Origin of the sequence: Streptococcus sp. HMSC064D12, from assembly GCF_001837205.1 — a bacterium.
In the GTDB taxonomy this organism is placed as follows: domain Bacteria; phylum Bacillota; class Bacilli; order Lactobacillales; family Streptococcaceae; genus Streptococcus; species Streptococcus salivarius_D.
Genome location: NZ_KV831754.1, coordinates 1 through 47,766, shown reverse-complemented (window position 1 = coordinate 47,766; position 47,766 = coordinate 1). Strand labels below are relative to the sequence as shown.

The following is a 47,766-nucleotide window of genomic DNA, read 5'->3' as shown; positions in this document are numbered from 1 at the left end:
AGGGGGCATATCATTCTCACGGGTGGTTTTGACTCTTGTGATAGTCTTTAACTATCTCTTTGATAGTTTTCACTTATTATCCAAGGAAATGATATTGTGATAAGCTTGTTTTATCACATATATTGGAGGAATCTATGGAAAACCATAATTATAAAAATGAGGGTCAGTTCCAACGGAAGATGACTTCTCGACACCTCTTTATGCTATCGCTGGGTGGTGTCATTGGTACTGGTCTTTTCTTAAGTTCAGGCTATACGATTGCACAAGCAGGCCCTCTTGGTGCGATACTATCTTATCTTGTGGGGGCTATCGTTGTTTACTTGGTCATGCTTTCATTGGGTGAGTTAGCAGTTGCCATGCCAGTAACGGGATCCTTTCACACCTATGCTACTAAATTTATCAGTCCGGGGACCGGCTTTACGGTAGCTTGGCTTTATTGGATTTGTTGGACGGTAGCTTTGGGAACAGAATTTCTCGGTGCTGCCATGTTGATGCAACGTTGGTTTCCATCAGTTCCGGCTTGGATTTTTGCGGCATTCTTTGCCTTGGTGATTTTTGGGATTAATGCTCTGAGTGTGAGGTCTTTTGCGGAAGCAGAGTCCTTCTTCTCGTCAATAAAAGTCATTGCTATCCTGGTTTTCATTATTCTGGGGCTAGGGGCTATGTTTGGATTGGTGAGTTTTGATGGGCACCATGAGGCCATTATGTTCAAGCACTTGACGGCCAATGGTCTCTTTCCAAATGGTGGTCTTGCTATTGTGTCAGTCATGTTGGCGGTTAACTACGCCTTTTCGGGAACAGAGTTAATCGGTATTGCAGCTGGTGAGACAGACAATCCTAAAGAGGCTGTTCCACGAGCTATTAAAACGACCATTGGTCGTTTGGTGATCTTCTTTGTACTGACGATTGTGGTCTTGGCTTCGCTACTTCCAATGAAAGAAGCAGGAGTTTCTTCAGCACCTTTCGTTGATGTCTTTGACAAGATGGGAATTCCATTTGCGGCGGACATTATGAACTTTGTTATCTTGACAGCTATCCTTTCTGCTGGAAATTCAGGACTTTATGCGTCAAGCCGTATGCTGTGGTCTTTGGCCAATGAGGGGATGCTCAATAAAAAGCTAGTGAAAATTAATAAGCATGGTGTTCCAATGACAGCTCTTTTGATTTCTATGGCAGGAGCAGTTTTATCGCTCTTTTCAAGTATCTATGCAGCAGATACAGTTTACCTAGCTTTGGTATCAATCGCTGGATTTGCAGTTGTTGTTGTCTGGCTCTCTATTCCTATGGCACAAATCAACTTCCGTAAACAGTGGAATTTAGAACATTCCGATGATGAGTTGGATTACAAGACACCGTTTAATCCAATCCTACCTTATATCACAATCGTTCTGTTGGCCATTTCTGTTCTTGGTATTGCTTGGGATAGTTCGCAGCGTGCGGGACTCTACTTTGGTATTCCTTTCATGATTTTCTGCTACCTCTATCACTACCTTCGCTTTAAAAAATGGTAAGGAGGCCTTGTATGTCAATATTTAAAGACTATCTAGAGAATAAATCTCCCCTCATTCTTCATGGAGCTCTGGGAACAGAGATGGAGAGCTTGGGTTATGATATTTCTGGCAAACTCTGGTCAGCTAAGTACCTGCTTGACAAGCCAGAAGTTATTCAAAAAATCCACGAAACCTATGTAGCTGCTGGGGCTGACTTGATTACCACATCGTCTTATCAGGCAACCTTGCCAGGCTTGATAGAGGCTGGACTTACTGAGAAAGAAGCGGAGCAGATTATTGCCTTGACAGTTCAGTTGGCAAAGAATGCACGCGATAAGGTCTGGACAGCTTTAGATGAGACTGAGAAAGCTAAGCGTCCTTATCCATTGATTTCTGGTGATGTCGGTCCTTATGCAGCCTATTTGGCCAATGGTTCCGAGTATACTGGTGATTATGGTCAGATTACCATCGAGGAGCTTAAGGAGTTTCATCGCCCTCGAATTCAAATTCTCCTAGATCAGGGTGTCGATTTGTTGGCTTTGGAAACCATTCCGAATCGTCTGGAAGCACAAGCTTTGATTGAACTTCTGGCTGAAGAATTTCCAGAAGCAGAAGCTTATATCAGTTTTACAGTCCAAGAACCAGGCACTATCAGTGATGGGACTTCTCTAGATGAGATTGCCCAGCTTGTTGGCCAGTCAGACCAAATCTTGGCTCTAGGAATCAACTGTAGTTCGCCTCTGCTCTATAATCAGGCTCTTACTATTCTTAAAAATGCTGGAAAAGCCCTCATTACTTACCCCAACTCAGGTGAGGTTTATGATGGTAGTACGCAGACTTGGAAACCTAAGGATAAGGATGCTCTGACCTTAGTTGAACACAGTAAGGATTGGCATGATCAGTTTGGAGTTAAGATTTTAGGTGGTTGCTGCCGCACACGTCCAAATGACATTAAAGCCTTATATGCAGAGTTTAGAACCTAGTCAAATTTCTAATTATTTGTTATAATAGGAGACTGTAAGGCTATGAGCTCTACACACTATTAGTAGAAAATGAAGCCAGCGTTAAGCTGGTTTTTAAAATGAAGAGGAAAATATGACCTACGAACAAGAATTTCTAAAAGACTTCGAAGCCTGGGTTGTTACCCAAGTTAAAGTAAACGAAACGGCCTTGGCCGCTAGCAAGAAAATCTGGGAAGAAGATGGCGATGAGCGTGCACGTGATGCAAGTTACCGTTATGAAGCCAAATTGGATGCTTACAATTTCCTAATTGGCAAGTTTGCCAACTATCGTGCTGGCAAAGGTTTCCATGATATGCCAGATGGCTTGTTCGGGGAACGTCACTATTAATAGAGGATGAAAAAGAAAATGGCGACAGTACTTTATGGAATGGTGTCGCCGATTAAAATAGGAGAAGACTAAACATGGCTAAAGTAAAAAATAAAAAGAAAGCTTTTAAACACCGTTTGAAAAAACAAGGACTTTTCAATAATGTTAAAGCCCCTGTTCCACCAGTTGCGCCTGTTCCACCAGTGCCACCAGTAGCACCACAACCTGTTGCTGAAACTAAGACAGTTGCTAAGGAAGAAGTAGCAGCAAAAGACCTTAGTCTTGAAGCTTTTGCAGAACTTCCAGAAGTTGAAGGCCTTCGTTCAAACCTTGTAGAGACTCTTTACAATGAAGGTTTGACTTCAGCAGAGGCTTTTGCTACTGTGACTGAAGAAGAAGTTCTTGCCCTCAAGGGTGTCGGACCTGCGACAGTTAAAAAATTGAAAGAAAATGGTGTCAGCTTTAAAGCTTAAGCCTAAAAAAGATCCGAGGTGTAGACTTCGGATCTTTATTCTTTGACTTGGTAAGCATTGTTTGATTAGGAGAACAAGAAAACCACTAGCTTTTTGCTAGTGGTTGATAGATCTGTATTATTTATTTGGATTTTGTTTGGTTAAATTAAGTCCAAAAGGTACCAAGTTTTCTTGATGCCTACGGATTCGCCCCATATTTTCAGTGTGGCGAAAGATAATAATCAAAGCCATGATGGTGAGGACCCCAGTGAAAATAAGGTCATAGCCATCTAGCAAGAAGTGGATGGCTGGAAAGACAGCCAAGGTAATCAGTCCAACAATTGCAGCAGTGACACTTGAAAATGAAATCATGCTGGTTAGATAGAGTGTTAGAGCAAAGACCAAGAGTAGGAATACACAGTAGAGTGGGGCAAAACCAAGAAGCACCCCAGCACTTGTCGCAACGGCCTTCCCACCTTTAAATCCAGCAAAGATTGGAAAAACATGTCCGATAATAGCAAAGAAACCAATGATTAGAGGTGAAACCTCTGTAACACCAAGCCAGATAGGTAGAAGAACAGCCAAGGTCCCCTTGAACATATCAACCAAGAAGGTGATGGTACCAGCAGTCTTACCTAGAACACGAAAGGTATTGGTTGTTCCAGTATTTCCAGAGCCATGCTCACGAAGATTGGTATGGAAGAAAAGTTTCCCAATCCAGAGGCCGGTCTGAATGGAACCTAGCAAGTAGGCGATTAGGATTAACAATAAGATTTTCATGAGATAATTATAGCATACAGCCTAGTAATTGACAAAGTCAGTCAGCCTTAAGATATCTTTTGGACTTTCTTGATTTCTTTTGCAAATTCTTCTGAAAACTTATAAAATAATAAGGATGAAAATTTTGGAGGTCACTCTTGGCTAAAAAAGAAATTAATGTAAATAATTATAATGATGATGCCATTCAGGTACTAGAAGGGTTGGATGCGGTTCGCAAGCGCCCTGGAATGTACATTGGCTCAACAGATGGAACAGGACTTCACCACCTAGTTTGGGAGATTGTCGACAATGCGGTCGATGAAGCTCTTTCTGGTTTTGGTGATGTTATCGCTGTTACCCTAAATAAGGATGGTTCCGTTTCTGTTTCTGACTCTGGACGTGGGATGCCGACAGGTATGCATGCTATGGGTAAACCAACAGTTGAAGTTATTTTCACTGTTCTCCACGCGGGTGGTAAATTTGGACAGGGTGGTTATAAGACTTCTGGAGGTCTTCACGGTGTGGGTTCCTCAGTTGTTAATGCGCTGTCTAGTTGGCTTGAGGTAGAAATTACCCGTGACGGTAGTGTTTATCGCCAACGTTTTGAAAATGGTGGTCACCCTGTAACAGGGCTTGAAAAGATTGGTAAAGCGCCTAAGTCTAAGACAGGTACAAAAGTTACCTTTATGCCTGATGCGAGCATCTTTTCAACAACTGACTTTAAATTTAACACTATCTCAGAGCGTCTCAAAGAATCAGCCTTCCTTCTTAAAAATGTCACTATGACATTGACAGACTTGCGTGGCGAAGAAGAAGTTCGTGAAGAATTCCATTATGAAAATGGAGTTCAAGACTTTGTGTCATACCTGAATGAGGACAAGGAAACGCTGACACCAGTTATCTATATTGATGGAGATCAGCAAGAATTTCACTTGGAATTAGCCCTCCAGTATAATGACGGATACTCTGACAATATCCTTTCCTTTGTCAATAATGTCCGTACTAAGGACGGAGGGACCCACGAAACAGGCTTCAAGTCTGCCATTACCAAGGCTCTTAACGATTATGCGCGTAAGACGGGTCTTCTCAAAGAAAAAGATAAGAACCTTGAAGGTTCAGATTACCGTGAGGGCTTGTCAGCAGTTATCTCGCTTTTGGTTCCTGAAGAACACCTTCAGTTTGAAGGACAAACCAAGGACAAACTTGGATCTCCTTTAGCTCGTCCTATTGTTGATAGTATTGTTTCAGAGCATCTGACTTACTTCCTTATGGAAAATGGGGATTTAGCTTCTAACTTGGTTCGTAAGGCTATCAAGGCCCGTGATGCCCGTGAAGCTGCTAGAAAAGCGCGTGATGCGAGTCGAAATGGCAAGAAAAATAAAAAAGACAAGGGGCTCTTATCAGGGAAACTGACGCCAGCCCAGTCTAAAAATGCTAAGAAAAATGAGCTTTATCTAGTCGAAGGGGATTCTGCCGGTGGATCAGCTAAACAAGGTCGTGATCGTAAATTTCAGGCTATCCTGCCTCTTCGAGGTAAAGTCCTAAACACTGAGAAGGCCAAAATGGCTGACATTCTCAAAAATGAAGAAATCAATACCATGATTTACACTATTGGTGCAGGTGTTGGAGCTGATTTTAATCTTGACGATATCAACTACGACAAGATTATCATCATGACCGATGCCGATACCGATGGGGCTCACATCCAGACCTTACTTCTTACTTTCTTCTATCGTTATATGCGTCCGTTGGTTGAAGCAGGACACGTTTATATCGCTTTGCCTCCTCTTTACAAGATGTCCAAAGGAAAAGGCAAGAAGGAAGTTGTCGAATACGCTTGGACAGATGGGGAGCTTGAGGAACTTCGTCAAAAATTTGGTCGTGGAGCTATTCTCCAACGTTACAAGGGGCTTGGTGAGATGAATGCTGACCAGCTTTGGGAAACAACCATGGATCCAGAGACAAGAACCCTTATCCGAGTGACGATTGACGATCTAGCGCGTGCCGAACGTCGCGTCTCAGTCCTTATGGGAGATAAGGCAGCACCACGCCGTCAATGGATCGAAGATAACGTTAAATTTACACTTGAGGAAAGTGGGGAAATGGTGTTTTAGGAGGAGAAATGGATGTCTAAAAAAAAGAGTCAAAAAGTTAATGTTCCAAGAAAGGTGAAAGAAGATTTAAAAAACGATAGCAGTAATGTCGAAAATACAAAAATTGAATTACCTCAATTACCACAACCATTTCTAATCAAACAAGAGGAACAGAATAAACCGTGGTATAAAAAAAACATATCAATTATTATTTCACTGGTTTCGCTTATAATTACAGCCTTCATGAGTTATCAAACCATTGAAAATAATTTAAAAAATCAAGAAAGAAATAGTTATTTAGATACTACAAATTTTAATATCATTCAAAATTTGTGGCAGAGTAATCCAAGTTATACCTTATATAATGAATCACAAAAACCTCTAACTTCTCCTCCTCAACCATCATATTTCATGTATGTTCCAGCAAAGTTATATTATATTTTTAAAGATGGTAGGAGAGTATCCAGTCTTATTCTTTTGCCGATCTCTTACGATAATGTCATAAGTCAAACAAGTACAGGTAAAACAATCGATGAAATTGAGACGTCAGTTTTGCCGAAAAATTTTTTTGGTAAATTAGGTGCTAAGGATTTGAGAAAAAAAATATACGGTAAACCTGGTTCGGATGACATTGCATTTGAATTGAGAGTTTATCCTTTCTTAGCAATATTTACTGATATTGAATATTCTTATAAAGATAATCCATCTAAGAAAATTACTGAAAAATTTTTAACAACTCCCTTTGGGAAAGAAAGGCTTCCAGATGAACGGTATGAAGATTTAAAAAACTATACCAAAAATATGGCTCATTTTCCTGAGAATGAGATGAAGGCATCTGGAGACGAGAATATATATGATAATACCTTTTCGTATTTAGATAAAGAATTTGAGAGACTTCTTCCAAGAAATGATAATAAATTATCGGAGGAGGATAAACAGAGATTATGCGTATTATCTGGAGTTAAATGGAATATCGATGAGCTAACAAAAGGGAAAGAATTCAATTTTTCAAATTCTATATCAGATGATAATAATTTTCATGCATTGGGACGTTATCTTTCAGATAAAGTCATAAGCGTAGAAGATCCTCTATATCCAGGATATTAATTAATATGTTTAATGAAATAAAGTATTATAGAAGTGAAATTTCAACTTATCTGATTTTCTTACAACTTAACTAGGAATAAAGTAAGGTTACCTGATTTTTTAATGAGCAATTTTAAAGCAAAAATATTTTTCTAGAAATTAGCAAAGTTAAAAAGAGAATTAGAGTTAAAATAAAAAAAAATCAGATGATTAAAAAATGTAATAAATTAGAATATCGCTGGTTTAATTCTACGAGATATAGAGAGCATTAAATTTTTCTAACTTCTATCATAGAGCGAACACTAGTTAGGGATTTCTAGAAAATCAAATATGTCTGAGCACATTTATACTAGTAAACTTTGGAACGTGGAAAAGCTTATTCAGATCCTACAAGGTGCTTTATATTGTTCCAAGCTTAATTGTCCATTTGTATTTTAACTAAACAGGTAATAATTTTTCCGTAAAATATCTTTTATCTATCATAATTGCTATACATTTTTTGAAAGGAGTTGAACAGGCCTTATATGCTGTGTGAAAGCTCCGTCCTCACCGTTTAACAACGTATTTTAAACTACAGAAAGGGTCGTTTGGTTACTGAATGTAACTGAACACGGGACTAATTTCTTAGGAAAAAAGATAAATCGCTTTGGGCTTATCGAACCCTACATCGATTTCCTATTTTTCTACAGAAATTTTCGGCAAGCCGAATCGTCCCTTTGTATCTTATGTCTAATATTCAAAACATGTCCCTTGAGGACATCATGGGGGAGCGTTTTGGACGCTACTCCAAATACATTATTCAGGAGCGTGCGCTTCCTGACATTCGTGACGGTTTGAAACCCGTCCAACGTCGTATTCTTTATTCCATGAATAAGGACGGCAATACCCATGATAAGGGCTATCGTAAATCTGCCAAGTCGGTGGGTAACATTATGGGTAATTTCCACCCACATGGCGATAGTTCCATTTATGACGCCATGGTCCGTATGTCCCAGGACTGGAAGAATCGTGAAATCTTAGTTGAGATGCACGGTAACAACGGTTCTATGGATGGTGATCCACCAGCGGCTATGCGTTATACAGAGGCGCGTTTGTCAGAGATTGCTGGCTACCTTCTTCAAGATATTGATAAAAACACCGTTCCTTGGGCTTGGAACTTTGATGATACAGAGAAGGAACCAACCGTTTTACCTGCAGCCTTTCCAAACCTCTTGGTTAATGGGGCTACAGGGATTTCTGCTGGTTATGCCACAGATATTCCACCGCATAATCTGTCAGAGGTCATCGATGCCGTTGTCTATATGATTGACCATCCATCTGCTAAACTGGATAAATTGATGGAATTCTTGCCTGGTCCAGATTTCCCAACAGGGGCTATCATTCAGGGCAAGGATGAGATTCGTAAGGCCTACGAAACCGGTAAGGGTCGTGTCGTTGTGCGTTCACGTACTGAGATCGAACAACTCAAAGGTGGTAAGGAACAAATCATCGTTACTGAAATTCCTTACGATGTCAATAAGGCAGTTCTTGTTAAAAAAATCGATGATGTTCGAGTCAATAACAAGGTTCCAGGTATTGCGGAAGTTCGTGATGAGTCTGACCGTACAGGGTTGCGTATTGCTATTGAACTTAAGAAGGATGCTGACAGTCAAACTATTCTTAACTATCTTTTGAAATATACGGATCTTCAGGTTAACTACAATTTCAACATGGTGGCTATTGATAATTTCACCCCACGTCAAGTAGGCTTGCAAAAGATTTTATCTAGCTACATTGCCCACCGTCGTGATATTATCGTTGCTCGTTCAAAATTTGACAAGGAAAAAGCTGAAAAACGTCTTCACATTGTCGAAGGTTTGATCCGAGTTATCTCTATTTTGGATGAGGTTATCGCTCTTATCCGAGCTTCTGAAAATAAGGCTGATGCTAAGGAAAATCTTAAGGTCAGCTATGATTTTTCAGAAGAACAAGCCGAAGCTATCGTGACCTTGCAACTTTATCGTTTGACCAATACGGATATTGTCACTCTCCAAAATGAGGAAGCTGATTTACGTGAACAAATTGCAACCTTGGCTGCTATCATTGGTGATGAGCGTACCATGTTTAATGTCATGAAACGTGAACTTCGTGATATTAAGAAGAAATTTGGTAATGACCGTCGTTCAGAGTTGCAAGCAGAAACCAAGACCATTGAAATTGATACTGCAAGTTTGATTGTTGAAGAAGAAACCTATGTCAGCATCACTCGTGGTGGTTATGTCAAACGTACAAGCCCACGTTCTTTCAATGCTTCAACGATTGACGAAGTCGGAAAACGTGATGATGATGATTTGATTTTGGTTCAGCAGGCTAAGACGACACAACACCTCTTGATGTTCACTAATCAGGCCAATGTGATTTATCGTCCAATCCATGAGTTGCCAGACATTCGTTGGAAGGATTTGGGAGAGCATTTGTCACAAACCATCACCAATTTATCTAAGGATGAAGAAGTGCTTTACGCAGAAATCCTGGATGATTTTGAAACGGGTACTTACCTAGCAGCTACCAAGCTGGGTCAGATTAAACGTTTCGAACGCAAGGAATTTACGCCATGGCGTACCTACAAGTCTAAGTCAGTTAAATACGCTAAACTCAAGGATGATAATGATTTTATTGTTACAGTCACTCCAATTCAATTGGATGATATCATGATTATCACTCAAAAAGGTTATGCCCTTCGCTTTAACGCGGACGAAGTGCCAGTAGTTGGTGCCAAGGCAGCAGGTGTTAAGGCAATCAATCTTAAGGATGATGATACCGTTCAGGCTGTCTTTGTGGCAAATACTCAAAGTTTCTACCTTCTGACACAAAGAGCTAGTCTCAAACGTGTGGCTACAGCCGATATTCCGCAGGCTAAGCGAGCTGGTCGAGGTCTCCAAGTCCTTCGTGAGCTTAAGACGAAACCGCACCGTGTCTTCACTGCGGGTCCAGTCTTTACGGAAAATGCTGGTGGCGAAATAGATCTTTTAGCGACACCAGTAGAAGAGACTCCTCAGACCTTGCTTGTAACAGCTACAACAGGTGAAACGGCAGAGGTTGACTTGTCCCTTCTAAATCTCTCAGACCGTACTAGCAACGGTAGTTTCATTGAAGGATTAGCAGACAAAGAAGTCTTTTCTGCCAAGATTATTGAAAGATAAAGATAAGAAAGCTTTGTTCTCTTATTAGAGGGCAGAGTTTTTTTCTTTGATGGGCAAAATAAGTGTTTTAAAAAGAATTGTCAGAATTTTGCAACATAACCTTGAAATTTTCAATGAAAAGGACTATACTAGAAAGCACATAGTAACAGAAAAGAGGACATACACATGACAGTTGATTTAGACTGGGAAAATCTAGGATTTAATTACCGTAAACTTCCATTCCGTTATATCTCATATTACAAAGACGGTAAGTGGGACGAGGGGCAATTGACTGAGGATGCGACTTTGCATATTTCAGAAGCATCTCCAGCCCTTCACTATGGTCAAGAAGCTTTTGAAGGACTCAAGGCTTACCGTACTAAAGATGGCTCTATTCAATTGTTCCGTCCAGATGAAAATGCTAAACGTTTGCAACGTACTGCGGATCGTCTTTTGATGCCACAAGTTCCTGTTGACAAATTTGTAGATGCATGTAAACAAGTTGTACGTGCAAATGAAGAATATGTTCCACCATATGGTACAGGTGCAACACTTTATCTCCGTCCACTTTTGATTGGGGTTGGTGATATCATTGGTGTGCATCCAGCAGATGAGTATATCTTTACCATTTTTGCTATGCCAGTAGGTAACTACTTCAAAGGTGGTTTGGCTCCAACAAACTTCCTTATCCAAGATGATTATGACCGTGCTGCTCCACATGGTACAGGTGCTGCTAAGGTGGGTGGTAACTACGCAGCAAGTATGTTGCCAGGTAAGATTGCACATGATAGTAATTTCTCTGATGTGATCTACCTTGATCCAGCAACTCACACTAAGATTGAAGAAGTGGGTTCTGCAAACTTCTTTGGTATCACAGCCGATAACGAATTCATTACACCACTCAGCCCATCTATCTTGCCATCTATCACTAAGTTCTCATTGCTTTACTTGGCTGAAAATCGCTTTGGCATGAAAGCTATCCAAGGTGATGTTAAGATTTCTGAATTGGATAAATTTGTCGAAGCAGGTGCCTGTGGTACAGCTGCGGTTATCTCACCAATTGGTGGGGTACAACATGGTGATGACTTCCATGTATTCTACTCAGAAACAGAAGTAGGTCCTGTAACACGTAAACTTTATGATGAGTTGACAGGTATCCAATTTGGTGATGTTGAAGCACCAGAAGGATGGATTGTCAAAGTTGACTAATTCTTAATAGATAAATGATTATTTTAAGGCTTGCTCTTGCAAGCTTTTTTCTTTTTCGGTAGAATTAAGAAGATACATTAAGAAAGGATGGCTCGAGCCAAGGATCGGGTATAAATCTATGAGTAAAAAAGATAAAAAAATTGAAATCCAAATTAATGATGCTAAAGTAGTCGTCAATAAAGCAACTATTGAAGGTTTTGAACTTCTTGTTGGTAAGAAAGTCATCGGACAAATTGTGGAAATTGATGGTAAGTTTGCCGTTGTTGACAAGGAAAATGTTGTAGGTTTCCACAAAAAAATGGATGATGCAGTAGCTGCCATTATTGAATCATACAATCTTAATCATTAAAATCCAAAGTAAAGGCTTGCTTTGGTCAAGAAACTGTGATATACTATTTCTTGTTCTTAAGGAGAGATAGCGAAGAGGCTAAACGCGGCGGACTGTAAATCCGCTCCTTCGGGTTCGGGGGTTCGAATCCCTCTCTCTCCATGTCTAAGAAACTGAATCGGGATAGTCGATATCAAGTACTTAGATGTTTTTTTATAGCATTTTGCTATTGGGGTATAGCCAAGCGGTAAGGCAAGGGACTTTGACTCCCTCATGCGTTGGTTCGAATCCAGCTACCCCAGTAAAAGGTATCGGGTGCATTGGCACCGTCTATGTTAACCATTGTCTTTGCGGGTACCTTTAAAAATATATTGTTATCAAGGGTCAGAATTGGCTGGCTCTTGTTGGAGGATCTTTTTAGAATGAACGAATTTGAAGAATTGCTAAACAGTGTTAGCGAAGTTAACACAGGTGACGTTGTAACAGCTGAAGTTATCTCAGTAGATAATGATCAAGCAAATGTTGTTATCGAAGGAACTGGTATCGAAGGTGTTTTGACACGTCGTGAATTGACAAACGACCGTGACGCAAACGTTGCAGACCTTGTTAAAGTTGGTGAAACACTTGAAGTGCTTGTTCTTCGTCAAGTTGTTGGTAAAGATACTGATACTGTAACTTACCTTGTATCTAAAAAACGCTTGGAAGCTCGCAAAGCTTGGGATAAACTTGTTGGTCGTGAAGAAGAAGTTGTTACTGTTAAAGGAACACGCGCTGTTAAAGGCGGACTTTCAGTTGAATTTGAAGGTCTTCGTGGATTTATTCCAGCTTCAATGATCGATACTCGTTTTGTTCGTAACACTGAACAATTTGTAGGTCAAGAATTTGACGCTAAAATTAAAGAAGTTGATCCAGCTGAAAACCGTTTCATCCTTTCACGTCGTGAAGTTGTTGAAGCAGAAGCTGCAGAAGCTCGTAAAGAAGTCTTCTCTAAACTTGAAGTTGGTTCAATCGTAACTGGTAAAGTTGCTCGTTTGACAAGCTTCGGTGCTTTCATCGACCTTGGTGGTGTTGACGGACTTGTTCACGTGACTGAATTGTCTCATGAACGTAACGTTTCACCTAAATCAGTTGTATCTGTAGGTGATGAAGTTGAAGTTAAAGTTCTTGCTATCGACGAAGAAGCAGGACGTGTATCACTTTCACTTAAAGCAACAACACCTGGACCTTGGGATGGCGTTGAACAAAAACTTGCTGCTGGTGATGTTATCGAAGGTAAAGTTAAACGCTTGACTGACTTCGGTGCTTTCGTTGAAGTATTGCCAGGTATCGATGGACTTGTTCACATCTCACAAATTTCACACAAACGTGTTGAAAATCCAAAAGATGTTCTTTCAGTAGGTCAAGACGTTACTGTTAAAGTTCTTGAAGTAAACGCTGATGCAGAACGTGTATCACTTTCAATCAAAGCTCTTGAAGAACGTCCAGCTAACGCTGAAGGCGAAAACAACGAAAAACGTCAATCACGTCCACGTCGTCCAAAACGTCAAGAAAAACGTGACTACGAACTTCCAGAAACTCAATCTGGATTCTCAATGGCGGATCTTTTCGGAGATATCGAATTGTAAGATAAAAAAAGAGGCATGGAAACATGTCTTTTTTTCTGTTTTAGAGTATGCTATAATAGTATACTGTTAGCACCCTTAGTGTAATGGATATCACGTAAGATTCCGGTTCTTGAGATAGGGGTTCGATTCCCTTAGGGTGCAAAAAGAAAAGCGTTGAAAGATTTGTTTTCTCAACGTTTTTTAGTCGGTAAGTTTTAGTGAAAGTATTTTATAAAATCTTTTAGCTTTGGAAGGGAAAAAGGCAAGCATACAGAAAAAAGTTATTAGCTTATCCTAAAACCAAAGTAAGCTACTTTATTAGCAATTCCATAGTTGATTTATTGGGGAGGCAGTTTGGCTAATCTTTTGCAATTGATTAAAAAATTTGCTATAATACTCAGTATCTCATATTGGGGTCGTTACGGATTCGACAGGCATTATGAGGCATATTCTGCGACTCGTGTGGCGACGTAAACGCTCAGTTAAATATAACTGCAAAAAATACTAATTCTTACGCTGTAGCAGCCTAAACACCTGCTCGCGTGACTTCTAGCAGATTGCTTATGTTTGTTTAGAGGTTTTATTGATTTATAAGCTACGTTTGACCATTGCCTAGCTGGTTGAAAAGAGATTTATAGGCTCGCAGATAGAAGGCTTGAGTTATGTGTCGTCTATCTGTTAAATGAAAGACATAACCTATGGTTGTAGACGAATATGTTGGCAGGTGTTTGGACGTGGGTTCGACTCCCACCGACTCCATAAAAACCAGAGGCGTCAGCCTTTTATTTGTATATATAGGAATTTATTATGAAAAAACTTTTGTCTTTGACCGTTTTAGGTCTCTCACTTTTTACTCTAGCTGCTTGCGGAAAATCTTCGTCTAAGACAGAGACGAAGGGATCTTTGGATAATGAAGCCTCAAAGATTTTAACCGTTAAGCATGGGAATGTTCGCCAGAACTTTGATAAGATTACCATGGCAAATGCTTCTCAGGAATTTTCAGGAGGCTCAAATCTTGATAGCTTGAAGGGCTGGTTTGGTGAACCCTCATCAACGAGTCAGGAGCAGGCAGGAGATGCTAAGCTTGATGTTTATAATTGGCAGTATGACAATGTTGTTGTTACAGCGAAACTCTTTAACAATAGCACTGTTGTTAAGTCAATTTCAAACTTTTCTTACGTCCGTGATCCTAAAATCACACTGAAGATGTACGAAAATCTCAAAAATGGAACTAGCTATGACGATGCTGTCAAAACTCTTGGTACACCGGATGTTTATTCGATTGCTGTTTCTTCAGATGCAACAATGACACAAGCACTTTGGTCTTCGAACCTTGTCGCTAAGAAGGGTGAAACAGGTAGCCTTACCCTTAACTTTAAAAATGGTGCCTTGGAAAACAAGTCGCAAGCAAATTTGATTAACAAGTAATCACAGTAAAAGATGCCTTTCTAAATCAATGAAGGCATTTTTTTGTTATAATAAAAGGAGCGATTAAAATTATGGAGATGTAATGACTAAAAAAAGACTATTTTTTATAGGGATAGCAGGTTTAATACTGGTATTCTTATGGCCTCTTTTAAATAACTTCATCCCCTTAATCAAGGAATGGACCAACGCTAAGCATGATCAAGCCTTTTTAAGAGAAGTTTTTAAGCAGGCTAATTTCCAAAATGCACTGATCCTTCTTAGTCTCATGATTCTGTCATCGGCTATTCCTGGAGTTTCAAGTTCTATTTTTTGTATTTTTGTTGGGCTACTCTATGGCCCTTTGCTTGCGATTCCGATGAATATTATTGGTAATACTTTTGGGAATTTAACTAGTTTTGAAATTCTGAGAAGACTTGAAAAGCCAGAGAAGTCCAAACGCATGGAGAAACTTCTAAACTATATTGAGAACTTTAAGCATCGCTTTATTGGGATTTCACTGGCCTTCTCTATTCCATTTATACCATCAGCTCTGGTCAATTATGCTTGTGTTCAAATGAATTTACCCACAAGGACGAGGATTTTGGCGACACTTATTGGAGTGACGCCAGTATCGATTGTTTATGCAGTTAGTGGAGATTTGTTGCTTAATATCCGTCCAATCCGAATGCCATTAGTGGCAGTACTTGCCATCTTGCTTTTTATCTCACTCGTCATTTACTTTATCCATTTTAGGAAGGAAAAAAATGAGCTTCATTCAAGTAACTAAAGAAGAATTTAACACCTATGAGTTTGTCCTTAGTGTTAGTCCGTTTCAAAGAGAGATTAGAAATTAAGGAGGTAAGTTGATGAAACTTGCATTATTGGGTACAGGAATGATTGTGACAGAGGTTCTTCCTGTGTTAACGACTATTGAGGGCATTGAGCTTGAAGCTATCTTGTCGACACCACGCTCACTTGATAAGGCAGAAGCCCTAGCTAAGCAATATGGTTTGTCTCAGGCGACTAGTGATTATGAGTTAATTTTGTCCAATCCAGAAGTCGATACGATTTATGTGGGAACGCCCAACCATACCCACTATGATTATGCTAAGAAAGCACTTTTGGCCGGCAAGCATGTTATCTGTGAGAAACCCTTCACCTTACATTTGAAAGAGTTTGAAGAGCTAGCTAAGCTTGCTCAAGAAAAAGAGCTTCTCTTGATGGAGGCTATTACCAATCAATATTTGGCTAATTTTACAGCGATTAAGGAAGCCTTGTCTGATATTGGAGATGTTAAGATTGTGAATATCAATTATTCTCAATATTCGTCACGTTATGACGCCTTTAAGCGAGGAGAGATTGCTCCTGCCTTCAACCCTGAAATGGGTGGGGGAGCACTTAGAGATCTTAATATCTATAATATCCATCTCCTGGTTGGCCTTTTTGGAAAGCCTCATCGTGTGGAATATCTACCTAATGTGGAGCGAGGAGTGGATACGTCAGGAATTCTAGTTTTGGACTATGGTCACTTTAAGGCTGTTGCCATTGGAGCTAAAGATTGTAGTGCGGAGATTCGTTCAACTATACAAGGTGATAAGGGCGCTATTACAATTTTTGGTGCAACCAATACTCTTCCTGAGATTGGAGTCACTCTCAATGGTCAGAAAGAGAGAGTCGTCAATCTCAATAGTCCACAACATCGTATGCATGATGAATTTGTGGCTTTTGAAAAGATGGTGGCTACTAAGGATTTTGACAGTGTTGCCAAGCGGTTGGAACATAGTCGTCAGGTTATGGAAGTTCTGGATCAAGCTTCGAAAGCTTTGTAACATACAAAAAAACAAGCAGTGGTATTAGCCATTGCTTGTTTTGTCTTATACAGTTGTTGGGAATGAAATCTCAATCAATTTGTCAGTGTGTACTGTTCTGAGTTTGTCCATCAAAACAATATCCTTGTCGATTTTTCGTTTGAGGAAGAATTCACGGATAACTTCTAATTCATTGTCTTTAACAGCACGGTGTTTATTTGAAATCAAGAGTTCATAATGCTTAGGTGCTTGTGTAAAGACAACATCAGTATTCCCAGCAGAGTAGGTCTCTACGAGAAAGGCATCCGTGTTGTCTAGTTGGTTTTGAACGAGTTCTTGGTGTGTACGGGTCGTATTAATGAGTTTCATAGTTTCCTCCTAGGATTTGTCAGTTGTTGTGTTAGTTTCTTTCCATTGTTCGATTCCCCATTTATGACTGCCACGTTTAAGTTTAGCAATGGCTTCATCAATTGGAAACCAAGCCAGATTATTGAAATCTTCAAGAGGTTTGCCAATTTTTGAAAAATCTACAACTTCATAAATATAGGCTGGATTGTAATAGTAAGTGTCACGGTGGCTTGAATAGAAGTATTCATCGGCCTGGCCATAGTACTGGCCCAAAGTGGCTGTAAACCCAAGTTCTTCAATTAACTCGCGTTCTAATGCGCTATAGTGATCCTCGCCTGCTTCGATCTCTCCACCTGGGAGAAACCAAGCCCCGTTAGGAGCCTGGACTAAAATAATCTTTGTATTTTCTTGGTTAGGAATCACAGCATAAACACCGTAACGTGTTTGATAATGAGTTCCCCCAACCTTGTCACCAAATGTTGGATTCATGAGTTGCTCCTTACGTTTATTTGCCTATATTATACTAAAATTTTGCTCATTTTCCTATTGATTTAGGCAGAATTAGGGATAAATTTGAAAATAGGAAATGAAAAGATAAAGAAACCAAGTCATAACGACTTGGTTTCTTTATTTAATCAGTTTCTTTTGCTGTCTCATTTTTCTGAGCAGTTTTTTCGGATTTTTTAGCAGACTTAATGGTGATGTGGCCTTTTGAAGTCATGACTGCCTTGAGATCTTTTTCATTTGGGTTTTCAAGGTAGAAGTCAGTAATAGCGTCTTCAATATGGTCCTGGATGGTACGACGTAGTGGTCGAGCCCCCATCTTAGGATCGTAACCGAGGTCAACCAATTTTTCCTTAACCTTCTCAGTTACACTGAGGTGGATACCGTTATTAGCCAAGCGTTGGTTGACATTATCAAGCATGAGGTCCACGATAGTGAGGAGATTTTCCTTGCTAAGGGCAGAGAATTCGATAATACCGTCAAAACGGTTCATGAATTCAGGGCTAAAGAAATCTCCAAGCTGGTTAAGCACAGAATTGGTACGATTTTCACGGGCAGCTCCAAAGCCAACACTAGCTTCAACTTTACCTGTACCAGCATTTGAAGTCATGATGATGATGGTATCCTTGAAACTTACAGTTCGCCCTTGACCATCAGTCAAGCGACCGTCGTCAAGAACTTGGAGGAACATGTGAAGAACGTCTGGGTGAGCTTTTTCAACCTCATCCAGAAGAATGAGTGAATATGGATTACGGCGGACTTTTTCAGTTAACTGACCAGCTTCATCGTAACCGACATATCCTGGAGGGGCACCGACCAATTTGGCAACGGCGTGTTTTTCCATGTATTCTGACATATCGAAACGAATCATACTGTCAGCTGAACCAAAGAGTTCAATAGCCAATTGTTTAGAGAGTTCAGTTTTACCGACTCCTGTAGGACCTACGAAGAGGAAGCTACCAATTGGGCGATTTGGTGCACCCAATCCAACACGATTACGACGGATGGCTTTGGCAATCTTATCAACTGCGGCATCTTGTCCAATAACATGTGATTTAAGATCATCAGCAAGACTAAGAAGTTGTGATTGTTCTTTTTCTTTCAAATCACCGACAGGGATATTGGTTTTTTGTTCCACAATGGCTTCGATATGTTTTTCTGTGATGACAGGCATATCTTGGTCTTTAATGGTTTGTTTTTGCATTTCCTTGTATTTGGCAATTTGATCACGGAAATAGGCAGCTTTTTCAAAGTCTTCGTCACGAGTAGCTTGAGCCTTGAGGTTTTCAGCCTCAATCAAACGTTTGTCGATATCTTTAGGATCAACAAAATTGAGGGTCAAGTTCATCTTCGAACCAGCTTCATCGAGGAGGTCGATGGCCTTGTCTGGCAAGAAGCGGTCTTGAATGTAGCGGTTGGACAATTCTGCAGCTGCAGTAATAGCTTCGTCTGTATATTTGACATGGTGGTAGTCTTGATATTTAGGTTGGATACCACGCAAAATAGTGATGGTTTCCTCAACCGTTGGTTCGTCAACCTTAACTGGTTGCATACGACGCTCTAGGGCAGCATCTTTTTCGATGATGCGGTATTCGTTGAGTGTAGTTGCTCCGACCAGTTGAAGTTCCCCACGAGCAAGGGCAGGTTTTAGGATGTTTCCAGCATCCATATTGCCATCCCCGGCATTACCAGCTCCTACGATTTCATGGATTTCATCAATAAATAGGATAACATCCTGACGTTGACGAATTTCTTCCATGAGTTTTTGCATGCGTTCTTCAAATTGGCCACGGATACCAGTCCCTTGAACCAGGCTGACCACATCGAGACGAATGACTTGTTTGCCTTGGAGTTTTTGTGGCACGCTACCGTCAACGATTTTTTGAGCTAGACCTTCAACGACAGCAGTCTTACCGACACCGGGTTCACCGATGAGGACGGGGTTGTTCTTGGTACGGCGGTTAAGAATTTCGATGACACGAATGATTTCCTCGTCACGACCAATAACAGGATCAATGTCTCCACGACGAGCGATGTCAGTGATGTTAATGCCGAACTCTTCAAGAAGACCTTGTGGCTGTTGAGGAGCTTGTTGGCGTGGTCCTCCTGGACGTCCTGGTCCTTGTGTATTGCCACCGTTTCCTCGGTTACCACCTTCTTGTGTTGGAGGTGTATTGGGAAGATCGCCGTTAGAAGAACGGAAGTTATTTAGGTCGCTGAAGAAATCGTCGAAGAAGTTGGAACCTCCTGTTTGATTGAATTGATTGAGGGGGTTCTCTGGATCAGATTTCATGATTTTATAACAATTTTGACAGAGGTCAACTTGTTGCTGATTACCATTTACATTGGTATACAAATGAATACTAGCTTCATTAAGGTTACAGTTTTGACAGAGCATATCAGTACCTCTTTTCTATCTGAATTGGGAAAGACCTTTATTGAAAATAATCTTGGTCAAAAAAGGTCAAATCTATGTCTCCATTATAGCATGCGGAAGGTAGATTGCAAGTAAAAAGCATCTAGATTTGGCACTCTCTTAACAAGAGTGCTAACATTGAATTTAAATTCAAAAATACTTGCCTAAAATGCATAAATATTATATAATGTTTTTATATTATTCAGAACGAAAGAGAGATACCTATGACACAAGCTAAATCATTTTTGAAAGAAATCGACTTTACCAAGCAGGAACTTGAGGAGTTAATCGATTTATCTATAAAATTTAAACAGTTAAAGAAGGAAAGAATTCCGCATAAATATTTAGATGGCTTAAATATTGCCCTGATTTTTGAAAAAACATCTACAAGAACCCGCTCAGCTTTTACAGTGGCTGGTCAGGACCTAGGTATGAATGTGACCTACCTTGGTGCTGGAGACATTCAGTTAGGTAAAAAGGAATCTGTAGTTGATACAGCCAAGGTGCTTGGTTCTATGTTTGATGGAATCGAATACCGTGGGTTTAAGCAAGAAGATGTCGAGGATTTGGCTAAGTACTCAGGAGTTCCGGTCTGGAATGGTTTGACGGATACCTGGCATCCAACGCAAATGATTGCGGATTTCATGACTTTGAAGGAGCGTTTTGGTAGTTTGGAAGGTTTGACCATCGCCTATATTGGAGATGGTAGAAATAATATGGCTAATTCACTTTTGGTCACTTCGGCTATTTTAGGCGTTAATGTCAAGATTATTGCCCCAGAGGTGCTGCAACCTGAAGATGAGATTGTAGCTTTAGCTCAGAAACATAATAATGGTGCCGATTTAACCATTACAGATGATATTTCAGAGGTCAAGGGAGTGGATATGCTTTATACGGATGTCTGGGTATCTATGGGTGAAGAAGTAGACTTTAAATCTCGTATTGATTTACTCCTGCCTTATCAAATTAATGCAGACCTACTTGCCAAGACGGAAAATCCAGATGTCATCGTTATGCACTGTCTCCCAGCTTTTCATGATCTCAATACCCAAATTGGGCAAGAAATCTATGACAAATACGGTTTGGCAGAGTTAGAAATCACTGATCAAGTCTTCCAAAAATACAGTGATATCATCTTCCAAGAAGCTGAGAATCGTATGCATTCTATCAAGGCCATTATGTACAATTCCTTGAAAAATATTTAAAATTCCCCCATTTTTCCCATAAGTGTGATAAAATAAGTAAGAAATACACAATTAATAGGAGAAATAACATGGAATCACATTTGGTGAGAATCATTAACCGTCTTGAAATGATGGCGGCTGATGGTGGTAATTTGAAACGTAATTTTGAACGTGAAGGAGTGGTTGTTGCCGAAGTATCATTTAGCAACGATCCTGAAAATGGTCCAGTTTTCACATTGCGTGACGTTGAAGCACGTGAATCTTATTCATTTGATAGCATCGACTTGATTGCAATGGAAATCTACGATTTGCTTTACTAATAAATTATTTTGGAACTTTACAAGATTCCAAAAATCAGAATGCCTGAAACTATCGAGTTTCAGGCATTTTTATCAGGATGAAAACATGGGGTGATGCTTGTATGGCTTGTCAAAACAGGCAGTGTTTCAACTCATTGGCAAAGTTTTTGGCGTGGTGTCATCTCGAAAATACATGAGGTGTATTGCTTAAGAGTTTTGCTAGCTAGGTCTATAACTTAGTTTTTATACTGAAATATCGCATTTATAAGAAAATACTTTATTATTATACAGTCTTCTGATATAATATTGAAGAATATTAGTAAGGAGTATCTAGATGAATTTTTCATTTCTACCACAGTTTTGGTCTTACTTTAACTATGGTGTCTTAGTAACAATTATGATTTCGGTCTGCGTGGTCTTCTTCGGAACCATCCTTGGGGTTTTGGTATCCTTGGCCAAACGTTCTGGAATCAAACCTTTGGAGTGGTTGGTAAGCCTTTATGTTTGGGTTTTCCGTGGGACTCCTATGGTTGTGCAGATTATGATTGCTTTTAACCTTATCCACATGAATCTTCCAACTGTTCAGTTTGGCATTTTGAACCTTGATTTGTCACGTATCGTTCCAGGTATTATCGTCCTTTCTTTGAATAGTGGTGCTTATATTTCTGAGAGTGTACGTGCAGGTATCGAGTCTATTCCTAAAGGTCAGGTTGAAGCTGCCTACTCACTTGGTATCCGTCCATGGAATACCATGCGTTATGTGGTCTTGCCTCAAGCTATTAAAAATATCTTGCCTGCCTTGGGTAACGAGTTTGTTACTATTATTAAGGATAGTTCGCTCTTGCAAACCATCGGGGTTATGGAATTGTGGAATGGTGCACAAACTGTTGCAACAACAACCTACTTGACCTTGACGCCGCTCTTGTTCGCAGCCTTCTATTACTTGATTGTGACAACAGCTATGACGGCACTCTTGAAACAAATGGAAAAACGACTTGGGGAGGGACGTAAATAATGGCAGAAACAATTATTGAGATTAAAAATCTTCACAAGTATTTTGGTAAGAACGAAGTTCTCAAAGGGATTGATCTAGATATTAAAAAGGGTGAAGTAGTGGTTATCATCGGTCCTTCAGGATCAGGAAAGTCAACCTTCCTACGCTCAATGAACTTGCTTGAGAAACCTACAAAAGGTGTTATCTCCTTTGAAGGTGTGGATATTACAGATAAAAATAACGACATTTTCAAAATGCGTGAGAAGATGGGGATGGTTTTCCAACAGTTCAACCTCTTCCCTAATATGACAGTTAAAGAAAATATCACCTTGTCACCAATTAAGACTAAAGGTGTTTCTAAAGCTGATGCAGAAGCAAAGGCTATGGAACTTTTAGAAAAGGTTGGCTTGAAAGATAAGGCAGATGCCTACCCAACAAGTCTATCAGGTGGTCAGCAACAACGTATTGCAATTGCACGTGGTTTGGCTATGGATCCAGACGTTCTCTTGTTTGACGAACCAACATCAGCCCTTGACCCAGAGATGGTTGGTGAAGTTCTATCCGTTATGCAGGACCTTGCTAAATCAGGGATGACAATGGCAATCGTTACCCACGAAATGGGCTTTGCTTATGAAGTGGCAGATCGTGTTATCTTTATGGATGGCGGTGTCATTGTCGAAGAAGGCACACCACAAGAGATCTTCGACAATACTAAGGAAGATCGTACCAAGGATTTCTTGAGTAAGGTTTTGTAAGATATTCTTAAGTATATATACATTGTTTGTGAAGGCTGGAACTTTTCCAGCCTTTTCTTTTTGTGTTCTACTTTTCTAGAATCATTCTTGTTTAGGATAATATTGCGGAAAAGATGGATAAATATGCTATAATGATGCTGTATCAAAAATAATAAAGTAGGTCAAGAAATATGCTCATATATAATGCGGCCTTAAAAACGCCTTACCGGATTCTTGGCATTAACCTCCCTAAGGATAGTCTTTTGCACTTATCTAATCTAGGGTTGGCTGCCGGTGAAACGATTGAGGTGGTAACTAAGACCAAGAATAGTGCTATTATTATCGTTAAAGGGAGTCGCTTAGCCTTTGATGCGTCGATTCTGGATAAGATTGATTTGGCACCTGCCGAGGAAGATCAGGAAAAGATACCTCTTTCTGAATTACCAGTTGGACGTTCGGCTATCGTTACTGATATTTTTTCAGCAAATGAAACCAAACGACGTCTTATGGATATGGGAATTACAAAGCGTACTCGGGTCTTATTACGTAAGGTAGCCCCTTTGGGAGATCCTCTAGAAATTAGTTTGAGAGGGTATGAATTAACCCTACGCAAGTCGGAAGCGCAAATGATTAGTGTGGTCATGCTGGATGAGGGAGAGGAAAAATGACAGAAATTGCATTAATAGGTAATCCTAATAGTGGTAAAACCAGTTTATTCAACCTGATAACAGGGAACAATCAGCGTGTTGGTAACTGGCCGGGTGTTACTGTCGAACGAAAAAGTGGTCTGGTCAAAAAGAATAAGGATTTAGAAATCCAGGATTTACCAGGGATTTACTCAATGTCACCCTATAGTCCTGAAGAAAAGGTGGCGCGCGACTATTTGTTGAGCCAAAGGGCCGACAGCATTTTAAATGTAGTCGATGCGACAAATTTGGAGCGTAACCTTTATCTGACCACGCAGTTGATTGAGACAGGTATTCCAGTCACTTTAGCACTTAACATGAGTGATGTTTTGGAGGCTCAGGGAAAACAGATTAATGTTGATAAATTATCTTACCATCTAGGCGTCCCAGTAGTAGCCACTAGCGCTCTCAAGCAAACTGGTGTTGATCAGGTAGTGAAGAAGGCGGCTCATACGACGACTTCTACAGTTGCTGATATTGCTTTTCCAATTTATGACGATAAATTAGAAGCTGCCATCTCACAAATTTTGGAAGTCTTGGGAAATTCGGTGCCGCAAAGGTCTGCACGTTTTTATGCCATTAAACTCTTTGAACACGATGCTTTAGTTGAGGCTGAGCTAGACTTGTCCCCATTCCAACGAAAAGAAATCAAAGACATCATTCGAATCACTGAGGAAGTTTTCACCGAAGATGCGGAGTCAATTGTCATTAATGAGCGTTATGCCTTTATCGAACGAGTTTGTCAGATGGCTCAAAGTCATACAGAAGATTTTGCCCTGACTTTGTCAGATAAGATTGATAGGATTGTCACCAACCGTATTTTGGCCTTACCAATTTTCGCGGTGGTTATGTATTTGGTTTATTTCTTATCTATTCAGACTGTTGGAACCATGTGGACAGACTGGGCTAACGATGTGCTTTTTGGTAAGTATGTTCCAGACTTGGTGACTTCTGGTCTTGACTATCTTCAAGTTCAGGACTGGCTTAAGTCTTTGATTGTTGATGGGATTGTCGCTGGGATTGGGACAGTACTAGGATTCCTACCTCAAATATTTGTGCTCTTTATCTGTTTGGGTGTGCTTGAGGACATTGGATATATGAGTCGTATTGCCTTTGTTATGGACCGTATTTTCCGACGTTTTGGTCTTTCTGGGAAATCCTTTATTCCTATGTTGATTTCTACAGGTTGTGGGGTTCCAGCGGTTATGTCTAGTCGAACCATTGAAAATGAAAGGGACCGTCGCATTACCATTATGACGGCAACCTTCATGCCTTGTTCGGCCAAGTTAGAAATTATTGCCTTGATTGCTGGAGCTTTCTTCCCTAGTAATTCTTTAGTAGCACCAAGTACCTATTTTATTGGGATGACTGCTATTATCCTATCAGGTATTGCCCTCAAAAAGACGAGTTTTTTGGGTGGTTTAACCAGTCCGTTTATTATGGAATTGCCTGCCTACCACTGGCCTAAAGCCATGTCGGTCTTGCGTTATGCCTTTGGTAAGGCTATGAGTTTTGTCAAACGTGCGGGAACCATCATTTTCAGTTTGACGGTTCTTATCTGGTTTATGTCTAACTACAACTTTACCCTACATACTGTGGATACGGAAGTTAGCATTTTGGCGACTATAGGGAAGGGCTTGTCTTGGATTTTTGATCCACTCGGATTTGGAAATTGGAAGGCAACAGTTGCGGCTCTCACAGGTTTAGCTGCCAAAGAGACTGTTGTTGCCACCTTTGGTATTCTCTATCATAATAGCAGTGAGGCCGGTCTAGCTGCGGCTCTTCGAGGAGATTATTCTTCCTTAGCGGCCTATTCCTTCTTGATTTTTAACCTACTTTGTGCGCCATGTTTTGCGGCTATTGGAGCTATTAAGCGTGAAATGGCCAATCTTAAATGGACAGTTGGGGCTATCGGTTTCCAAACAGGTCTAGCTTATTGTGTGAGTTTAATTCTTTACCAGTTTGGTCAAGTCATCCTGTACGGTAAGTCAATGACAATTTGGACTTTTGTTGCTTTCTTACTTTTAGTAACGATGATTTACTTTGTTGTTCGTAAACCACGTCAGATTAAGGATCAAATCATTAGCTTGGATAATCTTCGAGAAGCTCATATTTAGGTTTAGGAGGAATTGTTATGTCTACCTTTATCATTGCTTTCATTATTTTTGCTTTAGCCGGTCTTGGCATCCGTCACTATATCAAAGGAAAAGGATCTTGTGGCGATTGCGAGTGTTCTTGTCCGGTTAAGGAAGAAATGCATAAGGCTAATCGCTAATAAAATAATATATAGAAAAATGGTCTCTTATTCATTTAAGAGACCATTTTCTTACGATTGTAAGAAATGTATAAAGGTATCTAGGTTGGAAGTGTGATACTATAAGATAGATAAATAATCTAAATTTTTAACAAAAAAGGGAGATGTATAAGGAATGGTTTTGAACAAAGAGATTGTCCTAATTCATGGGACCTGGTGTGATGGCAATGTTTGGGGAGAATTTGCGACAGGTCTACGTCAAATGGGATATAAGGTGCATACACCTAGCTTTCGTTACCATGACCTACCTTATCAAGAGTGCCTAGCTAAGGTTGGGACTGTTACCCTGCAGGACTATCGAGATGATTTAGTGGCTTTGATTGAAAGTCTAGACCAACCACCACTTATTTTGGGACACTCTTTAGGTTGTCTGGTGGCTCAAATGGTTGCTGAAAAGACTGAGGTTGCAGGTATGATTCTCATGGGACCTGCTCCGACAGCAGATATCTACGCCTTTTATCCAACCATGTTAGCTTGTTTTGGCAAACACTTTTTACGCTGGGGATTTTGGAAAAAGGCCATGCCTCCATATAAAAAAGAGTTTTTCAAGTATTGCATGAATGAACAAGAGGAATCTTTGAAAGAGGAAGTTTTTGCTGATCTGGTTCCTGAATCAGGAAAAGTTTATACTCAGATGGCTCTTCATTGGTTTGATAAGACAAAAGCAGCTTACGTTGACTTTAGTCAGATTTCATGTCCTGTTCTCGTCATTTCTGGGACTAAGGATAAGATGACTCATCCTAATATTGCCAGAAGAACGGCTAAGAACTACCGTGATTCCGTTCTCGTTTCCTTAACAGGTGCAGATCACATGTATGAAAGTGGCAAATTCCAGCAGAAGACCTTGAAGGTTATTAAGGGCTGGAGTCAGCAAAATGGTTTTGTGGACTAGTCACGAAGCATAATCAGAAAAAAGTTGGAAGGTGATTCCAGCTTTTTTAGTTTCGTATTTAAGATGTCTTTTTGAAAATTTAGAAAATTTAGTCACAAAGAGCCATCACTATGGTATAATTGAGAAAAAGTATGTATTGGAGAACACCCATGGCGATAATAATGGATGGTAAGGCCCTAGCTGCTAAAATGCAGGATCATTTGCATGAAAAGGTAGAACGCCTTAAAGAAAAGGAATGGATTGTGCCAGGACTAGTGGTAATTATGGTTGGTGACAACCCGGCTAGTCAGGTTTATGTGCGCAACAAGGAACGTGCTGCTAAAAAGGCTGGTTTCCATAGCCAGACAGTCAACCTTTCTGAGAGTATCAGCGAGGAAGAATTGATTGAGGTTATTGAGCAATATAATCAGGATCCGCTATTCCATGGTATTTTGGTTCAGTTGCCATTGCCAAATCATATTAATGAAATGCGTATTCTTTTGGCTATTGATCCTAAAAAAGATGTCGATGGTTTCCATCCTATGAATACTGGTAATCTTTGGAATGGTCGTCGTCAAATGGTACCTTGTACACCTGCTGGGATTATGGAAATCCTTCGTGAGTACAATGTTGAATTAGAAGGTAAGACAGCGGTTATTATCGGACGTAGTAACATTGTTGGTAAACCTATGGCTCAGCTTCTTTTGGAAAAAAATGCTACAGTTACCTTGACCCACTCACGAACACCGAATTTGGCTAAGGTTTGCAGCAAGGCAGATGTCTTGATTGTAGCTATTGGACGTGCAAAATTTGTAACAGAAGACTATGTCAAAGAGGGTGCTGTTGTCATTGATGTGGGAATCAACCGTGATGAAGAAGGCAAACTTTGTGGTGACGTTGATTTTGATCAAGTGAAAGATAAGGTTGGCATGATCACGCCTGTTCCAGGTGGTGTAGGCCCTATGACCATTACCATGCTTATGGAACAGACCTATCAAGCTGCTCTTCGTAGTGCGAAAGGATAGTTTATGAAAGTTGATGACGATTTAGCTAGGCAAGTGATAAAACCTCGCTTGAGAGAGTCCCATAAGGGTTCTTACGGTCGAGTGCTTTTAGTTGGTGGGCTTTACCCTTATGGTGGTGCCATCATTATGGCTGCCATAGCTTGTGTCAATAGTGGGGCAGGCCTGGTCACAGTGGCTACGGATCGTGACAACATCACAGCCCTTCATGCCCATCTCCCTGAAGCCATGGCTTTTGACCTTAGAGAGACTGAAAGATTTCTTGATAATCTTAGGGCAGCTGATGTGGTATTAATCGGTTCTGGCCTAGGTGAGGATGGTGTAGCTAGACAAGCTATGGATTTGGTTCTAGCAAATATTAAGGCAGATCAGAACTTGGTTGTTGATGGCTCAGCTCTTAATCTTTTGGCTAAGAAGACTAAGAAGGACTTACCAGATTGTCACCTTACTCTCACCCCGCATCAAAAAGAATGGGAACGTTTGTCTGGTTTAAGGATTCCAGAGCAGACAGTCTCTAACACCCAGAAAGCCTTGGGAGAGTTCCAAGCTGGGACAATCCTAGTTGCCAAGAGTCACAAGACCGCTGTCTATCAAGGTGAAACAGTAGCTCATTTAGAAGTTGGTGGCCCCTATCAAGCCACAGGAGGCATGGGAGATACTTTGGCTGGTATGATTACTGGTTTTCTGGTCCAATTCGCTTCGGTTGACTCCTATAAAGCAGTTACAGTTGCTGTCTGGCTTCACTCAGCTATCGCAGATGATTTGGCTAAAAATGCCTATGTGGTTTTACCGACTCATATCAGTAAAGCCATTCCTAGCTGGATGAAAAAGTTGTCATTATAATCTAAAAAACATGTCTTATAGTGAGGCAAGTTTTTTTAGATTTCGACATTTTTTTAAGTTTGCTAAAGCTTATTTGTGATAAAATAAAAGAGAATTTTTATGAGAATATAGAGGAAAAAAAGTGACATTATTTTCGAAAAAACTCAGTCAAAAATGGGAAAAACGGCGCCAAAAACGAAAAGAAAAACGAGCGAATAAACCTAGAAAGCCAGTAAGCATCTCCCGTCGTGTTTACTTGCTTTTTGGTGTAGTCTTTGTCCTTTTTTTGTTGCTTTTTGCACGTTTGACCTATATGCAGGTTTATAACAAATCGTTTTATACGAAGAAATTAGAGGATAATTCTAAGTATACAGTTAGGATTGCAAGCGAACGTGGGCAAATCTTTGATGCTAAAGGGGTTGCCCTCACGACCAACCAGAGTAAGGATGTTATCACCTTCACACGTAGCAATTTGGTGTCATCAGATACGATGAAGAAGGTCGCTGAAAAGTTGGCGACCATGGTGACTCTGACGGAAACGAAGGTAACAGCACGTCAAAAACGAGATTTCTATCTAGCGGACTCTGCCACTTATAAGCGTGTTGTTAATGATCTTCCAAACGACAAGAAAACAGATAAATTTGGTAATAAATTAGCTGAAGCTACTATTTACAACAATGCTGTTGATGCAGTTCCTGATGAAGCAGTGGATTACTCTGAGGATGAGCTTAAGATTGTCTACATTTACTCACAGATGAATGCTGTTTCTAATTTCTCAACAGTTACATTGAAAACAGGAGACTTGACGCCTGAACAAATTGCGATTGTAGCAGCTAAACAGAAGGAACTCAATGGTATTACGGTTGCTAAGGATTGGGAACGTCATACGGTTGATTCAGCCTTGTCACCTCTTATCGGGAAAGTCTCAAGTTCAGAAGCAGGTTTGCCACAAGAAGATGCCAAGGAGTACCTCAAAAAAGGGTATGCCCTTAATGACCGTGTAGGAACGTCCTATCTAGAAAAAGAATATGAAGAGAAACTACAAGGAAAACATACTGTTCGTGAGATTACAGTAGACAAGGAAGGCGAAGTTGCTAGTGATAAAATCACTCAAAAGGGCAGCAAGGGGAACAATCTGCAGTTGACCATCGACCTTGATTTCCAAAAAGGAGTTGAAGATATCCTAGGTCAACAGCTTTCTTCAGAAATTTCAGAGAATAAAGCAACCTATTCTGAAGGAATGTATGCAGTGGTTATGAATGCTGACACTGGTGCTGTACTTGCTATGGCAGGGCAAAAACATGAACAAGGAGCACAAGATTTTAAGGCCAATGCCTTAGGAACAATCACTGATGTCTTCATCCCAGGATCTGTTGTTAAGGGAGCAACCTTAACTGCTGGTTGGCGTTCAGGTGCCATTTATGGAAATCAGGTCTTGACTGACCAACCCATCAACATTGCCGGTTCAGCCCCTATCACATCTTGGTTTACAGACCAAGGTAGCCGTGCTATTACCGCGACACAGGCTCTAGAATACTCATCAAATACCTATATGGTGCAGATTGCAATTAAACTACTTGGCCAACAGTATGTTCCAGGTATGGCCTTGTCGACTGATAATATGGATAAGGCCATGACGACACTTCGTGATACCTATGCTGATTTTGGTATGGGCGTGTCTACAGGACTTGATTTACCTGGAGAATCAGAAGGTTACATTTCTAAGAATTACAATGTAGCCAACGTTCTGACAGAGGCCTTTGGTCAGTACGATTCTTATACAACCATTCAGCTAGCTCAGTATGTTGCTTCAATTGCCAATGGTGGTAAACGTGTAGCCCCTCATATCGTTGGAGGTATCTATGATGCAGGATCTAATGGTAGTCTAGGAACTCTAGCCTCAACAGTAGATACACGTGTATTAAATACCTTACCTCTCGACTCTGAGCAGATGGGTATTATCCAACAAGGCTTTAATGATGTTGTTAATTCAGGATCTAGCCTTGCGACTGGTAAAGCTATGGCAAGTTCTATCATTCCGATTAGTGGTAAAACAGGGACAGCCGAAACATATGCGACGGATGGTTCCGGTAATTCTGTAACAACGGTTAACCTTAATGCGGTTGCCTATGCGACTGCCAAAGATGGCACTAAGCTGGCTGTAGGTATTATGTATCCACACGCTCTAGATTCTAAGAGCAAGGCCCAACAAAATGCGGTAAAATCTATCATGGAGCTTTATCAAAATACTCACTAAATATCTAAAATCTCTTGTGCCTTGCACGAGGGATTTTTCTGTGATATAGTGTTTGAGTATTTGTTCTTGGGTAAAGACTTATCCATGAAAGTGACAAAAGATAAGCGATGAATAAAAAAATATAAAGAACAGGAGGCCTTCATGCTTTATCCTACTCCAATTGCGAAGCTGATTGATAGTTTTTCAAAACTCCCTGGAATTGGGGCTAAAACAGCGACACGCCTAGCTTTTTATACCATTAGCATGTCTGATGAAGATGTCAATGATTTCGCAAAAAACCTCTTGGCAGCAAAACGTGAATTGACTTATTGTTCGGTATGTGGTCGTTTGACAGATGACGATCCATGTAACATTTGTACCGATGAAACCAGAGACCGTACTAAGATTTTGGTTGTTGAAGACTCCAAAGATGTTTCAGCTATGGAAAAGATTCAGGAATACCGTGGTCTCTACCATGTGCTTCAAGGGCTTATTTCCCCTATGAATGGTGTTGGGCCAGACGATATTAACCTGAAAAGTTTGATTACCCGTCTTATGGACAGCGAGGTTGACGAGGTTATCATCGCCACTAATGCAACAGCAGATGGTGAGGCAACCTCTATGTATATTTCTCGTGTCCTCAAACCTGCAGGAATCAAGGTGACTCGTTTAGCGCGTGGTTTGGCCGTCGGTTCTGACATTGAGTATGCTGATGAAGTTACCTTGCTAAGAGCGATTGAAAATCGAACAGAACTATAAGTAAAAAGTGTTGGTCAGGCCAGCACTTTTTGTTTGTAGTAAATAGGTTTCTCATTAAAAATTTGGTAAAATAAAGTAAGCGCTTTTATAACGAGGAATCATGATGAAGATTGAAAAGGTTTTAAACAACAATGTTATCCAAGCTTTGGATAATAATGTGGAATACATTGTCATGGGTAAGGGACTAGGCTTTCAAAAGAAGGTCGGAAACCTTGTAGATAAGGAAAAGATTGAAAAGACTTTTGTTTTGGAAAATACAGAGGCAGTGGAGGAATGGTCTCGTGTTTATGTCAATTTACCTGATGGTGAAATGCAAGTCTTTTTGAATATTCTTACTTTTGCTGAGGCTGTCTTGCAAACCAAGTTTGAACCCTCTTTTTTCATCGCTCTTGCAGACCACCTACATTACGCTATTGAAAGAAGTAGAGAAGGTGTTTCTTTGTAGAATCCCTTGGCTTGGGAGGTTCGAAAATTTTATCCTCGGGAGTATGAAATTGGGAAACAAGCCCTTCGTTTGATTGCCAAGGATTTAGAAGTACAGTTGGCAGATGATGAGGCTGCCTCTGTCGCCTTACATTTTGTCAATGCACAAAAAGATGCGGGTCTCCATGAAAAAGATCGACAGATGACTCAAATTGTGGTTGGGATTAGTGACATTGTCCGTCTTCATTTTGGTTATGATTTGGAGGAGGATAGTTTCTCGTATAACCGTTTTATGACCCATCTCCAATACCTAGCACAACGTATTGTGAGCGGAGTTAGTGGTGGCAAGAATGATGCTTTTCTTTACGAACAAGTTAAGATAAATTATCCAGAGTCCTTTATCTGTACCCAAAAGATTGCTACCTATATCAAGACAAGTTATGCCTTTGAGCTAAGTTTAGACGAACAAGTCTTTTTAACCATTCATATTCAACGTCTTAAGGATAATTTAGATAAGTAAGCGATTCCCAGAGACGTCCTACAAAAAGCAGACAATTAGCCTTAAGTCTGCTTTTTCTGTGTCCTTATGGTATAATGAGGTGATTAATATTAGACCAAAAATACTCTGGACTAGTATTCTATGTATTTGAGTATTTGTATAAAAAAGCTAATGAGTTAGTGAAAGGAAGCGAGCGGTTCTATGCTTGAAGTGAGCATAGCCGTTCCTAAAGTATCTTATGTATATTGAAATGATTGATGAGACTGGACAAGTCTCTGAGAAATTAAAAGAACAAACCTTGGAGTTGCTAGATTTTGCAGCACAAAGACTTGGTAAGGAAGATAAGGAAATGGCGGTTACATTTGTAACCAACGAACGTAGCCATGAGCTAAACCTGGAGTATCGCGATACGGACCGTCCAACGGATGTTATTAGTTTGGAGTATAAGCCAGAATTAGACATTAGCTTTGATGAGGAAGAGTTGGCTGAAAATCCTGAATTAGCTGAAATGATGGGAGAGTTTGATAGTTATATCGGTGAACTCTTTATTTCTGTTGATAAGGCTCACGAGCAAGCTGAGGATTATGGTCATAGTTTCGAGCGTGAGATGGGCTTCTTGGCTGTTCACGGTTTTCTTCACATCAATGGCTACGACCATTACACCCCAGAAGAAGAAGCGGAAATGTTTGGATTACAGGAAGAAATTTTGACTGCTTATGGACTTACGCGACAATAACCCACAAAAAAAGTGGAAAAACAGAGAATTTACAGCTAGTTTTGAGTTTGCTCTAACAGGGATTATCACAGCTTTTAAAGAAGAACGCAACATGCGCAAGCACTTGGTTTCAGCTATCTTGGTGGTATTGGCTGGCTTGATTTTTCGGGTGTCTGCGACAGAATGGCTCTTTCTTTTGATGGCAGTTTTTCTCGTAATTGCCCTAGAGATTGTTAATTCTGCCATTGAAAATGTTGTTGACCTGGCTAGTAATTATCACTTTTCGATGCTTGCCAAAAATGCCAAGGATATGGCTGCAGGAGCTGTTTTAGTGGTTTCTTGTTATGCACTCATTACGGGTATGATTGTTTTTATACCTAAAATTTGGCACTTAATTTTTAATTAAAAGAAAATAGGAAAGAAGTTATATGACATTTAAATCAGGATTTGTGGCTATTATTGGCCGTCCTAATGTAGGAAAATCAACGTTTTTGAACCATGTTATGGGGCAAAAAATTGCTATCATGAGTGATAAGGCTCAAACAACCCGTAATAAAATTATGGGGATTTACACAACTGATAAGGAACAGATTGTCTTTATCGATACACCAGGGATTCACAAGCCTAAGACGGCTCTTGGAGATTTCATGGTGGAATCTGCTTATTCAACCCTTCGTGAAGTGGATACCGTCCTCTTTATGGTACCAGCGGATGAACCCCGTGGTAAGGGTGATAATATGATTATCGAACGTCTTAAACAAGCTAAGGTTCCAGTTATCTTGGTAATCAATAAGATTGACAAGGTTCATCCAGATCAGCTCCTAGAGCAGATTGACGATTTCCGTACACAAATGGATTTCAAGGAGATTATTCCAATATCTGCCCTCCAAGGGAACAACGTTTCTCATCTTGTGGATGTCTTGAGTGATAACCTTGAGGAAGGTTTCCAATATTTCCCAGCGGACCAAATCACCGACCACCCAGAGCGTTTCTTGGTATCAGAGATGATTCGTGAAAAAGTCCTTCAGTTGACACGTGAAGAAATTCCACACTCTGTTGCGGTTGTCATTGATGAGATGAAGCGTGATGAAGACACGGATAAGATTCATATTCGTGCGACAATCATGGTTGAGCGTGACAGCCAAAAAGGTATTGTCATTGGTAAGCAAGGTTCCATGCTCAAGAAAATTGGTACCCTTGCCCGTAAAGATATTGAAGTCATGCTTGGGGACAAGGTCTTCCTTGAAACCTGGGTTAAGGTTAAGAAAAATTGGCGTGATAAGAAATTAGATCTTGCCGATTTCGGATACAACGAAAAAGAATATTAAAAAGCTGGGCACTTGCTCGGCTTTCTTGTTAGAAGGAGGAGCAGATGCCTGAGTTACCTGAGGTAGAAACTGTTAGACGAGGGTTAGAAAGATTGGTAGTAGGCCGGACCATTTTGTCTGTTGAAGTTAAGGTCCCGAAAATGATTAAGACCTCCTATGATAGTTTTTTAAATGACTTACCTGGCCAAACTATTCAAGCCATGCGACGTAGAGGTAAGTACTTGATTTTTGACTTTGGACAATTGATTATGGTTTCCCACTTGCGCATGGAAGGAAAATACCTCTTGTTTACAGATCAGGTTCCTGCTAATAAGCATTTCCATCTTTTCTTTACCTTAGATGATGGCTCGACTCTTGTTTATCAGGATGTCCGTAAGTTTGGGACCTTTGATTTATTGGCTAAAAATCAAGAGGAGGCTTATTTTACAAAGAAAAAGCTTGGTCCTGAGCCTACTAAGAAGGCTTTTAAATACGCCCCGTTTGAGAGAGCCTTGATGACCTCTGCAAAGCCTATTAAAAGTCTCCTTTTGGAGCAGAAATTGGTGGCTGGTCTAGGCAATATCTATGTTGATGAGGTGCTTTGGGCAGCTAAGGTTCATCCTGAGACGCCAGCAAAGAAACTCAGCAAGGCAGCTATGAAGCGGGTCCATGATCAAACGATTGCTATTTTACAGCTAGGAATTGAAAAAGGTGGCTCAACCATAAGGACTTATCGTAATGCTCTTGGTGAGGATGGGACCATGCAGAACTATTTACAGGTTTACGGAAAGACGGGACAGCCTTGTCCACGCTGCGCAAGCACAATTGAGAAAATCAAGTTAGGAGGGAGAGGAACACATTTGTGTCCTCATTGTCAGAAACGATGATTATTGGGTTAACAGGTGGTATTGCTTCAGGAAAATCTACTGTTGTTGAAATGATTAAAGAGGCAGGTTACAAGGTCATTGACGCTGATCAGCTTGTACACGACATGCAGGCCCAAGGGGGCCGTCTGTACCGTGCCTTGCTTGATTGGTTGGGAGAGGGAATTCTCCTTCCTAATGGAGAATTGAATCGTCCTAAACTAGGGCAACTGATATTTTCCAATGGGGAGATGAGACAGCGGTCTGCTGAGATTCAAGGGACAATTATTCGAGAGGAACTAGCAGCCCAGAGGGAGCGTTTGGCCAAGGAAGAAGATGTTTTTTTCATGGATATTCCCTTGCTTATTGAAAATGGGTATCAGGACTGGTTTGACCAGATTTGGTTGGTGGCAGTGTCACCGGAGGTCCAGTGCCAACGCTTGATGAAACGTAATCACTTAAGTGTTGAGGAAGCTAAGATGCGTATTGATAGCCAGATGTCTTTAGCTGAGAAAATGCCTTATGCCAGCTTGGTTCTTGATAATAACGGTAGTCTCGATGATTTGAAGGAGAAGGTGAAGAGCGCAATAAATGATTTAACGAGCTCCTCATAGCTAGCCATTGTGATATAATGGATAGTGAATTTTAGAAAGAAGATGATTATTTGCGCCAAAAAGAACTTAAAAGTACTGATTGGCAACGTAACCTTAAAATTGCATGGATAGGAACCTTTTTTACTGGAGCTAGTTTCTCCATTGTTATGCCTTTCATGGCCCTCTACATTGAGGAACTGGGTGTTAAAGGAGATATGGTCGAATGGTATGCTGGCTTGTCTGTTGCCATCTCTGCCTTAGCCTCTGCCTTGGTTTCTCCTGTTTGGGGACGCCTGGCTGACCGTTATGGTCGAAAGCCCATGATGATTAGGGCCAGCATGGTGATGACTTTTACAATGGGAGGTCTTGCTTTGGTCCCCAATGTTTTCTGGCTACTTTTCTTGAGAACGCTGAATGGTTTGTTTGCTGGCTATGTCCCAAATGCCACAGCTTTAATTGCTAGCCAGGTTCCTCAGAACCGTTCTGGCTATGCCTTGGGGACCTTGTCTACGGGTCTAACGGCAGGTGTTCTGATTGGCCCTTTGTTAGGTGGTACCTTGTCTGAGGCGTTTGGCATGAGGGGTACCTTTTTATTGGTTGGACTCATTCTATTTATCTGTTGCCTCTTAACTATCTTTGGTTTGAGAGAGAATTTCCAGCCTGTCGAAAAGGGAGAGATGATGACTCTTTCTCAGGTTTTTGCAAAAATTCCCAGCAAATCTATGTTGATTGGCCTTTTTGTGACCAGTATGATTATCCAGATTTCTGCCCAATCGATTGCGCCTATGTTGGCCCTTTACATTCGTTATTTAGGTCAGAGGGACAATATCCTTTTTTACTCAGGGTTAATAGTTTCTGCTATGGGCTTCTCTAGTCTCTTAAGTACTCCTTATCTGGGAAAATTGGGAGACCGTATTGGGAATCATCGCTTGCTTTTAATGGGGCTATTTTATAGTTTTCTCTTGTATTTCCTCTGTGGTTTTGCCGGTTCAGCCTTGCAGCTGGGTATCTTACGTTTTGCCTATGGCTTTGGCGTGGGTGCTCTTATGCCTAGTGTCAATTCTTTATTGACCAAGATGACACCCAAAGAAGGAATCTCAAGAATATTTAGCTTTAATCAAAGCTTTTCATATATTGGACAAGTTTTAGGTCCCTTTGTTGGGTCAGCAGTTGCGACAGGTCTAGGTTATCGCTGGGTTTTCTTTGTGACGGCAATGATCGTCTCTGGAAATTTTGTCTGGTCCTTAATCATCTTTAGAAAATCGCTAGGAGTCAAGAATATAGGTGAGAGTTAAAATCAATTTAAAGTGTAGTGAATGTGGGAGCATCAACTATCTCACAAGTAAAAATAAACAAAATCATCCTGAGAAAATTCAGGTACCCAAATTCTGCCCTAAGGATAGAAAAGTAACCTTACATGTTGAATCTTAAAGGGTTCTATGGTAGAATAAAAAGGACTTTTTCGGAGGAATAACTATGTACGACTTATTATTAACGCTGCTCTTGGTGATGTCAGCTATTATTGTGATTGCGGTATTCATGCAGCCACAAAAAAATCCAAGTAGCAATGTCTTTGATGGTGGTGGGTCAGAAGCACTATTTGAACGTAGTAAACCACGTGGTTTTGAAGCCTTTATGCAACGCTTTACAGGAATCATGGTTTTTCTATGGATTGTAGATGCAATCGTCCTTTCCATTCTCTCAAGTAAGTAATGAGCTGACTGAGGTTGGCTCATTTTTTGCGTTATAGTCAATAAATAAAAGAAAAGGAAATCATGAAAGAATCTATTATAAATTATTTGAAGGAGCATGGGAAATCCAGTGTAAACGACATTGCCCAGGCTCTTAATCATGCTGGGGGAGAAAAGTTCCCTCAGCTCATCAAGGCCATATCAGCCATGGAAAGTAAGGGACAGTTGCGTTTTAACCGAGATGGATCTGTATCCTTGCGTCCTAAGAAAGAAAACCCTAATCAGGTGACTGTTGAAGGTGTCTTCCGTGCCAATAAGAACGGTTTTGGTTTCTTGCATGTCGATGACAGTGAAGATGATATGTTCATTGGTCGTAATGATGTTGGCCATGCCATTGACGGTGATACTGTTGCCGTTGTCATCAAGAAACCAGCAGATCGTTTGCGTGGGACAGCAGCAGAAGCACGAGTTGTTGAAATTGTAGAACGTTCACTTAAGACTGTTGTAGGGAAATTTATCCTTAGCGACGAGAAAGAACCCTATGCGGGTTACATTAAGTCTAAAAACCAAAAAATTCAGCAGCCAATTTATATCAAGAAAGAACCAGTTGCCCTAGATGGTACTGAAATTATCAAGGTTGATATTGAAAAATACCCTAACCGTCACTATGATTATTTCGTAGGAAGTGTTCGTGACATTATTGGTCATCAGGGGGATGCTGGTATTGATGTCTTGGAAGTCTTGGAATCAATGGATATTGTTTCAGAGTTCCCAGAGGATGTCATGGCGGAAGCAGAAGCTGTCCCAGATGCACCGAGTCAAGAAGACCTCGTTGGTCGTGTTGACCTTCGTCAAGAAGTAACCTTTACTATTGACGGAGCCGATGCTAAGGACTTGGACGATGCGGTCCATATCAAACATTTGCCAAATGGTAACTTTGAACTTGGTGTTCATATTGCCGATGTGTCCTACTATGTCACTGAAGGGTCTGCTCTTAACCGTGAGGCTGTAGCACGTGGGACCTCTGTTTATGTGACAGACCGCGTGGTGCCAATGTTGCCTGAGCGTCTTTCAAATGGTATTTGTTCACTAAATCCCAATGTTGACCGCTTAACGCAGTCAGCCATCATGGAGATTACTCCAAAAGGTAAGGTGGTTAATCATAAGATTTGTCAATCTGTGATTAATACAACCTTCCGTATGACCTACAGTGATGTCAATGAGATGTTGGCTGGAAATCCAGAAAAGATTGAGCAGTTTAAGCCAATCATGGATTCTGTATCAGCTATGGCAGAATTGCATAAGATTTTAGAAGACATGCGTGAGCGTCGTGGTGCCCTTAACTTTGATACATCTGAAGCTCGTATCTTGGTCAATGAGAAGGGGATGCCAGTGGATATCGTGGTGCGTGAACGTGGAACAGCCGAGCGAATGATTGAATCCTTCATGTTGGCTGCCAATGAATGTGTGGCAGAGCACTTCGCCAAAGCTAAGTTGCCATTTATTTACCGTATCCACGAAGAGCCAAAAGCTGAGAAATTGCAACGCTTCATGGATTATGCTTCTATCTTTGGTGTTCAAATCAAAGGGACTGCCAATAAGATGGATCAGCTAGACTTGCAAGAGTTTATGGCCAAAGTTCAGGGGAAACCTGGAGCAGAGGTCATGAACATGATGCTGCTTCGTTCAATGCAACAAGCTCGCTATTCAGAACACAATCACGGACACTATGGACTTGCGGCTCAGTATTATACCCACTTTACTAGTCCAATCCGTCGTTACCCAGACCTCTTGGTTCACCGAATGATTCGTGAGTACACTAACAATATGTCTCAAGAAACGCGTGAACATTTTGAAGAGGTTATTCCTGAATTAGCGACATCATCTTCAACTCTTGAACGTCGTGCCATTGATGCCGAACGTGTCGTTGAAGCTATGAAAAAAGCGGAATACATGGAAGAGTTTGTTGGTCAAGAATTCGATGGTATTGTCGGAAGTGTGGTTAAATTCGGTATGTTTGTCGAATTGCCAAATACCATCGAAGGTTTGGTTCACATCACGACCCTTCCAGAATTTTACAATTACAATGAACGTACCATGACACTTCAGGGTGAGAAAACTGGTAAGACTTTCCGAGTTGGTCAGCCTATCCGTGTCAAGTTAACACGTGCGGATAAGGAAACCGGAGATATTGACTTCCAATACCTTCCAAGCGCGTATGATGTCACTGAAAAAGTAGACCACAAGGCTCGTCAGGAACGTGAAGAAAAGGCGAAAGCCTTCCGCAATAGAGGTCCACGTCGTGATCGTCAAAATGGAGACTTCGAACGTCGTGGTAAGCGTGGGGATAACCGTAACCGTCAAGATGGTAATGGCCGTAAAGGCTCTTATGACGAAAACCGTAAGTCATCTAAGAAACCCGATAAGCGTAAGAATCAAAACCGTCCTCATAATGATAACAAGGGACGTGAGAGTGGCCGTCGTAAGAAAAAAGGGAACAAACCTTTCTACAAGGACGTTGCTAAAAAACGAAAATAGGATGAGAATGGAGGGACTGCTATGCCAAAGGGTGAAGGCAATGTTGTTGCTCAGAATAAAAAGGCTAGACATGACTATAGTATCGTTGATACTATTGAAGCGGGTATCGTACTGACAGGGACAGAGATTAAGTCTGTTCGTGCGGCTCGCATCCAACTAAAAGATGGCTACGCCCAAATCAAGAACGGTGAGGCCTGGTTAATCAATGTTCATATTGCTCCGTTTGAGCAAGGCAATATTTGGAATCAAGATCCAGACCGTACGAGAAAATTATTGCTTAAGAAGAAGCAAATCACCAAACTTCAAAATGACCTTAAGGGAACAGGAATGACCTTGGTTCCTTTGAAGGTGTACCTAAAAAACGGTTTTGCCAAGGTATTGCTTGGTATTGCCAAAGGGAAACACGATTACGATAAACGTGAGTCTATCAAACGTCGTGAACAAGAACGTGATATCAAACGTATTATCAAGAGTGTTAACCGTTAAAACGCCTATCATCTAAGACTGCTATAGTCCTAGATGATTTTTTGTTTTTGGCTTTAAGACATGATATAATGGGAGTACCATACGGTCTTTAGTTAGGATAGCAGCTATACCTAACTCTGGACGTGATACTGTAAAGGAGATTAGCGATGCCAGTAGATGCTAAAACAAAATACAAGGCCAAGAAGACAAAGATTGTTTTCTTCGACATTGACGACACCCTTCGTGTCAAAAAGACAGGCTACATTCCTGAATCTATTAAGGCTGTTTTCAAAGGGCTTAAAGAAAAAGGAATTTTGACGGGGATTGCCACAGGACGTGGCTACTATGGTGTCGTTGAGGACATTCGAGACCTAGAGCCCGATTATTTTGTAACCATCAATGGAACTTATGTGATTAATCGAAAAGGGGAAGAAATTTATAACCAGCCCCTAGCTCGTGAAGTTACAGAAGCCTTTGTTGCTTGGTGCAAGGAGATTGGGATTGCTTGGGGCTTTGCCGGTAAGGATAAGCCAGTTGTCTCAGAGCGTTCAGATTTGATTGATGATGCTATGAAACCAGTCTATGGTCTTTGTGATGTGGAGCCAGACTTCCATTTGTCGAACGATGTTTACCATATGTGGACTTTTGCGGAAAATGATGGTGAGCTTGAGTTACCAGAAGAACTTGCGACACATGTTCGTATGGTACCTTGGCACGAACACTCATCTGACGTCGTAGCAAATGGTATCTCAAAAGCATCTGGTGTCGAGCATGTCTTGGAGCATGAAAACCTTAAACCGGTCAATGCTATGATGTTTGGTGATGGTCCAAATGATATGGAGATTTTTGACTATGTTGGACTTAAGATTGCCATGGGTAATGCCGCACCAGAATTGAAAGAAAAAGCAGATTACGTTACAGGAACAGTAGAAGAAGATGGCATTTTCAATGCCTTGGAGGAACTCGGATTGGTAGAAAAAGAACTTCATTTCCCACAACTTGACTTGGATGCAGTAGAAGGTCCAGTCGCAACAATTAAAACAAACCATGGTGATTTGGTCATCAAGCTTTTCCCTGATCATGCACCATTAACAGTTACTAACTTTGTCAATTTGGCCAAGAGTGGCTACTATGACGGTGTGATTTTCCACCGTATTATCAAGGACTTTATGATTCAAGGTGGTGACCCAACTGGTACTGGTATGGGTGGTGAGTCAAGCTTCGGTGGTAGCTTCCAGGATGAATTTTCTGAAGAGCTCTATAACCTCCGTGGTGCGCTTTCTATGGCCAATGCAGGACCAGATACTAATGGTAGCCAGTTCTTCATCGTTCAAACGCCTGAAATTCCTTATGCTAAAAAGGAACTCGAACGTGGTGGTTGGCCAGCACCAATCGCAGAAGCTTATGCTGAAAATGGTGGAACACCTCACCTAGACCGTCGTCACACAGTCTTTGGTCAATTGGTGGATGAAGACTCTTACAAGGTGCTTGATGAGATTGCCAATGTTGAGGTTGGAGCTCAAGATAAGCCACTTGAGGATGTTGTGATTGAAACAGTTGAGGTAGCAGACTAAGATGAAAATTGGAGACAAGCTTAGGGGTGTTATCACAGGCATCAAGCCTTACGGTGCCTTTGTTTCATTGGAAAATGGTACCACAGGCTTGATTCACATCTCAGAGATTAAGACAGGTTATATCGACAACATCTACAATACCCTCAAGGTAGACCAGGAGGTCTTGGTTCAAGTTGTTGATTTTGATGAATTTACACAAAAGGCCAGTCTTTCTTTGAGAACCCTTGAGGAAGAAAAAAATAAAATCCCTCATCGTCATCGTTTCTCAGATAGTCGTTTGAACTATGGCTTTAAACCCTTGGCAGAAGCAATGCCAGGATGGATTGAAGAAGGACTTGACTATCTTAGACAAGAGCATGAGGAAAAATAGCAAAAGCTGACTCTCAATGAGTCGGCTTTTTTGGTGTTTTCGATTTGGCTACAAACAAAAAGATCTTCAATTTAATTGAAGACCCATGTTTATTAATTAGACATCAAAATAGAGCAATTCTTTTGGTGTGTGTGTGAAGACTTCAAAGCCATCTTTTGTCACATAACCACAGTCCTCAATACGAACACCAACTTTTTCAGGAATGTAAATACCTGGTTCAACAGAGAAACACATTCCTTCTTCGATTACCAAGTCATTTCCTTCCATGATTGAAGGGAACTCGTGGACATCCATACCAAGCCCATGTCCCAGACGGTGGTTGAAGTATTCGCCGTAACCAGCTTTTTCAATAACATTACGTGCTGCAGCATCGACTTCGCTGGCAGTTACACCTGGTTTGATAAAATCAAGGGCAGTGAGTTGAGCTTCCAAACAGATATTGTAAATATCTTTCTTGAATTGGTCAGGTTGACCGACAGCTACGGTACGTGTCATATCTGAAACATAGCCTTGACTAACAACACCCAAGTCGAAGAGGAGGAGGCTGTCATTTTCAATACGGTTAGTTCCTGGAATACCATGAGGGTTTGCGGCATTATTACCTGTAAGAACCATCGTTTCAAAGGACATTTGATTGATACCGATTTTCTTCATGCCAAATTCGATTTGAGCAATGATGTCTGTTTCAGTAACATCAAGAGAGATATTGTCGAAACCGATATTAACAGCTTTATCAGCATAATCACCGGCAACAATCATTTTTTGAATTTCATCAGCTGACTTGATAACGCGCATTTTTTGAATGAATGGTGTCAAGTTTTCAAAGCGACCTTCAAAGACCGTTTGCAATCCTTGGAACTTAGTCACATTGAGATTGTCAAACTCTGCATAAATAATAGGGCTGTCTGTACTTGCTAGGCCAGCCTTGATTTTTTGCCATGGATTTTCAGAATCCACATAACCAAAGACTGGGAAGTCGAGTACAGCAGAGGCACGTGCAACCTCAAGAGCAGGAACAAAGAGGGCAGGTTCACGATTTTCGTAGACGAAGAGGAACATTTGGCGTTCATGTGGGTCACAATCAAAACCAGTAAGATAATTGACAGTTACAGGATCTGAAACAATAGCTAGCCCTGCTTTATTTTCATTCAAAAAATGACGAATGCGATCAAGTTTAGACATAGAAAAAACTCCTTTGTATTTCTTACACTCATTCTGTCACTTTTATAGTAAAAATGCAAGCTGTTTTTTTGGCTTTTCATTAAATCATTTACTTTCATTGAGACTTTTTTAGGCTAGGTTTGTAAGCGATGGATAGTCTTGGAAACACGAAATGACAGGTCTTTTTCTGAAATGGCTTTCTTCCTCATAACCATGAAGAAGGAATCCCTTTCATTTTTTTGTAAAAAATCAGTCAAAATAATTGAAAGTGTTTTCAGAATCTGATACAATTAGCATGAATAAGTGAGCGTAAAATGAGAAAGGAAGTGTTTTTATGAATACTGATGAAACAATTACTATATACGACGTTGCGCGTGAAGCAGGTGTTTCGATGGCGACTGTGTCTCGTGTGGTAAATGGAAATAAAAATGTAAAAGAAAACACCCGAAAAAAAGTGCTTGAGGTCATTGATCGTTTGGATTACCGTCCAAATGCGGTTGCGCGTGGCTTGGCGAGTAAGAAAACCACTACTGTAGGAGTTGTTATTCCAAATATTGCTAATAGTTATTTTGCTACTTTAGCAAGGGGGATTGATGATATTGCAACCATGTACAAGTACAATATTGTTCTTGCATCTAGTGATGAAAATGACGATCACGAAGTTACCGTGATTAACTCTCTATTTGCCAAACAAGTAGATGGTATCATCTTCATGGGTTACCACTTGACGGAAAAAATTCGTGCAGAATTTTCTCGTACTCGTACGCCGATTGTCCTAGCAGGAACAGTGGACCTCGAACACCAATTACCGAGTGTTAACATAGACTATAAAGCTGCCGTTGAGGATTCTGTAACGCAGCTTGCTAAAAGTAATGAAAAGGTTGCTTTTGTATCAGGACCACTAATTGATGATATTAATGGTAAGCTCCGTCTAGCTGGTTATAAGGCTGGACTTGAAAAGAATAATTTGCGCTACAATGAAGGACTTGTCTTTGAAGCTAAATATAGCTATAAAGACGGCTTTGATTTAGCACAACGTGTCTTGAACTCTGGTGCCACTGCTGCCTATGTTGGGGAAGATGAATTGGCTGCGGGTCTCTTGAATGGCCTCTTTGTTGCAGGTAAATCTGTTCCAGAAGACTTCGAAATCATCACAAGCAATGATTCACCAATTACAAGTTATACACGTCCAAACCTTTCTAGTATTAATCATCCTCTCTATGATTTAGGGGCGGTTAGCATGCGTATGTTGACTAAAATCATGAATAAGGAAGAGCTTGAAGAAAAAGATGTTATTCTTAATCATGGTCTTACCTTACGTCAGTCAACAAAATAAAAAAGGAGTTGAGACATAAGTTTGTCTCAACTTCTCTTTTTTAGAAAAAGGGAGAAACAATGACTTTTGAGGATGCTTATTTTAAAAAGAAAGTCCTAAAACCTGATAGCCTAGAGACTTTTGGTTTTACAGCTACCGAGCAAGGCTACGAGTTCAGAAAAACACTGATAGCTGAAGAACTTGAAGCTCGATTGTTTATTGATTTAGAAGGTAAGTTGACGGGACAGGTTGTCGATAGTGATCTTGATGAGCCTTATGATATCTTCAGGAGTCCTCAGGCTACTGGAACTTACGTTGGTCAAGTCAGAGAAGCTTATGGAGAACTTCTGTCACAGGTAGCTGATTCTTGTTATGAAGATCAATTATTCTCATCTCCACAAGCTAATCGCCTGGCTAAGTTTTTAGTTCAAGAATTTTCAGACCAAGCAGACCATCCTTTCGAGAAGGAACCAAGCTATCTATCTTTTAGAGTTGATGGTAAATGGTATGCCTTGTTTTTTCCTCTTAAGGGAGAAAAACTAGGGCTTGATGGAGAAAAGGCGGAATTAACATATGATGTGGTTAACCTCAAGGTTAATCCGAAGCAAATGGATAAACTCTTGAAAATGGATGGCGTTTTTCCTAGTTACCATATGTCCAAGAAGACCTGGGTTAGTCTTGTTTTAGATGAGACATTGTCGGACCATACCATTTTTGAGCTTCTTAGTGAAAGTCGCTCCCTGGTGGCCCCAAAACATCTTAGAAAGGCTTCGGAGCCTCATTATTGGATTATCCCGGTAAATTTGAAATACTACGATATTGGGGAGGAGTTTTCCGCAAATGAGGAGATTCTTTGGACACAGAAAGCTAGTATGCAAAAGGGAGATTTTGTGGCTATCTATATTACGGCACCTACCAAGGCCATCCGTTACCTCTGTCAGGTTTTAGAGGCAAATATCCCTAATCAAGGTTATCGTGAAGAGGAGAGTATTAGAGAGTTGATGCGGATTAAACCCTTATACACTTTTATTGACACTGACTTTGATAGTGATAGACTAAAGTGTTTAGGTATTAAAACTGTTCGAGGTCCTCGACATATGACAGAAGAGTTAGTTCAGGCTTTATCCCCTTACCTAAAAGAAAAATAGAAGGAGGACATCATGCGAATTTTGATTGCACCTGATTCATTTAAGGAGAGCTTATCTGCAAAAGAGGTCGCCTTAGCTCTTAAATCAGGCTTTGAAAATGCTTTACCCAACGCTGATTTTGACCTCATGCCAATAGGCGATGGTGGCGAAGGCACCTTAGATGCTCTTGCTGAAAATCTAAATCTTGAGAAGAAAAGTATCAAGATTCCTCATGCCTATACAAGTGATGGAAGTGTTTTTTTTGCTAGCAATGGCCAGACTGCCATTTTTGAAATGGCTGCGATTTGTGGCTTGGAGCATATTTCTAAGGAGAAACGAAATCCTCTAGCTCTAACGACACAAGGAGTAGGTGAACTAATTGTTCATTTGGTTCAATCTGGCGTCCGAGATTTTATTATAGGCGTAGGTGGATCTGCTACCAATGATGGTGGTATTGGTATGGCATATGGATTGGGTTATCGTTTTTATGATTCTGAGGGACAGGAGCTTGAGCCAATAGGTGCTAATCTTGGTCTCATTAAAAAGGTTTCCTCTGAAAATAAGCTTGATTTGTCTGGTGTCACCATTCGTCTGATTACTGATGTAGACAACCCCTTGTGTGGTCAACATGGAGCGACCTATATTTTTGGTGAACAAAAAGGCTTGTCTCCTTCACAATTTAAAAAAGTTGACCAAGATATGTCACAATTCTACACTGACTTTGCTCCTGAAGTTTTAAAACTGGCTGGTTCCGGAGCGGGGGGAGGCATGGCTGCAGGCCTGGTGGCCTTTGCAGATGCAGAAATTAAATCAGGGATTGACTTTGTACTTGATTGTGTTGATTTTGACCAACGTGTGAAGTATGCTGATTTGGTTATAGTAGGGGAAGGACGTATGGATAGCCAGTCCTTATCTGGTAAGGCACCGGTCGGGGTGGCTAGGCGGACACCATCAGCTATTCCTGTCATTGCTATCTGCGGTAGTTTGAAGGATGATTTGCCTGATTTTCCGGTAGCAGGCATTTCAGCTGCCTTTCCCATTATTGGACAAGTAGCAGACTTAGACCAAGTTTTAGCTGCTGCTAAAGAGAATCTCTATCGAACAGGACTCAATGTTGGAAATCTCATCAAGCTCAGTAAAACATTGTGATATAAGAAAAAGCTGACCTTGCGTCAGCTCAGAATGAAGACAAACATCGTTTTTGATGTTT

General features: G+C 40.6%; 44 protein-coding genes, 3 tRNA genes, 1 other RNA gene and 2 pseudogenes. 45 read left to right on the top strand and 5 right to left on the bottom strand.

From position 1 onward, the window contains the following. Positions 1-134 precede the first annotated feature (134 nt). The 4 genes from HMPREF2697_RS07550 (at position 135) to HMPREF2697_RS07535 (ending at position 3,292) form a co-directional block, all read left to right on the top strand. Positions 135-1,511, top strand: coding sequence for an amino acid permease (locus HMPREF2697_RS07550; RefSeq protein ID WP_070850203.1), 1,377 nt, complete (start codon positions 135-137; stop codon positions 1,509-1,511). A gap of 11 nt (positions 1,512-1,522) precedes the next feature. Continuing rightward, positions 1,523-2,473 carry a homocysteine S-methyltransferase gene (gene mmuM, locus HMPREF2697_RS07545; RefSeq protein WP_070850201.1) on the top strand — a complete coding sequence of 317 codons (951 nt, stop codon included), beginning with the start codon at positions 1,523-1,525 and terminating at the stop codon, positions 2,471-2,473. Positions 2,474-2,585: 112 nt separating this feature from the next. Next, entirely contained in the window at positions 2,586-2,840 is a 255-nt protein-coding gene (locus HMPREF2697_RS07540) for a DUF1912 family protein (protein WP_002886199.1), read from the top strand. A gap of 74 nt (positions 2,841-2,914) precedes the next feature. Then, the gene (locus tag HMPREF2697_RS07535; protein ID WP_002885939.1) at positions 2,915-3,292 is read left to right on the top strand and encodes a helix-hairpin-helix domain-containing protein; all 378 of its coding nucleotides are present in this window, start codon (positions 2,915-2,917) and stop codon (positions 3,290-3,292) included. A gap of 117 nt (positions 3,293-3,409) precedes the next feature. On the opposite strand, the gene plsY is transcribed toward HMPREF2697_RS07535, so the two are convergent. Further along, a complete protein-coding gene (plsY, locus tag HMPREF2697_RS07530; protein ID WP_014633423.1) occupies positions 3,410-4,051 on the bottom strand; it encodes a glycerol-3-phosphate 1-O-acyltransferase PlsY in 642 nt (213 codons plus the stop codon). A 137-nt stretch (positions 4,052-4,188) separates the two neighbouring features. Here plsY and parE point away from each other — a divergent pair, with 137 nt between their 5' ends. The 13 genes and pseudogenes from parE to HMPREF2697_RS07465 all read left to right on the top strand — a co-directional run bounded on the left by parE (position 4,189) and on the right by HMPREF2697_RS07465 (position 16,747). Next, positions 4,189-6,144 (top strand): DNA topoisomerase IV subunit B, encoded by a 1,956-nt coding sequence (gene parE / locus HMPREF2697_RS07525; protein ID WP_048790638.1) that lies wholly within the window; start codon positions 4,189-4,191, stop codon positions 6,142-6,144. Between the two features lie 12 nt (positions 6,145-6,156). Then, positions 6,157-7,230 carry a hypothetical protein gene (locus tag HMPREF2697_RS07520; protein WP_004182951.1) on the top strand — a complete coding sequence of 358 codons (1,074 nt, stop codon included), beginning with the start codon at positions 6,157-6,159 and terminating at the stop codon, positions 7,228-7,230. 704 nt (positions 7,231-7,934) lie between these two features. Beyond that, entirely contained in the window at positions 7,935-10,391 is a 2,457-nt protein-coding gene (parC, locus tag HMPREF2697_RS07515) for a DNA topoisomerase IV subunit A (RefSeq protein WP_070850199.1), read from the top strand. 156 nt (positions 10,392-10,547) lie between these two features. Further along, a pseudogene (locus tag HMPREF2697_RS07510) lies at positions 10,548-11,579 on the top strand (branched-chain amino acid aminotransferase); the annotation flags it as partial. A gap of 118 nt (positions 11,580-11,697) precedes the next feature. Then, positions 11,698-11,928 carry a DUF2969 domain-containing protein gene (locus HMPREF2697_RS07505; RefSeq protein WP_002886057.1) on the top strand — a complete coding sequence of 77 codons (231 nt, stop codon included), beginning with the start codon at positions 11,698-11,700 and terminating at the stop codon, positions 11,926-11,928. Positions 11,929-11,988: 60 nt separating this feature from the next. Beyond that, positions 11,989-12,069: transfer RNA gene (locus tag HMPREF2697_RS07500), tRNA-Tyr, on the top strand. Between the two features lie 68 nt (positions 12,070-12,137). After that, positions 12,138-12,209, top strand: a tRNA-Gln gene (locus tag HMPREF2697_RS07495). A gap of 120 nt (positions 12,210-12,329) precedes the next feature. Continuing rightward, positions 12,330-13,532, top strand: coding sequence for a 30S ribosomal protein S1 (rpsA, locus tag HMPREF2697_RS07490; protein WP_003094841.1), 1,203 nt, complete (start codon positions 12,330-12,332; stop codon positions 13,530-13,532). Positions 13,533-13,601: 69 nt separating this feature from the next. Further along, positions 13,602-13,673, top strand: a tRNA-Arg gene (locus HMPREF2697_RS07485). Between the two features lie 250 nt (positions 13,674-13,923). After that, positions 13,924-14,273, top strand: a transfer-messenger RNA (tmRNA) gene (ssrA, locus tag HMPREF2697_RS07480). Positions 14,274-14,318: 45 nt separating this feature from the next. After that, entirely contained in the window at positions 14,319-14,939 is a 621-nt protein-coding gene (locus HMPREF2697_RS07475; protein ID WP_002885892.1) for a DUF3862 domain-containing protein, read from the top strand. A gap of 82 nt (positions 14,940-15,021) precedes the next feature. Next, a complete protein-coding gene (locus tag HMPREF2697_RS07470) occupies positions 15,022-15,705 on the top strand; it encodes a TVP38/TMEM64 family protein (protein ID WP_014633415.1) in 684 nt (227 codons plus the stop codon). A 79-nt stretch (positions 15,706-15,784) separates the two neighbouring features. Continuing rightward, positions 15,785-16,747, top strand: a complete 963-nt coding sequence (locus HMPREF2697_RS07465) for a Gfo/Idh/MocA family protein (RefSeq protein ID WP_013990922.1) — start codon at positions 15,785-15,787, stop codon at positions 16,745-16,747. Between the two features lie 45 nt (positions 16,748-16,792). Here HMPREF2697_RS07465 and HMPREF2697_RS07460 read toward each other — a convergent pair whose 3' ends face one another. The 3 genes from HMPREF2697_RS07460 to HMPREF2697_RS07450 form a co-directional block, all read right to left on the bottom strand. Then, complete coding sequence (locus HMPREF2697_RS07460) at positions 16,793-17,095, bottom strand: DUF1827 family protein (RefSeq protein ID WP_002885967.1); 303 nt, start codon at positions 17,093-17,095, stop codon at positions 16,793-16,795. 9 nt (positions 17,096-17,104) lie between these two features. Continuing rightward, complete coding sequence (locus HMPREF2697_RS07455; RefSeq protein ID WP_070578391.1) at positions 17,105-17,563, bottom strand: NUDIX hydrolase; 459 nt, start codon at positions 17,561-17,563, stop codon at positions 17,105-17,107. Between the two features lie 142 nt (positions 17,564-17,705). Then, entirely contained in the window at positions 17,706-19,976 is a 2,271-nt protein-coding gene (locus HMPREF2697_RS07450; RefSeq protein WP_070850197.1) for an ATP-dependent Clp protease ATP-binding subunit, read from the bottom strand. A gap of 242 nt (positions 19,977-20,218) precedes the next feature. Between HMPREF2697_RS07450 and argF the strand changes: the two genes are divergently transcribed. The 25 genes and pseudogenes from argF (at position 20,219) to HMPREF2697_RS07335 (ending at position 42,953) form a co-directional block, all read left to right on the top strand. Beyond that, complete coding sequence (argF, locus tag HMPREF2697_RS07445) at positions 20,219-21,199, top strand: ornithine carbamoyltransferase (RefSeq protein ID WP_013990919.1); 981 nt, start codon at positions 20,219-20,221, stop codon at positions 21,197-21,199. Between the two features lie 68 nt (positions 21,200-21,267). Continuing rightward, a complete protein-coding gene (locus HMPREF2697_RS07440) occupies positions 21,268-21,498 on the top strand; it encodes a DUF1797 family protein (RefSeq protein ID WP_002885970.1) in 231 nt (76 codons plus the stop codon). 313 nt (positions 21,499-21,811) lie between these two features. Continuing rightward, positions 21,812-22,492 carry an amino acid ABC transporter permease gene (locus HMPREF2697_RS07435; protein WP_002886081.1) on the top strand — a complete coding sequence of 227 codons (681 nt, stop codon included), beginning with the start codon at positions 21,812-21,814 and terminating at the stop codon, positions 22,490-22,492. Then, complete coding sequence (locus tag HMPREF2697_RS07430) at positions 22,492-23,226, top strand: amino acid ABC transporter ATP-binding protein (protein WP_013990918.1); 735 nt, start codon at positions 22,492-22,494, stop codon at positions 23,224-23,226. Before HMPREF2697_RS07435 ends, HMPREF2697_RS07430 begins: the two co-directional genes overlap by 1 nt. A 170-nt stretch (positions 23,227-23,396) precedes the next feature. Beyond that, positions 23,397-23,873 carry a ferrous iron transport protein A gene (locus HMPREF2697_RS07425; protein ID WP_004182941.1) on the top strand — a complete coding sequence of 159 codons (477 nt, stop codon included), beginning with the start codon at positions 23,397-23,399 and terminating at the stop codon, positions 23,871-23,873. Continuing rightward, complete coding sequence (feoB, locus tag HMPREF2697_RS07420) at positions 23,870-26,008, top strand: ferrous iron transport protein B (protein WP_070850195.1); 2,139 nt, start codon at positions 23,870-23,872, stop codon at positions 26,006-26,008. Before HMPREF2697_RS07425 ends, feoB begins: the two co-directional genes overlap by 4 nt. Before the next feature lie 17 nt (positions 26,009-26,025). Beyond that, complete coding sequence (locus tag HMPREF2697_RS10200; RefSeq protein WP_002890392.1) at positions 26,026-26,166, top strand: FeoB-associated Cys-rich membrane protein; 141 nt, start codon at positions 26,026-26,028, stop codon at positions 26,164-26,166. 154 nt (positions 26,167-26,320) lie between these two features. After that, complete coding sequence (locus HMPREF2697_RS07415) at positions 26,321-27,097, top strand: alpha/beta fold hydrolase (protein ID WP_013990915.1); 777 nt, start codon at positions 26,321-26,323, stop codon at positions 27,095-27,097. 149 nt (positions 27,098-27,246) lie between these two features. Beyond that, the gene (locus HMPREF2697_RS07410) at positions 27,247-28,101 is read left to right on the top strand and encodes a bifunctional methylenetetrahydrofolate dehydrogenase/methenyltetrahydrofolate cyclohydrolase (RefSeq protein WP_004182938.1); all 855 of its coding nucleotides are present in this window, start codon (positions 27,247-27,249) and stop codon (positions 28,099-28,101) included. A gap of 3 nt (positions 28,102-28,104) precedes the next feature. Further along, positions 28,105-28,941, top strand: a complete 837-nt coding sequence (locus HMPREF2697_RS07405) for an NAD(P)H-hydrate dehydratase (RefSeq protein ID WP_045768965.1) — start codon at positions 28,105-28,107, stop codon at positions 28,939-28,941. A 121-nt stretch (positions 28,942-29,062) separates the two neighbouring features. Continuing rightward, positions 29,063-31,177 (top strand): penicillin-binding protein PBP2B, encoded by a 2,115-nt coding sequence (gene pbp2b, locus HMPREF2697_RS07400; protein ID WP_045768964.1) that lies wholly within the window; start codon positions 29,063-29,065, stop codon positions 31,175-31,177. A gap of 141 nt (positions 31,178-31,318) precedes the next feature. Beyond that, the gene (gene recR / locus HMPREF2697_RS07395; RefSeq protein ID WP_002889030.1) at positions 31,319-31,915 is read left to right on the top strand and encodes a recombination mediator RecR; all 597 of its coding nucleotides are present in this window, start codon (positions 31,319-31,321) and stop codon (positions 31,913-31,915) included. A 103-nt stretch (positions 31,916-32,018) separates the two neighbouring features. Next, a pseudogene (licT, locus tag HMPREF2697_RS07390) lies at positions 32,019-32,858 on the top strand (BglG family transcription antiterminator LicT). A gap of 217 nt (positions 32,859-33,075) precedes the next feature. Further along, positions 33,076-33,573 (top strand): rRNA maturation RNase YbeY, encoded by a 498-nt coding sequence (gene ybeY, locus HMPREF2697_RS07385; protein ID WP_002886021.1) that lies wholly within the window; start codon positions 33,076-33,078, stop codon positions 33,571-33,573. Next, a complete protein-coding gene (locus HMPREF2697_RS07380) occupies positions 33,554-33,958 on the top strand; it encodes a diacylglycerol kinase family protein (protein ID WP_004182934.1) in 405 nt (134 codons plus the stop codon). Before ybeY ends, HMPREF2697_RS07380 begins: the two co-directional genes overlap by 20 nt. 22 nt (positions 33,959-33,980) lie before the next feature. Continuing rightward, positions 33,981-34,880 carry a GTPase Era gene (gene era / locus HMPREF2697_RS07375; RefSeq protein WP_070850193.1) on the top strand — a complete coding sequence of 300 codons (900 nt, stop codon included), beginning with the start codon at positions 33,981-33,983 and terminating at the stop codon, positions 34,878-34,880. A 44-nt stretch (positions 34,881-34,924) separates the two neighbouring features. After that, entirely contained in the window at positions 34,925-35,746 is an 822-nt protein-coding gene (mutM, locus tag HMPREF2697_RS07370; protein ID WP_070850191.1) for a DNA-formamidopyrimidine glycosylase, read from the top strand. Further along, complete coding sequence (gene coaE / locus HMPREF2697_RS07365) at positions 35,743-36,336, top strand: dephospho-CoA kinase (RefSeq protein WP_070850189.1); 594 nt, start codon at positions 35,743-35,745, stop codon at positions 36,334-36,336. The genes mutM and coaE overlap by 4 nt, the downstream gene beginning before the upstream one ends. 50 nt (positions 36,337-36,386) lie before the next feature. Next, positions 36,387-37,610, top strand: a complete 1,224-nt coding sequence (locus HMPREF2697_RS07360; protein WP_049528963.1) for a multidrug efflux MFS transporter — start codon at positions 36,387-36,389, stop codon at positions 37,608-37,610. Next, positions 37,600-37,746 carry a 50S ribosomal protein L33 gene (rpmG, locus tag HMPREF2697_RS10195; RefSeq protein WP_002890443.1) on the top strand — a complete coding sequence of 49 codons (147 nt, stop codon included), beginning with the start codon at positions 37,600-37,602 and terminating at the stop codon, positions 37,744-37,746. Before HMPREF2697_RS07360 ends, rpmG begins: the two co-directional genes overlap by 11 nt. Positions 37,747-37,791: 45 nt before the next feature. Further along, positions 37,792-38,028 (top strand): preprotein translocase subunit SecG, encoded by a 237-nt coding sequence (gene secG / locus HMPREF2697_RS07355; protein WP_002886135.1) that lies wholly within the window; start codon positions 37,792-37,794, stop codon positions 38,026-38,028. A gap of 62 nt (positions 38,029-38,090) precedes the next feature. Continuing rightward, positions 38,091-40,544 (top strand): ribonuclease R, encoded by a 2,454-nt coding sequence (gene rnr, locus HMPREF2697_RS07350; protein WP_070850187.1) that lies wholly within the window; start codon positions 38,091-38,093, stop codon positions 40,542-40,544. Between the two features lie 21 nt (positions 40,545-40,565). Beyond that, positions 40,566-41,030 carry an SsrA-binding protein SmpB gene (gene smpB / locus HMPREF2697_RS07345; RefSeq protein WP_002885905.1) on the top strand — a complete coding sequence of 155 codons (465 nt, stop codon included), beginning with the start codon at positions 40,566-40,568 and terminating at the stop codon, positions 41,028-41,030. A 146-nt stretch (positions 41,031-41,176) separates the two neighbouring features. Then, positions 41,177-42,583: a Cof-type HAD-IIB family hydrolase gene (locus HMPREF2697_RS07340; protein ID WP_049528968.1), complete on the top strand. Its 1,407-nt coding sequence runs from the start codon at positions 41,177-41,179 to the stop codon at positions 42,581-42,583. Between the two features lies 1 nt (position 42,584). Further along, positions 42,585-42,953: a S1 RNA-binding domain-containing protein gene (locus HMPREF2697_RS07335; protein ID WP_002886108.1), complete on the top strand. Its 369-nt coding sequence runs from the start codon at positions 42,585-42,587 to the stop codon at positions 42,951-42,953. A 96-nt stretch (positions 42,954-43,049) separates the two neighbouring features. Here the strand turns inward: HMPREF2697_RS07335 and HMPREF2697_RS07330 are convergent, their stop codons facing one another. Beyond that, complete coding sequence (locus tag HMPREF2697_RS07330; protein WP_014633399.1) at positions 43,050-44,135, bottom strand: M24 family metallopeptidase; 1,086 nt, start codon at positions 44,133-44,135, stop codon at positions 43,050-43,052. 313 nt (positions 44,136-44,448) lie between these two features. On the opposite strand from HMPREF2697_RS07330, the gene ccpA reads away from it, so the two are divergent. From ccpA to HMPREF2697_RS07315, 3 genes are read left to right on the top strand one after another with little or no spacing between them, the layout of a single operon-like run. Beyond that, the gene (gene ccpA, locus HMPREF2697_RS07325) at positions 44,449-45,450 is read left to right on the top strand and encodes a catabolite control protein A (protein ID WP_070850185.1); all 1,002 of its coding nucleotides are present in this window, start codon (positions 44,449-44,451) and stop codon (positions 45,448-45,450) included. A 59-nt stretch (positions 45,451-45,509) separates the two neighbouring features. After that, positions 45,510-46,577 (top strand): MmcQ/YjbR family DNA-binding protein, encoded by a 1,068-nt coding sequence (locus HMPREF2697_RS07320; RefSeq protein ID WP_049528974.1) that lies wholly within the window; start codon positions 45,510-45,512, stop codon positions 46,575-46,577. Positions 46,578-46,589: 12 nt separating this feature from the next. Continuing rightward, a complete protein-coding gene (locus tag HMPREF2697_RS07315) occupies positions 46,590-47,705 on the top strand; it encodes a glycerate kinase (RefSeq protein ID WP_070850183.1) in 1,116 nt (371 codons plus the stop codon). The last annotated feature ends 61 nt before the right edge of the window (positions 47,706-47,766 follow it).

What these genes read in the sequence shown, in the direction of transcription:
- HMPREF2697_RS07435 (WP_002886081.1), top strand. Translation starts at nt 21,812, where the DNA reads ATGAATTTTTCATTTCTACCACAGTTTTGGTCTTACTTTAACTATGGT.
- HMPREF2697_RS07315 (WP_070850183.1), top strand. Translation starts at nt 46,590, where the DNA reads ATGCGAATTTTGATTGCACCTGATTCATTTAAGGAGAGCTTATCTGCA.
- recR (WP_002889030.1), top strand. Translation starts at nt 31,319, where the DNA reads ATGCTTTATCCTACTCCAATTGCGAAGCTGATTGATAGTTTTTCAAAA.
- HMPREF2697_RS07335 (WP_002886108.1), top strand. Translation starts at nt 42,585, where the DNA reads ATGAAAATTGGAGACAAGCTTAGGGGTGTTATCACAGGCATCAAGCCT.
- era (WP_070850193.1), top strand. Translation starts at nt 33,981, where the DNA reads ATGACATTTAAATCAGGATTTGTGGCTATTATTGGCCGTCCTAATGTA.
- HMPREF2697_RS07425 (WP_004182941.1), top strand. Translation starts at nt 23,397, where the DNA reads ATGCTCATATATAATGCGGCCTTAAAAACGCCTTACCGGATTCTTGGC.
- HMPREF2697_RS07475 (WP_002885892.1), top strand. Translation starts at nt 14,319, where the DNA reads ATGAAAAAACTTTTGTCTTTGACCGTTTTAGGTCTCTCACTTTTTACT.
- smpB (WP_002885905.1), top strand. Translation starts at nt 40,566, where the DNA reads ATGCCAAAGGGTGAAGGCAATGTTGTTGCTCAGAATAAAAAGGCTAGA.
- HMPREF2697_RS07465 (WP_013990922.1), top strand. Translation starts at nt 15,785, where the DNA reads ATGAAACTTGCATTATTGGGTACAGGAATGATTGTGACAGAGGTTCTT.
- secG (WP_002886135.1), top strand. Translation starts at nt 37,792, where the DNA reads ATGTACGACTTATTATTAACGCTGCTCTTGGTGATGTCAGCTATTATT.
- plsY (WP_014633423.1), bottom strand. Translation starts at nt 4,051, where the DNA reads ATGAAAATCTTATTGTTAATCCTAATCGCCTACTTGCTAGGTTCCATT.
- parC (WP_070850199.1), top strand. Translation starts at nt 7,935, where the DNA reads ATGTCTAATATTCAAAACATGTCCCTTGAGGACATCATGGGGGAGCGT.
- HMPREF2697_RS07520 (WP_004182951.1), top strand. Translation starts at nt 6,157, where the DNA reads ATGTCTAAAAAAAAGAGTCAAAAAGTTAATGTTCCAAGAAAGGTGAAA.
- feoB (WP_070850195.1), top strand. Translation starts at nt 23,870, where the DNA reads ATGACAGAAATTGCATTAATAGGTAATCCTAATAGTGGTAAAACCAGT.
- HMPREF2697_RS07405 (WP_045768965.1), top strand. Translation starts at nt 28,105, where the DNA reads ATGAAAGTTGATGACGATTTAGCTAGGCAAGTGATAAAACCTCGCTTG.
- ybeY (WP_002886021.1), top strand. Translation starts at nt 33,076, where the DNA reads ATGTATATTGAAATGATTGATGAGACTGGACAAGTCTCTGAGAAATTA.
- HMPREF2697_RS07460 (WP_002885967.1), bottom strand. Translation starts at nt 17,095, where the DNA reads ATGAAACTCATTAATACGACCCGTACACACCAAGAACTCGTTCAAAAC.
- HMPREF2697_RS07450 (WP_070850197.1), bottom strand. Translation starts at nt 19,976, where the DNA reads ATGCTCTGTCAAAACTGTAACCTTAATGAAGCTAGTATTCATTTGTAT.
- HMPREF2697_RS07540 (WP_002886199.1), top strand. Translation starts at nt 2,586, where the DNA reads ATGACCTACGAACAAGAATTTCTAAAAGACTTCGAAGCCTGGGTTGTT.
- HMPREF2697_RS07340 (WP_049528968.1), top strand. Translation starts at nt 41,177, where the DNA reads ATGCCAGTAGATGCTAAAACAAAATACAAGGCCAAGAAGACAAAGATT.
- HMPREF2697_RS07430 (WP_013990918.1), top strand. Translation starts at nt 22,492, where the DNA reads ATGGCAGAAACAATTATTGAGATTAAAAATCTTCACAAGTATTTTGGT.
- coaE (WP_070850189.1), top strand. Translation starts at nt 35,743, where the DNA reads ATGATTATTGGGTTAACAGGTGGTATTGCTTCAGGAAAATCTACTGTT.
- argF (WP_013990919.1), top strand. Translation starts at nt 20,219, where the DNA reads ATGACACAAGCTAAATCATTTTTGAAAGAAATCGACTTTACCAAGCAG.
- HMPREF2697_RS07320 (WP_049528974.1), top strand. Translation starts at nt 45,510, where the DNA reads ATGACTTTTGAGGATGCTTATTTTAAAAAGAAAGTCCTAAAACCTGAT.
- mmuM (WP_070850201.1), top strand. Translation starts at nt 1,523, where the DNA reads ATGTCAATATTTAAAGACTATCTAGAGAATAAATCTCCCCTCATTCTT.
- HMPREF2697_RS07415 (WP_013990915.1), top strand. Translation starts at nt 26,321, where the DNA reads ATGGTTTTGAACAAAGAGATTGTCCTAATTCATGGGACCTGGTGTGAT.
- HMPREF2697_RS10200 (WP_002890392.1), top strand. Translation starts at nt 26,026, where the DNA reads ATGTCTACCTTTATCATTGCTTTCATTATTTTTGCTTTAGCCGGTCTT.
- HMPREF2697_RS07550 (WP_070850203.1), top strand. Translation starts at nt 135, where the DNA reads ATGGAAAACCATAATTATAAAAATGAGGGTCAGTTCCAACGGAAGATG.
- HMPREF2697_RS07410 (WP_004182938.1), top strand. Translation starts at nt 27,247, where the DNA reads ATGGCGATAATAATGGATGGTAAGGCCCTAGCTGCTAAAATGCAGGAT.
- rnr (WP_070850187.1), top strand. Translation starts at nt 38,091, where the DNA reads ATGAAAGAATCTATTATAAATTATTTGAAGGAGCATGGGAAATCCAGT.
- HMPREF2697_RS07380 (WP_004182934.1), top strand. Translation starts at nt 33,554, where the DNA reads ATGGACTTACGCGACAATAACCCACAAAAAAAGTGGAAAAACAGAGAA.
- rpsA (WP_003094841.1), top strand. Translation starts at nt 12,330, where the DNA reads ATGAACGAATTTGAAGAATTGCTAAACAGTGTTAGCGAAGTTAACACA.
- HMPREF2697_RS07505 (WP_002886057.1), top strand. Translation starts at nt 11,698, where the DNA reads ATGAGTAAAAAAGATAAAAAAATTGAAATCCAAATTAATGATGCTAAA.
- HMPREF2697_RS07330 (WP_014633399.1), bottom strand. Translation starts at nt 44,135, where the DNA reads ATGTCTAAACTTGATCGCATTCGTCATTTTTTGAATGAAAATAAAGCA.
- HMPREF2697_RS07455 (WP_070578391.1), bottom strand. Translation starts at nt 17,563, where the DNA reads ATGAATCCAACATTTGGTGACAAGGTTGGGGGAACTCATTATCAAACA.
- HMPREF2697_RS07535 (WP_002885939.1), top strand. Translation starts at nt 2,915, where the DNA reads ATGGCTAAAGTAAAAAATAAAAAGAAAGCTTTTAAACACCGTTTGAAA.
- HMPREF2697_RS07440 (WP_002885970.1), top strand. Translation starts at nt 21,268, where the DNA reads ATGGAATCACATTTGGTGAGAATCATTAACCGTCTTGAAATGATGGCG.
- mutM (WP_070850191.1), top strand. Translation starts at nt 34,925, where the DNA reads ATGCCTGAGTTACCTGAGGTAGAAACTGTTAGACGAGGGTTAGAAAGA.
- HMPREF2697_RS07470 (WP_014633415.1), top strand. Translation starts at nt 15,022, where the DNA reads ATGACTAAAAAAAGACTATTTTTTATAGGGATAGCAGGTTTAATACTG.
- ccpA (WP_070850185.1), top strand. Translation starts at nt 44,449, where the DNA reads ATGAATACTGATGAAACAATTACTATATACGACGTTGCGCGTGAAGCA.